Source organism: Streptomyces sp. NPDC048255, from assembly GCF_040652415.1.
GTDB lineage: Bacteria > Actinomycetota > Actinomycetes > Streptomycetales > Streptomycetaceae > Streptomyces.
On the sequence record NZ_JBEZMA010000061.1, the window covers coordinates 1 to 42,392 of the forward strand.

General features: G+C 72.1%; 41 protein-coding genes and 1 pseudogene. 22 read left to right on the forward strand and 20 right to left on the reverse strand.

Features of this window, described 5'->3' with window-relative positions; genetic code table 11:
* Positions 1–297 (forward strand): annotated as a pseudogene (locus AB0D94_RS31470) (hypothetical protein); the annotation flags it as partial.
* Between the two features lie 43 nt (positions 298–340).
* Positions 341–1,117: a hypothetical protein gene (locus tag AB0D94_RS31475; protein ID WP_362058901.1), complete on the forward strand. Its 777-nt coding sequence runs from the start codon at positions 341–343 to the stop codon at positions 1,115–1,117.
* 52 nt (positions 1,118–1,169) lie between these two features.
* Here the strand turns inward: AB0D94_RS31475 and AB0D94_RS31480 are convergent, their stop codons facing one another.
* The 3 genes from AB0D94_RS31480 to AB0D94_RS31490 form a co-directional block, all read right to left on the reverse strand.
* A complete protein-coding gene (locus AB0D94_RS31480; protein WP_362058904.1) occupies positions 1,170–2,357 on the reverse strand; it encodes an MAB_1171c family putative transporter in 1,188 nt (395 codons plus the stop codon).
* On the reverse strand, positions 2,354–2,911 hold the full coding sequence (locus AB0D94_RS31485) for a toxin-antitoxin system, toxin component (protein WP_362058907.1): 558 nt from the start codon (positions 2,909–2,911) through the stop codon (positions 2,354–2,356). Before AB0D94_RS31485 ends, AB0D94_RS31480 begins: the two co-directional genes overlap by 4 nt.
* A gap of 64 nt (positions 2,912–2,975) precedes the next feature.
* Complete coding sequence (locus tag AB0D94_RS31490; protein ID WP_266939893.1) at positions 2,976–3,644, reverse strand: helix-turn-helix transcriptional regulator; 669 nt, start codon at positions 3,642–3,644, stop codon at positions 2,976–2,978.
* Between the two features lie 217 nt (positions 3,645–3,861).
* Between AB0D94_RS31490 and AB0D94_RS31495 the strand changes: the two genes are divergently transcribed.
* The 4 genes from AB0D94_RS31495 (at position 3,862) to AB0D94_RS31510 (ending at position 9,249) form a co-directional block, all read left to right on the forward strand.
* Positions 3,862–4,848 carry a helix-turn-helix domain-containing protein gene (locus tag AB0D94_RS31495; RefSeq protein WP_362058911.1) on the forward strand — a complete coding sequence of 329 codons (987 nt, stop codon included), beginning with the start codon at positions 3,862–3,864 and terminating at the stop codon, positions 4,846–4,848.
* A gap of 100 nt (positions 4,849–4,948) precedes the next feature.
* Positions 4,949–6,304: a 6-phospho-beta-glucosidase gene (locus tag AB0D94_RS31500; protein ID WP_362058914.1), complete on the forward strand. Its 1,356-nt coding sequence runs from the start codon at positions 4,949–4,951 to the stop codon at positions 6,302–6,304.
* A gap of 99 nt (positions 6,305–6,403) precedes the next feature.
* A complete protein-coding gene (locus AB0D94_RS31505; protein WP_362058917.1) occupies positions 6,404–8,515 on the forward strand; it encodes an MDR family MFS transporter in 2,112 nt (703 codons plus the stop codon).
* A gap of 71 nt (positions 8,516–8,586) precedes the next feature.
* Entirely contained in the window at positions 8,587–9,249 is a 663-nt protein-coding gene (locus tag AB0D94_RS31510) for a GPP34 family phosphoprotein (protein ID WP_362058920.1), read from the forward strand.
* A 144-nt stretch (positions 9,250–9,393) separates the two neighbouring features.
* On the opposite strand, the gene AB0D94_RS31515 is transcribed toward AB0D94_RS31510, so the two are convergent.
* Positions 9,394–9,882, reverse strand: coding sequence for an NUDIX domain-containing protein (locus tag AB0D94_RS31515; protein WP_362058923.1), 489 nt, complete (start codon positions 9,880–9,882; stop codon positions 9,394–9,396).
* Entirely contained in the window at positions 9,879–10,493 is a 615-nt protein-coding gene (locus AB0D94_RS31520; protein WP_362058926.1) for an XRE family transcriptional regulator, read from the reverse strand. Before AB0D94_RS31520 ends, AB0D94_RS31515 begins: the two co-directional genes overlap by 4 nt.
* Positions 10,494–10,559: 66 nt before the next feature.
* Here AB0D94_RS31520 and AB0D94_RS31525 point away from each other — a divergent pair, with 66 nt between their 5' ends.
* Positions 10,560–11,555, forward strand: coding sequence for an NAD(P)/FAD-dependent oxidoreductase (locus AB0D94_RS31525; RefSeq protein ID WP_362058929.1), 996 nt, complete (start codon positions 10,560–10,562; stop codon positions 11,553–11,555).
* A 125-nt stretch (positions 11,556–11,680) separates the two neighbouring features.
* Entirely contained in the window at positions 11,681–13,063 is a 1,383-nt protein-coding gene (locus AB0D94_RS31530; RefSeq protein ID WP_362058932.1) for an NAD(P)-binding protein, read from the forward strand.
* Between the two features lie 138 nt (positions 13,064–13,201).
* On the opposite strand, the gene AB0D94_RS31535 is transcribed toward AB0D94_RS31530, so the two are convergent.
* Entirely contained in the window at positions 13,202–14,269 is a 1,068-nt protein-coding gene (locus tag AB0D94_RS31535) for an ATP-dependent DNA ligase (protein WP_362058935.1), read from the reverse strand.
* Positions 14,270–14,344: 75 nt separating this feature from the next.
* Here AB0D94_RS31535 and ligD point away from each other — a divergent pair, with 75 nt between their 5' ends.
* Positions 14,345–15,364, forward strand: coding sequence for a non-homologous end-joining DNA ligase (ligD, locus tag AB0D94_RS31540; RefSeq protein WP_362058938.1), 1,020 nt, complete (start codon positions 14,345–14,347; stop codon positions 15,362–15,364).
* Positions 15,365–15,402: 38 nt separating this feature from the next.
* Here the strand turns inward: ligD and AB0D94_RS31545 are convergent, their stop codons facing one another.
* The gene (locus AB0D94_RS31545; protein ID WP_362058941.1) at positions 15,403–16,869 is read right to left on the reverse strand and encodes a hypothetical protein; all 1,467 of its coding nucleotides are present in this window, start codon (positions 16,867–16,869) and stop codon (positions 15,403–15,405) included.
* A gap of 405 nt (positions 16,870–17,274) precedes the next feature.
* On the opposite strand from AB0D94_RS31545, the gene AB0D94_RS31550 reads away from it, so the two are divergent.
* Positions 17,275–17,520, forward strand: coding sequence for a WhiB family transcriptional regulator (locus AB0D94_RS31550; RefSeq protein ID WP_362058944.1), 246 nt, complete (start codon positions 17,275–17,277; stop codon positions 17,518–17,520).
* On the opposite strand, the gene AB0D94_RS31555 is transcribed toward AB0D94_RS31550, so the two are convergent.
* From AB0D94_RS31555 to AB0D94_RS31585, 7 genes are all read right to left on the reverse strand, one after another.
* A complete protein-coding gene (locus AB0D94_RS31555; protein ID WP_362058947.1) occupies positions 17,521–18,081 on the reverse strand; it encodes a hypothetical protein in 561 nt (186 codons plus the stop codon). It abuts the gene before it with no gap.
* A gap of 17 nt (positions 18,082–18,098) precedes the next feature.
* Positions 18,099–18,719: a hypothetical protein gene (locus AB0D94_RS31560; RefSeq protein WP_362058950.1), complete on the reverse strand. Its 621-nt coding sequence runs from the start codon at positions 18,717–18,719 to the stop codon at positions 18,099–18,101.
* Complete coding sequence (locus AB0D94_RS31565; RefSeq protein WP_362058953.1) at positions 18,716–19,849, reverse strand: hypothetical protein; 1,134 nt, start codon at positions 19,847–19,849, stop codon at positions 18,716–18,718. The genes AB0D94_RS31560 and AB0D94_RS31565 overlap by 4 nt, the downstream gene beginning before the upstream one ends.
* Entirely contained in the window at positions 19,842–20,147 is a 306-nt protein-coding gene (locus AB0D94_RS31570; RefSeq protein ID WP_362058956.1) for a hypothetical protein, read from the reverse strand. The genes AB0D94_RS31565 and AB0D94_RS31570 overlap by 8 nt, the downstream gene beginning before the upstream one ends.
* Positions 20,148–20,254: 107 nt before the next feature.
* Positions 20,255–21,226, reverse strand: coding sequence for an acyl-ACP desaturase (locus AB0D94_RS31575; RefSeq protein ID WP_362058959.1), 972 nt, complete (start codon positions 21,224–21,226; stop codon positions 20,255–20,257).
* Positions 21,227–21,583: 357 nt separating this feature from the next.
* Positions 21,584–23,221: an ABC-F family ATP-binding cassette domain-containing protein gene (locus tag AB0D94_RS31580; protein ID WP_362058962.1), complete on the reverse strand. Its 1,638-nt coding sequence runs from the start codon at positions 23,219–23,221 to the stop codon at positions 21,584–21,586.
* 266 nt (positions 23,222–23,487) lie between these two features.
* The gene (locus tag AB0D94_RS31585) at positions 23,488–23,904 is read right to left on the reverse strand and encodes an SsgA family sporulation/cell division regulator (protein WP_362058965.1); all 417 of its coding nucleotides are present in this window, start codon (positions 23,902–23,904) and stop codon (positions 23,488–23,490) included.
* A 399-nt stretch (positions 23,905–24,303) separates the two neighbouring features.
* Between AB0D94_RS31585 and AB0D94_RS31590 the strand changes: the two genes are divergently transcribed.
* Positions 24,304–25,344 carry an oxidoreductase gene (locus tag AB0D94_RS31590; protein ID WP_362058968.1) on the forward strand — a complete coding sequence of 347 codons (1,041 nt, stop codon included), beginning with the start codon at positions 24,304–24,306 and terminating at the stop codon, positions 25,342–25,344.
* Here the strand turns inward: AB0D94_RS31590 and AB0D94_RS31595 are convergent, their stop codons facing one another.
* Positions 25,345–25,821, reverse strand: a complete 477-nt coding sequence (locus tag AB0D94_RS31595) for a GNAT family N-acetyltransferase (RefSeq protein WP_362058971.1) — start codon at positions 25,819–25,821, stop codon at positions 25,345–25,347.
* Positions 25,822–25,939: 118 nt separating this feature from the next.
* On the opposite strand from AB0D94_RS31595, the gene AB0D94_RS31600 reads away from it, so the two are divergent.
* On the forward strand, positions 25,940–26,923 hold the full coding sequence (locus AB0D94_RS31600; protein WP_362058974.1) for an IS481 family transposase: 984 nt from the start codon (positions 25,940–25,942) through the stop codon (positions 26,921–26,923).
* A 15-nt stretch (positions 26,924–26,938) separates the two neighbouring features.
* Here AB0D94_RS31600 and AB0D94_RS31605 read toward each other — a convergent pair whose 3' ends face one another.
* A complete protein-coding gene (locus AB0D94_RS31605) occupies positions 26,939–27,238 on the reverse strand; it encodes a YciI family protein (RefSeq protein ID WP_362058977.1) in 300 nt (99 codons plus the stop codon).
* 26 nt (positions 27,239–27,264) lie between these two features.
* On the opposite strand from AB0D94_RS31605, the gene AB0D94_RS31610 reads away from it, so the two are divergent.
* On the forward strand, positions 27,265–27,942 hold the full coding sequence (locus tag AB0D94_RS31610) for an endonuclease V (RefSeq protein WP_362058980.1): 678 nt from the start codon (positions 27,265–27,267) through the stop codon (positions 27,940–27,942).
* Positions 27,943–28,000: 58 nt separating this feature from the next.
* Here the strand turns inward: AB0D94_RS31610 and AB0D94_RS31615 are convergent, their stop codons facing one another.
* Positions 28,001–29,200 carry a saccharopine dehydrogenase NADP-binding domain-containing protein gene (locus AB0D94_RS31615; protein ID WP_362058983.1) on the reverse strand — a complete coding sequence of 400 codons (1,200 nt, stop codon included), beginning with the start codon at positions 29,198–29,200 and terminating at the stop codon, positions 28,001–28,003.
* Positions 29,201–29,293: 93 nt separating this feature from the next.
* Between AB0D94_RS31615 and AB0D94_RS31620 the strand changes: the two genes are divergently transcribed.
* The 6 genes from AB0D94_RS31620 (at position 29,294) to AB0D94_RS31645 (ending at position 36,581) form a co-directional block, all read left to right on the forward strand.
* The gene (locus AB0D94_RS31620; RefSeq protein ID WP_362058986.1) at positions 29,294–29,695 is read left to right on the forward strand and encodes an MmcQ/YjbR family DNA-binding protein; all 402 of its coding nucleotides are present in this window, start codon (positions 29,294–29,296) and stop codon (positions 29,693–29,695) included.
* A gap of 94 nt (positions 29,696–29,789) precedes the next feature.
* Positions 29,790–30,917: a CaiB/BaiF CoA-transferase family protein gene (locus AB0D94_RS31625; protein ID WP_362058989.1), complete on the forward strand. Its 1,128-nt coding sequence runs from the start codon at positions 29,790–29,792 to the stop codon at positions 30,915–30,917.
* Positions 30,917–31,942 carry an LLM class F420-dependent oxidoreductase gene (locus AB0D94_RS31630; RefSeq protein WP_362058992.1) on the forward strand — a complete coding sequence of 342 codons (1,026 nt, stop codon included), beginning with the start codon at positions 30,917–30,919 and terminating at the stop codon, positions 31,940–31,942. The genes AB0D94_RS31625 and AB0D94_RS31630 overlap by 1 nt, the downstream gene beginning before the upstream one ends.
* 28 nt (positions 31,943–31,970) lie before the next feature.
* A complete protein-coding gene (locus tag AB0D94_RS31635) occupies positions 31,971–33,113 on the forward strand; it encodes an acyl-CoA dehydrogenase family protein (protein WP_362058995.1) in 1,143 nt (380 codons plus the stop codon).
* A 28-nt stretch (positions 33,114–33,141) separates the two neighbouring features.
* A complete protein-coding gene (locus tag AB0D94_RS31640; protein ID WP_362058998.1) occupies positions 33,142–34,356 on the forward strand; it encodes an acetyl-CoA C-acetyltransferase in 1,215 nt (404 codons plus the stop codon).
* Between the two features lie 53 nt (positions 34,357–34,409).
* Positions 34,410–36,581, forward strand: a complete 2,172-nt coding sequence (locus AB0D94_RS31645) for a 3-hydroxyacyl-CoA dehydrogenase NAD-binding domain-containing protein (protein WP_362059001.1) — start codon at positions 34,410–34,412, stop codon at positions 36,579–36,581.
* Between the two features lie 86 nt (positions 36,582–36,667).
* On the opposite strand, the gene AB0D94_RS31650 is transcribed toward AB0D94_RS31645, so the two are convergent.
* Both AB0D94_RS31650 and AB0D94_RS31655 read right to left on the reverse strand, forming a co-directional pair.
* Positions 36,668–37,351 (reverse strand): 1,4-alpha-glucan branching protein, encoded by a 684-nt coding sequence (locus AB0D94_RS31650; RefSeq protein ID WP_362059004.1) that lies wholly within the window; start codon positions 37,349–37,351, stop codon positions 36,668–36,670.
* 38 nt (positions 37,352–37,389) lie between these two features.
* Entirely contained in the window at positions 37,390–38,211 is an 822-nt protein-coding gene (locus AB0D94_RS31655) for a MerR family transcriptional regulator (protein ID WP_362059007.1), read from the reverse strand.
* 85 nt (positions 38,212–38,296) lie between these two features.
* Here AB0D94_RS31655 and AB0D94_RS31660 point away from each other — a divergent pair, with 85 nt between their 5' ends.
* From AB0D94_RS31660 to AB0D94_RS31670, 3 genes are all read left to right on the forward strand, one after another.
* Entirely contained in the window at positions 38,297–40,171 is a 1,875-nt protein-coding gene (locus AB0D94_RS31660) for an AMP-dependent synthetase/ligase (protein WP_362059010.1), read from the forward strand.
* 169 nt (positions 40,172–40,340) lie between these two features.
* A complete protein-coding gene (locus tag AB0D94_RS31665) occupies positions 40,341–40,928 on the forward strand; it encodes a TetR/AcrR family transcriptional regulator (RefSeq protein ID WP_362059013.1) in 588 nt (195 codons plus the stop codon).
* Entirely contained in the window at positions 40,925–41,305 is a 381-nt protein-coding gene (locus AB0D94_RS31670; protein WP_362059016.1) for a hypothetical protein, read from the forward strand. Before AB0D94_RS31665 ends, AB0D94_RS31670 begins: the two co-directional genes overlap by 4 nt.
* Positions 41,306–41,459: 154 nt before the next feature.
* Here AB0D94_RS31670 and sph read toward each other — a convergent pair.
* Positions 41,460–42,392, reverse strand: a 933-nt coding sequence (gene sph / locus AB0D94_RS31675; protein ID WP_362059019.1) for a sphingomyelin phosphodiesterase, incomplete at its 5' end; no start/stop codon positions are given.

The window sequence follows — 42,392 nt, forward strand, 5'->3', positions numbered from 1 at the left end:
TCACCCCCGCTACCCCGACGGCGCCGGAACCTAGGTGTCGCACTCCAGGACCGTCCGGCACAGCCCGCACCGCGCCCGCACCGGCCCGCGCCGGACCCGGCCGACACCCCCGACCCGCCCCGGCCCAGGGCCGCCACCGCGCGCGCGAGCGCCTTCCACGTGCGCCCGTACCGCTCGGCCGCCCTGGAGCGGCGCGGTCCCGACGGCCTGTCCACCGTGATGCTCATGGCGGTCGTCACGACCCCGGCCGTCCTCGCGGCCGCCGCACTGCGGCCGCGCTCCAAGAGCCGCGGCTGACCTCCGCGCACCCCCACCACCGATCCACACCGGGAGAATCCACGTGTCCGAATGGCTGGTCCTGGCCATCGCCATGGCGCTCGTCTGCGCCCTCGTCCTCACCATCACCACGATCCGGCACCGCCGGGCCGCGGATGACGAGGACACCAGCGAAACCCCCGACGTCATCGAGTACATGACGATGATGGTGGGCGTGGTCTACGCGATCGTGCTCGGTCTGGCCATCGCGGGGGTCTGGGAGGCGCGCGGCGCCGCCGAGGACAGCGTGCGCCGCGAGGCCCAGGCGCTGTACGAGGTCACGCAGCGCGCCGACGTCTACCCGGCCGCCGTCCGCGACCGGATCCGCGGCGAGGTGGACGCGTACGTCACCCACACCGTCGCCGTGGACTGGCCGCTGCTGACCTCCGGCGAGACCGCCTCGCCCGAGGGCGGCCAGCTGCTCGGCAAGCTGCGCAGCGACGTCACCCACCAGAGCCCGGCCACCGAGCTCCAGGCGCAGGCCTACCAGCCGCTGCTGGACCACATCGCCACGGCCGACGACGCGCGGCACTCGCGGACCCAGAGCTCCGAGTCCACGCTCCCGAGCGTGGTGTGGTTCGGGCTGCTGGTCGGCGGGGTGGTCACGGTCGGGCTGATCTTCACCCTGCAGATCCGCCGCTCCGGGCGGGAGCTGCTGCTGGCCGGGCTGTTCAGTGCGCTGATCGTGTTCCTGCTGTTCATGGTGTGGAGTTTCGACGCGCCCTACGGACGGGACGGGATCGATTCGGCCGCACCCTTCCAGGAGCTGTTCCCGACCCTGGCGGTGGCCGCCGCACGCTGATCTCCCGTCGGCCACCGGACCGGAACCGTCCGGTCCGGTGGGAGGCGCCGGCCTACAGGCCGCTGCCCGACAAGGCCGCCGCCCGGCGCCGGACCGCCTCGACCACCGGCGAGTGCCGCAGGGCGTGGGAGATCTTCAGGAGGTCGCGGGGCCCGTCGGCGGTGTCGAGCACCGTCTCCTCGCTGGCCACGATGACCTTGCCCTCGGGGTCCGCGGAGCGGGCCTGGACGGCGGCCGCGACCATGGCGGCGTCGGCGACCGCGCGGGCGGTCTCCTCGTCGGCCCCCGCCGCGACGGCGCGCTCGTAGGCGCCGTCGCGGTGGCGCGTGTCGAAGTACGGCCCCAGGTGCAGGAATCCGTCGTGGATGTCCGACTCGCGCTGGATCACCCGCAGCTCGGCGGCGGACCACCAGGACATCTGCACGGACGGGGTGCCGCTGGGCGCGGAGATCTGCACCTCGTGCCAGAGGGTGCCGAGCCGGCGGTAGGTCTTCCAGGTGTGCCAGTTGTCCGCGAGGCGCTGGCAGACGAGCGGGACGACGAAGCCCATGGCGCTGATCAGCGCGCCCAGGGCGGCGAGCGGCGGGGCGACGTAGGTGCTCAGGCCGTCCAGGTTGTGCCCCAGCCAGCGGGCGACGACCGCGGAGATCTTGGTGGCGTCGTACGTGAGGTTGAAGATGTAGCCCGAGACGATGATCACCAGGCCGACCCGCAGCCAGCCGCGCACCTGGAGGGACCAGCGCCAGCACAGGACAACCATCACCACGGCGGCCACGTGGTGCGCCAGCAGGTAGAGGGCGATCATCTGGCCGATGAAGGGCGTGTTGGCGTAGAAGGTGTCGAAGTCGCGCAGCCGCTCGACGGGGGTGTCACCGAGGGCGAACATCACGATCAGGATCACGATGACGACGCTGTAGCCCAGGATCCAGCGCCGCGAGACGCGTCTGGTCTGTTCGGGCGGCCCGCCCCGCCAGTTGACCATCAGGACCAGGCAGGAGGCGCTGAACGCGGTGATCAGGCAGTACACGAGGGGGGCCGAGACGTTGACGATCCCGGTCCAGCGGTTGACGGCCGCGATGGTGGGCGGGGCGGCGAAGGCGAACACCGCTCCCGCCAGGGTCAGCAGGGCGCAGACCGACCGCAGCAGCGGATCGCGCCAGTTGTGCCGCAGGGCGGGCAGCTTGAAGGCGAGTGAGATCGCCATCGCGGCTGCCGGTATGTAGTAGTCCTCACCGTTCAACGGTCGTTCCTGTGCCCCCGGTATCCGAGCGAGGCCTCGATCCGGCCCGCCAACTGGTCACGCTGGGCCGGAGCCCGGTGGCCCGCCGATCCGGCCAGCCATGTCCTGCATCTGCTGCCCAGCAGTAAGCCGAAGGTCTCGGCCTCCGTCTCCTCCTGGACGTCGGCGCGCGTGCGCGCGGCGACGCGGCGGACGGTCTCGCCGATGTCCGCCTGGTCCGTCAGGAGCCGCGCGGCGACGGCGGCGCCGTCGACGTGGTGGCTGCAGTGGCCGGCCTTCATGTGCCACAGCTCGTGGCCCAGGATCACCAGCTGGTGGTCCGGAGCCGTGCGTTCCTCGATGACCACCAGATCGCGGTCCGCCATGTCGAGCCACAGACCGCTGGCCGTCCCCGGCGGGAACGAGGCCATCCGGAAGTCCACCCGGCGGCCACGGTGTCTGCTCATGCCCTCGCAGAGGGCGGCGTAGAGGTCCACGGGTTCCACGGGCGCGGTCAGCCGGATGCCGGCCACCAGCTCCCCGCACAACCGCCGCTGCTCTCTGCCTATGCTCACCGTTCTCCCCGTCGGCGCGGATCCGGATCAGGACTCAAGGATCAGACCCAGACTTTCGCCTGGGTCAGGATTCGTTCGGTTTGACGCTTTCGAGGAGCATGTCCAGCCATTCGGTCACCTTGTCCCGGTGCTTGTCGCTGGGCAGTTGGGCGGCGCGCCAGGCGATACCCCGCACACCGTGGTTCTGGAGGAGTCTTGCCAGCGGATCGCCCGCCGAAGCGGCCGCGGCCGGAACGGTTTCCCGCGCGCGGCCCGCGAAGTCCTGAAGCAGCTGTTGCTCGGTCCGTTGCAGCGCGTCGGTCAGCGCGTCGGCGTCGTGGGCGGTGAGGAAGCCCGCGTGGACGCCGAAGAAGCGCTGGATCGCGTCGCAGTGTTCCATGGTGGGCCGGCGGTCGCCGTTGATCAGGGCCCCGGCCTGCTGGCGCGACATGCCGGCGCCGTCGGCGATCTCCTGCTGCGTGTACCGGCGCCCGTTGGGTTTGACCCGGGTGCGCCGGAGCAGGTCGAGGCGCTGGAGGAAGCGGGCCTGCAGATCGGGCTCGCCGGCCGGCCGTCCTTCCAGCAGGGTCCTGACCACGTCCGTGGGGACGCCGGAGGCCTCCGAGAGCCGGCGCAGGTCGAAGACCTGGTTCAGCTCGCGGCCCATCTTGCCCGCGAGTTCGGCTACCCGCGTGACGGTGGCTGCCAGGGGTGCGTTGGCCACCGCGACGGGAGCCGGGAAGCCGTCTGTCACCAGTGGTTCTCCTAGATCGCGCGAGATCGGTACGGGCACGTGGTCGGCCATTGGAATCTATCCGCTCCGCCTCCGGAGGACCAGAACTTGCCACAGCTGTGGCGGGAATGAGCTGTCGCAAGGCTGGAATTGCCACAATAGTTGACACTCGAATGAAGTCGGTAGCAGGATCGCCAAAGGCAATGAAGATCCAGACCGTGAGGAGGGGGAGCTCTCGGTGCCACATCTCGCAGCGGTGGGCCCGTCCGATGGCCTCGCCCGAGCCGGCGAGGAGCGCCTGGCGGGCGATGAGTCGGCACGCGGCGCCGTGCGGTCGGAGCGACGCAAGGAGATTTTGCGTCAGCGCCGCGAAGAACTGGGCCTGAGCCAGGAAGACCTCGCCGCACGCCTGCGCATCAGCGTCCGTGCGTACGGGAACTGGGAACGGGGCCTGGTCAAGGAGTGGACTGACCGCAAACTGCTCGCCCTGGCCGAGGCCTTGGAGATGAGCGAGCGGCAGTGCTTCTGGCTCTTCCGCGTCATGGTGGACCGCGACCCGCCGCTCACCTGGCGGGCCTCCGAGGACAGCAGGCTGCCCGAGGACCCGGCCCAGCGCGACTACTTGTGCGACTACGCGGCGCTCATGGAGGCCGTGCCGTACCCGAGCTTCCTGGTGGACCACCGCTGGGACGTCGCGCTGACCAACTCGGCCTTCGACCAGCTCTTCCAGTCCGTACGGCCGCATCCCACGGCCCTGCCGGACGACAACTTCCTGCGCTTCGTGCTGTTCCACCCGGACGCCGCCGCGGTGCTGGAGGACCACGAACCGGCCTGGTGCGTGCCGCTGCTGGCCCAGTTCGCGAACGCGCTGGCCGGCGCCCCCGAGGACGAGGGGCTGCGCAGCATCCGCCAGGAGGTGGCCCGCGACCCGTTCATGGAGGCGGCCTACCGCTACGGGGTGCCGCACTGGCTGAGCACCCACGGCGCCGACGCCGCCGAGCAGGACGGGGCGGTGCGCACCGTGCGCCACCCCGACCCGGGCTGGGGGCTGGTGCGCTGCCGGATGGTGGCCGAAAGCAGCCGGATGCTGGGCGAGATGGGGCTGACCCGGATCACCCTGATCCTCTCCGCACCGCAGGGCGCACAGCTCGGCCCGGTCCGCGGCGCGGGGATTCCGCGCCAGCAGGCGACCCGCCTGCGCGCCGTGCCGCCGCTGGGGGAGTGACCTCCCGGGGGACACTGGTGCCCCGCCGCCGGTGTGGGGCGGGGATGCCACGGATCGTGGCACCGGCGCGGTGCGGTGACGGGCGAAGGGCGGTAGGGGCGTGCGGCTGACGATCCTGGGCGGGGGCGGATTCCGGGTACCGCTCGTCTACGGAGCACTCCTCGGCGACCATGCCGAGGGCCGGGTGTCCCATGTGACGCTGTACGACGAGGATTCCGCGCGGCTCGGCGCCATGGCCCGGGTGCTCGCCGGCCAGGCGGCCGCCGCCGGAGTGCCGGACGCCCCGGCCGTGACGGCCACCACCGACCTCGATGAGGCCCTGCGCGGGGCCGACTTCGTCTTCTCCGCCATCCGCGTCGGCGGCCTGGAGGGCCGCGCCGCGGACGAGCGGATCGCCCTCGCCGAGGGAGTGCTCGGCCAGGAGACCGTGGGCGCGGGCGGCATCGCGTACGGCCTGCGGACCGTGCCGGTGGTCCGCGAGATCGCCCGGCGGATCGCCCGCACCGCCCCCGATGCCTGGGTCATCAACTTCACCAACCCGGCCGGACTGGTCACCGAGGCGATGGCCGAGGAACTCGGGGAGCGGGTCATCGGCATCTGCGACTCGCCCGTGGGCCTGGGCCGGCGCATCGCCCGGCTGCTGGGCGCCCGGCCGCAGGAGGCCTGGATCGACTACGTCGGCCTCAACCACCTGGGCTGGGTGCGCGGGCTGCGCATCGGCGGCCGCGACGAACTGCCCCGGCTGCTGGCCGACACCGAGGCCCTGGAGTCCTTCGAGGAGGGCAGGCTCTTCGGGGCGCAGTGGCTGCGCTCGCTGGGCGCGATCCCGAACGAGTACCTGCACTACTACTACTTCAACCGTGACACCGTACGGGCCTACCAGGAGGCGAAGCAGACCCGCGGCGCCTTCCTGCGCGACCAGCAGCGCGGCTTCTACGCCGAGGCCGGCCGGGCCGGGCTGCCGGCCGGGGAGGCGCTCGCCGCCTGGGACCGGACCAGGGCCGAGCGCGAGGCCACGTACATGGCCGAGAACCGCGAGGCGGCGGGGGCCGGCGACCGCGACGAGAGCGACCTGGAGTCCGGGGGCTACGAGAAGGTCGCGCTGGCGCTGATGCGGGCCATCGCCCGCGACGAGCGGGCCACGCTGATCCTGAACGTCCGCAACCGCTCCACGCTGTCCGTGCTCGACGACGATGCCGTCATCGAGGTGCCCTGCCTGGTCGACGCGAACGGCGCCCATCCGGTGGCGGTCGCCCCGCTGCCGCTGCACGCCGTGGGGCTGGTCACGGCCGTCAAGGCGGTCGAGCGGGAGGTCCTGGCGGCCACGGCGAGCGGTTCCCGGGCGGACGCGGTGAAGGCCTTCGCGCTGCATCCGCTGGTGGACTCGGTGGGCGTGGCGCGCAGGCTGCTGGACGGCTACGCGGCGGCCCATCCGGGCCTGGCGTACCTGCGCTGATCCTTCGCCGGGCTCCAGCGTCCCCGTCCCCCGTACGGGTCCCTCGTACGGGCCCCCGTAGGAGCCACTCGTACGGGTCCCCCGTACGGCCCAGTGCGCATGCGGCGGGGCGGGGGCGCTGTGAGAGTGCGAGATGTGACCACTGCCCCGGCCGACGCTCCCGCCGCACCGTATGCGGCGCCCCCGGTGCTCGACCGGCGGCGGCGCAACGTCATCTTCGGCACGATCATGCTGGGCGTGCTGCTGGCCGCCCTCGACCAGACCATCGTGGGCACCGCCCTGCCCACGATCGTGGCGGACCTCGGCGGCGGCGACCACATGTCGTGGGTGGTGACGGCCTACCTGCTCGCGGAGACCGTCGCGACGGTGCTGGTCGGCAAGTTCGGTGACCTCTTCGGCCGGAAACTGATCTTCCAGGTCTCGGCGGTCATCTTCATCACCGGTTCCTTCCTGTGCGGCCTCGCCGGCAACATGACCCTCCTCATCCTGTGGCGGGGCGTGCAGGGCATCGGCGCGGGCGGCCTGATGGTCACCTCGATGGCGCTGATCGCCGATGTGGTGCCGCTGCGCGAACGGGGCAAGTACCAGGGCGCGATCGGCGCCGTCTTCGGCGTCGCCACCGTCATCGGACCGCTGCTGGGCGGGCTGTTCACGGACCACCTGAGCTGGCGCTGGTGCTTCTACGTCAACGTGCCCATCGCCATCCTGGTGGTGGTCGCGGCCGCGCGGACCATCCCCTCGGTACGGGCCGCCGGCCGGACCGTGATCGACTACCTCGGCATCGCGCTGGTGACGGTCGGGGCGAGCGCCCTGATCCTGGCCACGAGCTGGGGCGGCAACGAGTACGCCTGGACCTCCGGGGTGATCATCGGCCTGTTCGTGGGCGGCGCCCTGGCCCTGGCGCTGTTCTGCGTGGCGGAGGTCCGGGCCGCCGAACCGATGCTCCCGATGCGGCTGTTCCGCAACCCGGTCTTCTCCGTCTGCTCGGTACTGAGCTTCGTCGTCGGCTTCGCGATGCTCGGCGCGATGACCTTCCTGCCGACCTACCTCCAGTACGTGGACGGGGACTCGGCCACCGTGTCGGGGGTGCGGACGCTGCCGATGGTCATCGGCCTGCTGATCGCCTCCATCTTCAGCGGCAACGTCACCAGCAAGACGGGCCGCTACCGGATCTTCCCCATCGTGGGCTGCGCGGTGATGGGCGTCGGTCTGTACCTGCTGTCGCTGATGGGGCCAGGGACCAGCACCTGGCTGGAGTCCTTCTACATGTTCGTGCTGGGCACCGGCATCGGCCTGTGCATGCAGGTGCTGACCATCGCCGTGCAGAACACCGTGGACTACGCCGACCTCGGCACGGCCACCTCCGGCGTCACCTTCTTCCGTACGCTCGGCAGCTCCTTCGGCACCGCCGTCTTCGGGACCATCTACGCCAACAGCCTGGCGCCCGCGCTGGAATCGGCGGTCGGCGAGGCGGCCCGGGCCACCGGCGCGGATCCGGCGCAGCTGGGCGCGGCCGCGCAGAGCCCGCAGGGAGTGCGCGGACTGGAACCGGAGGCGGCCGCCCCGGTGATCGCGGCGTACGCGGACGCGCTGCAGACGGTGTTCCTGTGGACGGTGCCGGTGGCGGTGGTCGGCTTCGTGGTCGCCCTCTTCCTCAAGCAGGTGAAACTGCGCGACAGCGCCCGCGCCGGGTCGACGGACATGGGCGACGGCTTCGCCTCGCCCGCCACGGCCTCCGGGGACTCGGCCAAGCTGCTGGAGCTGGCCGTGGGCAAGCTGGTGCGGAACATGGGCCCGGAGACGGCGCGCGGGATCGTGAACGCCTCCGACACGCGGCTGGACATGGGGGGTGCGTGGGCGGTGATGCAGGTGGAACTGCTGACGCGGACCGTCGGCCACGCCAGCCTGGGCCTGATCGCCTCGCGGCGTTCGGTGCCGCCCGAGGTACTGCTGCCGGTGTTCGACCGGATGATGGAGGAGGGGTACCTGACGCGGGAGGGCAGCTTCCTCACGCTCACCCCGGCGGGGGAGCGTGAGGCCGCGACCATCTCGCAGGCCTGGGCGCAGTGGCTCGGCGACCAGCTGGAGAAGGACAGGGGGCGGCCGCGGAGCGCCGAACTGCGGGTGGCGGCGGACGCGATCGCCAAGCGGCTGCTGGCCGAGGACCTGGGGGAGGGGAACTTCGCGCCGAGGTCGTCGCTGCCGGTGTAGGCGGTGGAACCATCGGCGGGCGCCGGGCGTTCCTTCCTCCGAGGCGTACGAGCAAAACGGGGGTACCGCTCATGGGGATCACACTGGCAGAGGAGATCATGCTGCTGTCCCTGGACGACGAGTCCGGGTCGGCCAAGCAGCGGCAGGCGGCGGGTTGGGCGGCCGCGGGCGGGATCCTGCTCGAACTCGTCCTGGCGGAGCGGGTGTCGGTGACGGGCAAGTACCTGGAGCTGACGGACGCCACGCCCACCGGGGAGCAACTGCTCGACAGCCGGATCCTGCTGATCGGGTCGTGGCTGCGGGGGCGCAGCAAGCGCCGGGTGACGGACTGGCTGACGAAGGACCACACCAAGGCGGTCGGTGCCACGCTGGAGAGACTGAGCGAGCGGGGCGTGGTCACGGCCCGGGAGAGCAAGGTCCTCGGCGTGTTCCCGGTGCGCCTCTACCCGGAGGCCGACGGCGCGGTCGAGCGGGAGCTGCGCGAACGGCTCACGGCCGCCGTCCTCAAGGGCGCCGAGCCGGACGAGCGCACGGCCGGCCTGATCGCCCTCATCCACTCGGCGAAACTACACCGCGTGGCGTTTCCCGGTCAGCCGCGCAGGCAGGTCGCCGCGCGCACGGCCGAGATAGCCGCCGGCCAGTGGGCGGCCGAGGGCGTGCGGGCCGCCATCCGTGACATGCAGGCGGCGATGGCGGCCGTCACGCTGGTGACGGTGGCCGCGGCGGCGGGCTAGCTCCGGCGGGGCCGGGCCGTCGGTTGGGGCGGGCGTGCCGTTGGCCGCGGTCGGTCGGCGCGCCGGCTGCGGGTGCGTCGGTGCGGTCGGGTCGGCGGGGGCCGGGCCGGGAGTCCTCAGGTGGTCGTGGTCAGGTGGTCGCAGTCAGGTGGTCGCGGTCGGGTAGGCGTACGAGGTCACCTCTGGCAGCGTCGTGAGGTCCGGGCGCCAGGCGCGCAGGACGCTCGCCGAGGGGGCGTAGAGGGCGTCCGGGATCTCGGCCGGGGCGAACCACTGCCATTGGCTGATCTTGTGCGGCTCGGTGACGGTGGGCACGCCCTGCGCGGTGGTGGTGACGGCGGCCGCCGTCAGCCGGGTCGTACCGGACTTCGCGTCGATCTGGACGGAGAGCACCCGGATCCCCTCGGGGGCCGCCCGCAGTTCCGTCTCCTCGGCGAGCTCCCGCGCGGCGGCCTGCTCGAAGCCCTCCCCGGGGTCGACCTTGCCGCCCGGCAGCTCCCAGCGGCCGTCGTGCGCCTGGCCGAGCAGCACCCGGCCGTCCGGGCCCACCACGATCAGCCCCACGCCGACGACGGCATTGGGCTGCGGGACGGCCCGCTCGGGGCGCTCGGGGCGCTGGTCGGTGCTGGTCATGGTCGTCCTTCCGGTGGAGTGCTGGGCCGGGCCCTGACATGGATCCGCTCGCCCTGCGGACCGAACAGGCTGAGGAACTCCGCCGGCTGCGGACCCGGATTGAAGAAGGCGTGCGGGGTGTGCGTGTCGAACTCGGCCGCCTCGCCGGAGCCGAGGACGAGGTCGTGCTGGCCCAGCAGCAGCCGGACCCGTCCGGAGAGCACGTACAGCCACTCGTAGCCCTCGTGGACGCGGAGCTCGGGCGGCGGCCCCTCGTGCGGCGGGAGGATCAGCTTGAAGGCGCTCACCCCGCCGCCGGGATTGCGGGTCAGCGGCACGTAGGTGGAGCCGTGCCGGACGAAGGGGCGCGGACGGATGCGCGGGTCCCCCGTCTCCGGCGCTCCGACCAGCTCGTCGAGGGCCACCCGGTGCGCCCGGGCCAGCGGAAGCAGCAGCTCCAGCGTCGGGCGGCGCTGCCCGGACTCCAGCCGGGACAGGGTGGAGAGCGAGATTCCGGTGGACTCGCTGAGCTGCGCCAGCGTCGTCCCGCGCTGTCGGCGCAGTGCGCGCAGCCGGGGCCCGACGGCGGTGAGCACGCCCGCGAGTTCTTCGTCCTGCTCCTCGGTGGCCATGACTCCATTTGCCGCTTCGGCAACATGATTTGTCAAGGGCGCCCCCGTGGGCGGACCCTCGCCGGCATGGACGACAACGAGATGGACAACCGGTTCGACGTGGTGGTGGTGGGCGGCGGGGCCGCCGGGCTGGCCGGGGCGCTGACCCTGGTCCGGGCCCGGCGTTCGGTGCTGGTCCTCGACTCGGGCACCCCGCGCAACGCCCCCGCCGCGCACCTGCACGGCTACCTCGGCCACGACGGGCAGAGCCCGGCCGATCTGCTGGCCGCGGGCCGGGCGGAGGTGGCCGGTTACGGCGGGAAGATCCGGCCGGGCACGGCCGTCGCCGCCGACCCGCTGCCCGAGGGCGGATTCCTGGTCCGCTGCGGGGACGGCTCCACCGTCCGGGCCCGCAGGCTGCTGGTCGCCACCGGCCTGCTGGACGAGCTCCCCGGGCTGCCGGGGCTCCGGGAGCGCTGGGGGCGGGACGTGCTGCACTGCCCGTACTGCCACGGCTGGGAGGTCCGGGACCAGCCGCTCGCGGTCCTGGCCACCGGACCCGTCTCCGTGCACCAGGCCCAGCTCTGGCGGCACTGGAGCGCGCACGTCACCCTGCTGGCGCACACCTGGGCGCTCACCGCGCAGGAGCGGGAGCTGCTGGCTGCCCTGGGCGTGGAGGTCGTCGAGGGCGAGGTGACCGGCCTGGCCGTCAGCGAGGACCGGCTGACGGGGGTGACGCTGGCCGGCGGGACCTCCGCGGAGTGCCGGGCGCTGGTGGTGGCCCCGCGGTTCAAGGCCCGTTCGGGTGTGCTGACCAGCCTGGGCCTGCCGACCGTCGGGATCGAGCGGGACGGCCACGTGATCGGCACCTGCGTCGCCTCCGATCCGGCGACCGGGGCCACCGCCCTGGCCGGGGTCTGGGCCGCGGGCAACGTGACCGCCCCGATGGAGCAGCTCGCGGGCTCCGCCGCCCAGGGAGTGCGGGCCGCCGTCGCGATCAACAACGACCTGATCGAGGAGGAGGCGCGGCGGGCGGTGGAGGTCCACCGCGCCGGTACGGGCGCCGGCCAGGGGCGGGGCTGAGCGGAAAGCGCCCGGCTCCGGTCCCGGACAACTGTGCGGGTTTCGGTCCGGCTCCCTTCGCGCAGGCTCTGGGCGGTCTGATCGTCGTACGGTGCGGCGGTCCAGCGGCTCAGGGGGGCGTACACATGACACATGTGTTGGTCATAGGCGGAGGGGTCGGAGGGCTGGCCACGGCCCTGCTGGCGGCGCGGCGGGGGCACACGGCCGAACTGTTCGAGCGCGACACGCGGGCTCCCGGCACCGCCCTCGACCGCGACTTCTTCGGCTGGCGCCGCCCGGCGGTACCGCAGGCGACGCAGCCGCACGTCCTGCTCGGGGCCGCGCGCAAGGTGCTGCGGGACGAACTGCCCGACGTCTACGCGGAGATGCTCCGGCTCGGGGCACGTGAACGGCACGAGCTCGACTGGTTCGACGTACGGCCGCCCGCCCGGCCGGGTGACGAGGACCTGGTCATGATCCAGACCCGTCGCATCCTGCTGGAGAGCGCGCTGGCCACGGCCCTGCGCGCGGAACCGGGAGTCGTCGCGCGGTACGGGGAGCCGGTCACCGGCCTGACCACGGAACCCGGGGTCCGGGTGACGGGACTGACCACGGAAGCCGGGAGTTACCCGGGGGACCTCGTCGTGGACGCGGGAGGGCGGCGCGGCGGCGTGGAGCGCTGGCTGTCCGCCGCGGGCTGCCGTCCCTCCGTCGTGGAACGCCACCGCACCGGGCTGGCGTACTTCTGCCGCTGGTACCGGCTGCCCGAGGGCATGGCGGAGGGCCCGCGCCGCCCGTGGGCGGTGACCGGCGGGACCTTCGCCGGCTGCGCCGTCTTCCCGGCCGACAACCGGGTGTTCGCCGTGACCCTGATCGTGCACACCGGGGACACCACCCGCTCCGCCCTGCGCGACCCCGCCGTCTTCGAGGCCGCCGCGCGCTGCTTCCCGCCCGGCGCGGCCTGGCTCGGCCTGGGCGCCGAGCCGCTGTCCGGGGTACTGGCCACCGCGAGCCTGGACAACCGGTGGAGCGCGCTGGTCGACGAGCAGGGCCCGGTCGTGACGGGACTGGTGCCGGTCGGGGACGCGATCACGCACACCAACCCGACCCTCGGGCAGGGCACTTCGCTCGCCCTGTGGGCCGCGTGCAGGGTGGCCGGTACGGCGCACCGGGACCCGGGCTCGGAGCGGTTCGCCGCGGACCACCACGCCTGGGCGGTCCGCACGCTGAAGCCGTGGTTCGACTTCCAGGTCGGCGTGGACGCGGCCGTCGGGGAGCGCTTCGCGACCATGGCGGCGCGGACCGGGACGGCGCGCGAGACGGCCGCGCTCTTCGACTGCGCCCTGGAGGACCCCGAGGTGATGAGGGCGCGGGCCAGGGTCCGGCACCTGGCGGACCCGCCGGAGCAGGCGTACGCGGACCCGGAGGTCCGGGCCCGGGTGGCCCGCTGGCTGGCCGCGCGGCCGGACTACGCGCCGAACGCGGCCGGGCCGGACCGGGCCGAGTGGGAGAAGCTCACTGAGGGCTGAGGCGGGGGAGGGGCGGGCTGAGGCGGCGCGGCCTTCGCTGGCTACGGCGGGGGAGGGGCGGGGGGCGGGCTGAGGCGGCGCGGCCTCCACGGGCTACGGCGGGGGCGGGAGCGGGGGCGCGCGCGGCGGCTCCCGCGGTCAGGTGACGGGGCCGAGCACCTCGGCGAGGTCGTAGCCGACGACCTCCTCGAGCTGGGCGTAGGTGCAGCTCTCCGGCGTCCGGTCGGGCCGCCAGCGGCGGAACTGTGCGGTGTGCCGGAAGCGGTCGCCCTCCATGTGGTCGTACTTCACCTCACAGACCCGCGTGGGGCGCAGCGGGACCCAGGACAGGTCCTTCTTCCCGGTCCAGCGGCTCTGCGCGCCGGGCAGCCGGGCGCTCTCGTGCGCCTCCTCCTCGGCCCAGGCGGCCCAGGGGTGACCTGCGGCGTCGGCCATGCGGAGGGGTTCGAGCTCCTCGACCAGCTCGGCGCGGCGCTTCATGGGGAAGGCGGCGCACACGCCCACGTGCTGGAGGGCGCCGTGGTCGTCGTACAGGCCGAGCAGCAGCGATCCGACAATCGGACCGCTCTTGTGGAAACGGAAACCCGCGAGGACGGTGTCGGCCGTACGCTCGTGCTTGATCTTGAACATGAGCCGGGCGTCGGGCCGGTAGGGCAGATCGAGCGGTTTGGCGATCACCCCGTCGAGTCCGGCGCCCTCGAACCGCTCGAACCACTCCTGCGCGAGCGCGGGATCGGTGGTCGCGGGCGCGAGATGGACGGGGGGCCGAGCGGTGGACAGGACGTGGGCGAGGGCGGCGCGGCGGTCGGTGAGCGGCGTGTCGAGGAGCGGCTCGTCGCCGAGCGCGAGCAGGTCGAAGGCGACGAAGCTGGCGGGGGTCTTCTCAGCGAGCAGGGTGACCCGGGACTGCGCGGGATGGATGCGCTCGGTCAGCCGGTCGAAATCGAGGCGCCCGCCATGAACGATCACGATCTCGCCGTCCACGACGCACCGCGCGGGCAGATTCTCCTTCAGCGCCACCACAAGCTCGGGAAAGTACCTGGTCAGGCTCTTCCCGGTGCGGCTGCCGATCTCCACCTCGTCACCGTCGCGGTGCACGATGGCGCGGAAGCCGTCCCACTTGGCCTCGTACTGCATCCCGGGCGGGATCTTCGCCACGGCCTTGGCGAGCATCGGTTTCACGGGCGGCATCACCGGTAGATCCATGCCTTCGATTCTGCGGTGGTACGTCCGGGCCCGCCCGGTATGCGCGCCCGCCCGGGCCCGCCTACCGTGGCGCTCATGGGTGCTGCCGGAAATGCGATCGAGCTGGAGGCGGGCGGGCGGACGGTACGGCTGTCCAGCCCGGAGAAGGTGTACTTCCCGGAGCGCGGCCTCACCAAGAGGGACGTGGCCGAGTACTACCTGGCGGTGGCGGACGGCATCACGCGCGCCCTGCGCAACCGCCCCACGACCCTGGAACGGTTCCCGGACGGGGTGGACGGCGAGTCCTTCTTCCAGAAGCGGGCACCGAAGAACCTGCCCGACTGGATCCCGACCGCCCACATCGCCTTCCCGAGCGGGCGCACGGCCGACGAGATCTGCCCCACCGAGCCCGCGGCCGTCCTGTGGGCGGCCAATCTGGGATGTCTCACCTTCCACCCCTGGCCGGTGCGGCGCGAAGACACCGACCGGCCCGACGAACTGCGCATCGACCTGGACCCGCAGCCGGGCACCGACTACCACCACGCCGTGGCGGCCGCCCATCAACTGCGGGCCCTGCTGGAGGAACTGGGCCTGCGGGGCTGGCCCAAGACCTCGGGCGGCCGCGGACTGCACGTCTTCGTCCCGATCGCGCCGCGGTGGACCTTCACCGAGGTCCGGCGGTGCGCGATCACCCTCGGCCGGGAACTGGAGCGCCGGATGCCGGGCAAGGTCACGACGGCCTGGTGGAAGGAGGAGCGCGGCGAGCGGATCTTCGTCGACTACAACCAGACGGCGCGCGACCGCACGATCGCCTCCGCCTACTCCGTCCGCCCCCGCCCGCACGCCCCGGTGTCGGCCCCGCTGCGCTGGGACGAGGTGGACGACGCGGAACCGCGTGACTTCGACATCGTGACGATGCCGGCCCGCTTCGCCGAACTGGGCGATCTGCACGCCGACATGGACGAGCACGCCTTCGCCCTGGACGCCGTACTGGAACTCGCCGACCGCGACGAACACGACCACGGCCTGGGGGACATGCCGTACCCCCCGGACTACCCGAAGATGCCGGGCGAACCGAAGCGGGTCCAGCCGAGCCGCGCGAAACACGAGGACTGACGGAGGGGTTCCGGAACGGGCGGCCTACGCGTGACCGTTCAGCCCGTCGAAGATCCTGCGGTGTCGGTGATCCTGCGGTCGTGCGTCCACGCCGTGAGGAGCGTGGTGTTGGCCAGCGCACCAGCACCGAGGTTGATCACCCGGCCGCCGGTGCGGTCCGGCCCGACGTGACGGACCAGAGCTCCGCAGATCCGGCCACCGACCAGGAACGGGGAGAGCACGTACGGAACCCGGAGATCGCACTGTGCGCCGGACGAAGGGTCGAGGAACGGCATCCGGACGGTGTCACCCTCCACGCGGCGTTGGACGACGACGGTCCCCTGCCGGGCGCTCTCGGTGACGAGGGCGCGCCAGCTGTCGCTGTCGAGGTCGGCGCCGAACACCACTCCGCGGCCGCTGCCTTCGTTGGCGGGCTTGAGAACCAGGTCCGCCCGGTCCCGCAGCGCGCGGCGCACGACGCTGTCCCGGTCCGTGCGGGACTGCTGGGGCCCGGCCCATGCGGTCCAGGGGACGTGTGAGAGGACCAGATCGCGGTCCTCGGCGGGCAGCAGGTCGAGGTCCTCGTAGAGCCAGGCCAGGATCTCCTTGCTCCGCAGCAGCCGCATCGTCTCCGGCAGGAACAGCTCCACGGTGCCGGCGGCCAGCGCGGCGGCGATCGCGTCCACGCCGCCCGAGTCATCCGTGATCATCCAGGAGTGGAACCAGTTGAGGACCATGTCGACACGCTTGCCGCCCGCCTGCAGACGGCCGTGCTCATCGGTGCGCAACCGGCTGAGGTCCTCCACCACGACGTCCAGCCCCGCGCTCGTGGCGGATTCGACGGTCGGCCGCAGGTAGGCACGCAGCGCCCGCCGGTTGCCGAGCTTCGCGGCCTGCCCCACGCGGCTGCGCCAGGTCGGCACGAGAAGGCGGCCACCAGGCCCGCTCCGCCGGGACATCAGGGCGGCCAGCAGGGCTGAGCGGGCGCCCAGGACCGGGGTGGGGGCGGACAGGGCGGCGCCGGGCCACAACCGGGCGTAGGCGTCGGCCATGCGATCCAGCGCCGGGATCCCGTAGATGGTGGCCGAGATGTTCAGCTCCAGGAACTTCGGGACACCCCGGCACAGCAGGACATCGGGTCGGGCGACGCGCAGCACCTCGTCGTGCTCCAGCGGCCGGTCGGGGGTCAGCAACCGCTGCGGGCACCGGTCACGCATCACCTCCCGCAGCTCGCCCACCGTGCCGGCCCGCCTGCGGCAGGCGTCGACCGCCAGCCGCAACAGCCGCTCCGCGACCGCTCCCAGCGCCTCGTAGTCGCGGTGGGCGATGACCAGCGGGCGCATCGGCTGCCACGGCCGACCCCGCTGCCAGGCCTCCTGCGCCCCGTACGCCCAGCGTCCCGCCGCAACGCGTCGCGCGAGGAACGCCGCCCGGTCGCCCATGGACAGCTGCTCCCAGTCGTCGCGAAGGGCCAAGGGCACCGAGCCGGCGCGGTGGGCCGGGAGCCCGGGGAGAGGCGTCGTCATGCCGGGACAACCCGTCGGCCGGGCCCGGGGTAACGCCCGCGGGGCCGGCCGTTCTCATGGAAGACAGTCGGCGGTGGCTTGCTGACCTGGGCGGACCGTGCTCGTTGAGAAGGACCTGCCTGCCGTTTTAATCACTCGGGCTCTGAGCAAGTGCCGTGCAAGGATCTCGCCCATGACGCCGAAGCCCACCCTGACGGAACGCCGCTCTCCTGTTGTCAGGGCCAGAGGTCTGCCGCTGGTGAGGGCCTACGGGACGAGCCGTCTCGGAACCTGATGGCGGCCGGCCAGGTCGCGGACCGTCAGCCCCTCCTCTTGAGCCGCGCCGGGGCGTCGGCGGCGGGGCCGTGAACTGGTGTTGATCAGGCGTTGATCGGACGTCCATCGGCGGCCGTCAGTATCTCCGGCATGTCGATGAACACCGCTTCCACCACCACCGCCCCTGCCTGGTACGACCTCGCCCTCTGCGCCCAGACGGGCCCGAGCTTCTTCTTCCCGGAGCCCGGCTCGTCCCTGCGGGACGCGAAGCGGCTGTGCGGGGCGTGCGAGGGGCGGGCGGCCTGCCTGGAGTACGCCCTGGCCAACGACGAGCGCTTCGGCGTCTGGGGCGGCCTGTCGGAATCCGAACGCCTCGCCCTGCGCCCCCGCGGCTGATCAGGTCCGCGTCCCCTTCCCGCTGCGCCGCACCAGCCCGACGCGCAGCGCGAGTTCGAACCCTTCGCCACCGCACTCCTCCCGCCGCGGAGTATGGGGCACGACCCGCACGGGGTAGTGCCCCCCGACGGGCGACACGACCCCACCGAAGCGGGGGTCCCCCGCGAACCAGATCCGGTCCGGGTGACCGTTCTCCAGCTCCACCAGATCGACGGGGAAGGGGATGATCCGCAACGTGGCCGTGAAGTCCTCCCTGAACGGGATCGTGATCGAGGCAGGACTTCCCGATGCCCTGCGAGGGTGGCGGCACGGGAACTCCTGCCACGGATAGGCCTGCAGCACGGCCGCAACACGACGCCGCCGGACGAAAGCGATCACGACCCAGGGCAGGAAGGGGGACACCAGCAGCGTGATCAGTGCGAAGCCCGTCCCGGCATGAGGAACATGGCCGATGCAGCCGAGGGCGACCACGGGAGGTACGCCGAGACCGAGCACCCAGACGGCACGGCGGAAGACCAGTTGCTTGTAGCCGAGCGGGGTCGGAGTGTGATCCCAAGCCACCTTGGCGAGTGCGGGCGTCACAGGAGCAGCTCCGAAATGCGCGAGGTCATCGGCGCGGCGGAGGGACTGGGATTCGGATCGGTGAAGCTGATGGTGTGGGCGATCGCTTCGAGGATGTCCGTGTAGGCGGCGCCGTGCTGGATTGCCGCACTGGTGAGATCAAGGACGAGCACGTGCATGCCGCCTGGGTGACATGCGGCGATCCTGGCCTGAAATACCCGCTGCTTTGACCCCGACAGGGCCAGCGTTCCTGCGATGAGATAGCACGGCAGCGATGACGCCAGATCGATGCAGCGGCGCAAGGACGCCTCCCACAGAGGGGAGCGCGCGATTCCGAGCGCGGTTCTGGCCGCCGCCACCCGTGGACTTGGGTCACCGGCGAGACGGACAGTCATGGAGAACAGCGAGGTGCAGACCCCGACAGGGTCGTCCGGATGCAACCCGATCGCGGTGTGTACGACGTCCAGCCCGGCCAGCTCGTCGAGGCCGTCCATGAGCTGTGCCAGTTCCCGCTGGGCATCCTGGCTGTCCAGAGCCTGCGCTACGGCGTCCAAGGAGGCTCGATCCTCCGGCCCGATGTCGTGGAATCCTGGCGGAAGACGAAACCAGACGGGCGGCATCCCGTCCTTGTGCGTCATGGCCTCACCACCGTCCAGAATTGGCGCGATTTCGCCACGGCAGAGGGTGCTTCTTCCAGCGAGACCCGGACGCCGTCGGCTGTTGTGGAGCCATGCTCGACGGCGTCGCTGTCGGACGCGTAGTCGAGGAACGCCGTACCCGCGCCCGCACCGGCGATCGCCACGCCCACCCGGTCCCTCGTGACTTGCGGCGATGATCGCAATGCCCATGCCGTGAGGGGGCTTTCCACCTCACGCAGTGTGTTCGAGGTGCTCCACGTCGTGCTCCGGAAGGAGGATGCCCCCGGCGACAAGGCTGTCAGCGCGCTGGCCTCTGGGGCCGTGGCCATTGCCGCGCGGGCGGCTGCAGTGCCCGCCTTCGCACCGGAGGCGACCGCTGCGACACCCGGGACCGAGCCGGCGGTGTCGCCGAGGAGCGTGACCGAGCTCTTCCAGAAGTCTGCGTCGAACTCACCCTTCGTAACTCCGTCCACCAGTGGTTTCCGGAACTTCGGGTCCGCCAGGTGAGTCGTGAGCGCTGCCAACGAGAGCCCGCCGGCCACGAGCATGATGGCCATTCCAGCAGGTGGGCACATCAGTGCCGCGCCGGCGCCCAGAAATGCCAGGATCGCTGAAGTATTCGACAAGGCGTCGCCCGGGTCGTCCACGATCTTGTGCCAGATCGAGGCCAGGACGCCCGGTTCCTTCGGCGCCAGCCGGTCGGCGGCCGCGTTCAGGGCCTGGGCCACCCGGCGGGCCGCCGCCGCGTGTTCCGAGGCGAGTTCGCGGGCCAGGCGGTGGGTGTCGGACAGGGACTCCTCCGTCGTGGCCGCGGCGGCCCGGGCGGCGTAGCGGTCCGCCAGGGTGCGGTGCGCGACGAGGGTGTCGTGCCAGGTCGTGAGCCGGCGGGCCGCCTCCGCCAGGGAGGTGTGGGCCGAGCGGAGGTAGCGGGGAAGCTCGTCCGAGAGGGAGGCGCGGAAGGCGGTGGCGGCCTCGCCCTGCCAGGCCGAGCTCTGGGAGACCAGGGCGGTCACGACGCGGGCGGCCTCGCCGAGGGAGGCGGCCGAGGCGCTCAGCTTCTTGGTCAGGGCCAGGACCGCCGCGGGATTCCCGGGGGCCGGGTCGAAGCCGAGGGCGGGCTGCTCAGCCATGGGCGTCGGCCGCCGCACGGCGGAAGGCCTCGCGGACGGCCGCCTCCAGCTCCGCGTACTCCGTCGCGCTGCGGTCCACGCCCTCCCGTACGCGCTTGACGCGTTTGGTCAGCTCCCGAGTGCCGTGGGCCCACCGTTCCTGGAAGCCGTCGCAGGCGGCGTCGAGGTCCGCCGTGCCGAGCTGGTCGGCCCGTACGTGGTCCAGCGCCCGCCGGGCCTCGCGCAGCGAGAGCAAGGAAGCGTCCAGGGCGCGGGTCAGGCGGGTCAGCTGGTCGATGTCCACCCGGAGCGAGGTCATGACGCGAAACCCTGGCAGAGCACGGCTCTGCCAGGGCAATCGGCGTCACTCGGGTGAGCGAGCGGAAACCGGTCAGGCCCGCGGACGTACCCAGGCCGGAGCTGAGGTCAGCCCTTGCGGGCCGCGATGCGCGCCGCGCGGGCGGCCAGGCGCTCGTCGAACTTGCGGGCCTCGGAGTCCAGGCCGTTCATGAAGAGGCCGAGCTCCTCCTGGGCCTTCTGGCCCTCGGGGCCGAGGCCGTCGATGTTCATGATCTTCAGGAAGCGGATCACGGGGCTCAGTACGTCGTCGTGGTGGATCCGCAGGTTGTACACCCCGCCGATCGCCATCTGCGCGGCCATCCGCTCGAAGCCGGGCATGCCGTGTCCGGGCATCCGGAAGTTGACCACGACGTCCCGTACGGCCTGCATCGTCAGGTCCGGGGCGAGCTCGAAGGCCGCGCCCAGCAGGTTGCGGTAGAAGACCATGTGCAGGTTCTCGTCCTGCGCGATGCGGGCCAGCATCCGGTCGCAGACCGGGTCACCGGACTGGTGGCCGGTGTTGCGGTGCGAGATGCGGGTGGCGAGCTCCTGGAAGGCGACGTACGCGACCGAGTGCAGCATCGAGTGCCGGTTGTCGGACTCGAAGCCCTCCGACATGTGCTGCATCCGGAACGCTTCCAGCTTGTCCGGGTCCACGGCGCGCGAGGCCAGCAGGTAGTCGCGCATCACGATGCCGTGGCGGCCCTCCTCGGCGGTCCAGCGGTGCACCCAGGTGCCCCACGCGCCGTTGCGCCCGAAGAGCGAGGCGATCTCGTGGTGGTAGCTGGGGAGGTTGTCCTCGGTCAGCAGGTTCACGACCAGCGCGATCTTGCCGATCTCGGTGACCTTGGACTGCTCCGGGTCCCAGGCCTCGCCGTCCTCGAAGAAGCCCGGGAAGTTCCGGCCGTCGCTCCACGGGACGTACTCGTGGGGCATCCAGTCCTTGGTGACCGTCAGATGGCGGTTGAGTTCCTTCTCGACCACCTCTTCCAGCGCGAACAGCAGCTTGGCGTCGGTCCACGCCTCCGAGCTGCCGAGGTGGGGAGAGGTGATCGTCACGGGTACTCCTGGGTGCAAAGCGAATTACCTACGGTTCCGTAGCCTACGGAGTCGTAGGTTAAGCGCGACATCAAGGCCAGCCAAGCCCCAGCCAGGCATATGTCCGGTTACATCCAGTTATCTATGCAGTTTGGAAGGGGTCTGGCGGGGTACCGCGGCACACAAAGTCACGCCCGTACGTGGTCCATGCGGACCCGCCTTGACGGCGGAGTCGGCACCCCGAGGGCCTCGGCCCGGACGGTGACCTACGAGGTGGGCCCGGCCGCAGCGGCGTACGGCTTCCCGCCCGGGGCTACGCCGAGGGGGAGGCCGTCCGAGCCGATGACGGCACGGAAAGCCTCCCCCGGGTGACTTCGGTCACTGCCACAGGGTCTGGCGGACCTCCTCGGCCGTGGTCGGCCGCAGCTCGCCGTCCAGCAGCAGCCACCGCGTGATGCCGATCGACTCCAGGAACGGCACGTCATGACTGGCCACCACGAGCGCGCCCTCGTAGGAATCCAGCGCGTCCGTCAGCTGCCGCACGCTCGCCAGGTCCAGGTTGTTCGTCGGCTCGTCCAGCATGAGCAGCTGCGGTGCGGGCTCCGCCAGCAGCAGCGCGGCCAGCGCCGCCCGGAAGCGCTCGCCGCCCGACAGGGTGCCGGCCGGCCGGTCCGCGCGGGCGCCGCGGAACAGGAAGTGCGCGAGCCGCGCCCGGATCAGGTTGTTCGTGGCCTGCGGGGCGAACCGCGCCACGTTCTCCACGACCGAGCGGCTCTCGTCGAGCACGTCCAGCCGTTGCGGCAGGAACCGCGTGGTCACGTGCGCCGTCGCCTCCCCGGACACCGGCGCCAGCTGTCCCGCGACCGTGCGCAGCAGCGTGGTCTTGCCCGAGCCGTTGCGGCCCACGAGCGCGACCCGCTCCGGTCCGCGCAGCTCCCACTCGCCCCGGACGGCCGCCCCGTACGCCAGGCGCAGGTCGCTCAGGGTGAGCACGCGCCGCCCCGGCGGGACCTGGGTGGCGGGCAGCTTGATGCGGATCTCGTCGTCGTCGCGCACCGCTTCCACCGCCTGGTCCAGCCGCTCCTTCGCCTGGGCCAGCTTCTCGGTGTGCATGATCCGGTGCTTGCCCGCCGACTCCTGCGCGGCGCGCTTGCGGGCGCCCATCACGATCTTCGGCTCGCGCTTGTTCTCGTACATCTTCTGGCCGTACCGCTTGCGCCGTGCCAATTTGACCTGGGCGTCGGCCAGTTCGCGCTTCTGCCGCTGTACGTCGGCCTCCGCGACCCGGACCATCCGCTCGGCCGCGTCCTGCTCGGCGGCGAGCATCGCCTCGTAGTCCGTGAAGTTCCCGCCGTACCAGCGCACTTCGCCGTCGTGCAGGTCGGCGATCTGGTCGACGCGCTCCAGCAGCTCCCGGTCGTGGCTGACCAGGACCATCACCCCGGTCCACGATTCCACCGCCGCGTACAGGCGGCGACGGGCGCGCAGGTCCAGGTTGTTGGTGGGCTCGTCCAGGAGCAGCACGTCCGGGCGGGCGAGCAGCAGGGCGGCCAGCCGCAGCAGCACGCACTCGCCGCCCGAGAGTTCGCCGACGGTGCGGTCCAGGCCGATCCTGGCGAGCCCGAGCTGGTCGAGCGTGGCCAGGGCCCGCTCCTCCACGTCCCAGTCGTCGCCGACGGCGGCGAAGTTCGCCTCCGTTGCCTCGCCGGCCTCGATGGCGTGCAGGGCGGCGCGTGCCGCATGGATCCCGAGCGCCTCGTCCACGCGCAGTCCCGTGTCGAGCGTGAGGTTCTGTGGCAGGTAGCCGACCCGGCCGGCGACGGAGATCTGACCCTCGGACGGGGTCAGTTCCCCCGCGATGAGCTTCAACAGGGTTGATTTGCCACATCCGTTGAGGCCGATGAGGCCCGTCCGGCCGGGGCCGACGGCCAGTTGGAAACCGTCGAAGACGGGAGTGCCGTCGGGCCAGTCGAAGGAGAGAGCGGAGCAGGTGATGAAAGCAGGGGCGTGACTCATAGAGGCCTCCAGGTTGCGTGAGTGGTGCGTGCAACGCGGGGAGACAGCCGACGGTCAGCCGATGACGCGGAAGGTCACGGTGGGGTGGGTCGGTGTCTCGGACCTCAGAAGAGCAATGTCCTACTCCGTTTCGGCGGCAATGGGGCGCATACGAAACTACGGGCGGCCGGAGCCGCCCGCAATCGAATTAACGGGCCGCGGGGGCGGAGGGTGGCCCGCCTGGTCCGCCTGTCCGCCCGGTTTGCCCGGCCGCCCGGCCGGTCTGCTCAGCAGGTGTCGCGCATCAGCTCGGCCAGACTGTGGTCCATGTCGAGGTAGAGGTGCTCCAGCCCCGGCGGCACCACGGTCGCGGCCCGTTCCAGGAAGCGGTGCAGCTCGGCCGTCGTCATCAGCACGATGGCGACGCCCTCGGGGGCGTGGAACTCGATCGTGGTGCGGTCGCCGTCGTACGGGCGCACCCGCACGTCACCGCTGCCCGAGGGGCGGTCCAGTCCGGATTCCAGCAGCTCGCGCGCGAAGGTCCACGAGACCTCGATGCCCTCGAGCGTGGCGGGGGCGGGGAAGGCCATGCGCACGGCGAAGGGATCGGCGCGGTCGTAGCAGAGGGTGACGGGCACGGTCTCGACCTTCGGCGCGGTGGCGACCAGACGGGCCTGAACGGCCTGCTCGATGACAGTGATCAAGGCTCACTCCCTTGCGGCGGATCTGCTGCCGGGCTGAGGGGTGGAGTCCGGCAACCGGATAGACGCCGGAATCGGCAAATCCGTGCATGCGAGATGACGTGAGCTGTGTCACCGATTGGCCGGATCCTGTCCGTGTGATCGCACAGAGTGACCGATCGAGGGAAGTGCACAAAGGCGGAACGATCAGTTCCGGGTGTCCCGGAACGGTCGCAGAAGGGCTGGTTACCGATCACTCCACAGGCCCAACGCGCAGCCCGAGTGCCCCGGCGGGCCCTCCCGCCCGGAGCCGGAGCGCGCCCGTCGGCGGTGCCGAGGCACCCTGGACGGCCGATCCGGGGTGCGTTAGCTTCCGGCGCCATGAGACTTCTGGGAGTTGGCATGTGCGCGGCGGTCTTGGCGATGGGGTTACTGGCGGCACCCGCCCAGGCGTCCCCGGCCGGTGGCACCGCCGAATTGCGCGGCGCGGGCTGGGCATTGAAGGACACCGGCAAGGAGGCCCGCTTCCGCGGGCTGGCCGCCGTCAGCCGGTCGACGGCCTGGGTGGCGGGCTCCAAGGGGACCGTCCTGCGCACGGTGGACGGCGGCCGCAGCTGGCGGGACGTCTCCCCGCCGGGCGCCGTCGCGGAGGCGCTGGAGCTCAGGGACATCGAGGCCTTCGACGCCCGGCGCGCGGTGGCCCTGTCCATCGGGGAGGGCGAGGCCTCCAGGGTGCTGCGGACCGAGGACGGCGGCGCCACCTGGACCGAGACCTTCCGCAACCCCGACCCGCGCGCCTTCTACGACTGCCTCACCTTCTTCGACGCCCGGCACGGGCTGGCGATGAGCGACCCGGTGGACGGGAAGTTCCGCATCCTGTCCACGGCGGACGGCGGACGCACCTGGCGGGTGCTGCCGAGCACCGGGATTCCGGAGGCCCTGCCCGGCGAAGCGGGATTCGCGGCCGGCGGCCAGTGCCTGGTCAGCGCCGGGCCGCGGGACGTCTGGCTGGCCACGGGCGGCGGGTCGGCCGCGCGGGTCCTGCACTCCGCGGACCGCGGCCTGACCTGGCGCGTCGCCGACTCCACCGTCCCCGCGGGCGACCCGGCGCGGGGGGTCTTCGCCCTGGCCTTCCGGGACCGTACGACGGGCCTCGCGGTCGGCGGCGACTACCGCACGGGCCGGCCCTCCCCGCAGGCCGCGGCCGTGTCCTCCGACGCCGGGCACACCTGGCGCCAGTCGGCGGCCCCGCCGCCTGCCTACCGCTCGGGCGCGGCCTGGTACCCGTACACCCGGGGCACGGCCCTCGCTGTCGGCCCGACCGGCACGGACGTGACGACCGACGGGGGCCGCAGCTGGCGCGCGCTGGACGCGGGCTCGTTCGACACCGTCGACTGCACGCCGGACGCGGCCTGCTGGGCGGCGGGGGAGAAGGGGCGGGTGGCCCGGCTGGAACGCCGCTGATCAGGGGGCGGGGGCGATCCGGTCCATCCCGGGGTAGCGGCCGGGCGTGAAGCCCGCCGCCCGGTAGACCGGCTCGCCGTCCGCGCTGGCGTGCAGCTGGACGTAGCCGATACCGAGGCCGCCGAGCCACTCCAGCAGTCCGTCGACGACGCGGCGTCCGTGGCCCCGGCCACGGGCCGCCGTGTCGGTCACGATGCCGTCGAGGTAGCCCCGGCGCCCGTCCGGCCAGGCCGGGCCCGGCAGGTGGTGGGTGATCCAGGCCAGGCCGCAGGCCAGCAGGGGCCCGCCGGGAGGGGCGCCGACGACCAGGCAGCGCACGGCGGGCCGCTCGCCGACCCGCTCTGCGAACCAGTCGTGCGCGATGGCCCGCCAGGCGGCGTCGCCCGGGCCCGGATCCACCCCCAGGCTCGCGAGGGCGACGGCGCGCAGCCGGACCAGCTCGGGTATGTCCGTGGCCTCGGCGCTGCGGGGAAGCATCCGGTCCTCCTAGGTGTATTGATCACCAGCGTTGTTAACGCTGGCCAGGTCTTGATCATGGCGAAGACCTCCGGTGTGGTGGAGGTGTCTAGGCTCCACACCGCACACGGAGGTCTTCGTGTCCCACCGTAATGCCCGGCTGACCGTTCACGGCAGGCGGATCCTGGTCGAACGCGTCCTGGCCGGCCGCCCAGTGGCGCATGTGGCGGCCGAGATGGGCATATCGCGGCCCACCGCCCACAAGTGGGTGCGCCGCTGGCGGGCCGAAGGCGAGGCCGGACTGCACGACCGGTCCAGCCGTCCCGGCCGCACACCGCACCGCACACCCGCAGCGACCGAGGCCGAGGCCTGCCGCCTGCGGACCGACCGCAAACTCGGGCCGGCCCGCATCGGCCCGATCCTGGGCCTGCCCGCCTCGACCGTCCACCGGATCCTGGTCCGCCACAACCTGAACCGTCTGGCCTTCCTCGACCGGCCCACCGGCCGGGTCATCCGCCGCTACGAACGGGCCCGGCCGGGCGAGCTGGTCCACGTGGACATCAAGAAGCTGGGCAACATCCCCGACGGCGGCGGTCACAAGGTCATGGACCGCCGGCAGGCGATGGACAACAAGATCGCCACCACCAGCCGGCGCAAGAGCTCCAAGCCGGTGATCGGCTACTCCTTCATCCACTCCGCCGTCGACGACCACTCCCGCCTTGCCTACAGCGAAGTCCTCTCCGACGAGCGCCAGCACACCGCGATCGCCTTCTGGCAGCGGGCACAGGCGTTCTTCGCCGCCCACGGCATCACCGTCGAGCGGGTCCTGACCGACAACGGCTCCTGCTACAAGTCCAAGCTGTTCACCCGAACCCTGACCGCGGCCGGCATCGCCCACAAGAAGATCCGGCCCTACCGGCCGCAGACCAACGGCAAGGTCGAACGCTTCAACCGCACCCTGCTCGACGAATGGGCCTACCAGCGGCCCTACACCTCGAACGACGAGCGAACCACGGCCCTGGCAGACTTCCTCCACACCTACAACCACCACCGCTGCCACACCGCACTGGGCGGACACCCACCCATCAGCCGCGTTAACAACGTTGCGGGTCAATACACCTAGGTCATGTCCTGCCGGTCAGGTGAGCGGGCTCTCCCGGACCGTCGCCAGGTCCGCCGAGGTCTTCGTGGCGATGAACTCCGTGATCCGGTAGGCGCAGACGCCCGCCACCGTGAAGGGGTCCTCGGACGCGATCTTCTCGATCTCCGCGCGGGAGACCCCGCCGGCCAGGATCACTCCTCCGTCGCGCGGGACCTTGCGGCCCGACGCGAGGAAGACGCCGGCCGCGTAGTGGCCGTCGAGCCAGGCGATGTGGGCGTCCATCTCCTCTTCGACGGCTTCGACGGGGGCGGTGTAGCTGAGCTCCATGACGAACATGATCGCCAGGCTACTCTCGCTCCATCATGACGAGTGCGAAGACCCCCGCCGACGAGGCCGAGGCCCGGGCGATACAGGACGAACTACGCCATCAGGTCGTGCTCACCGAGCCCGGCCCGCCGCCCGGCCAGGGCCTCGTCGCGGGGGTGGACGTGGCCTACGACGACGCCCGCGACCTGGTCGCCGCCGCGGCCGTGGTGCTCGACGCCGCGACCCTCGAGGTCGTGGAGGAGGCCACCGCCGTCGGACACGTCAGCTTCCCCTACGTGCCCGGCCTGCTCGCCTTCCGCGAGCTGCCGACCGTACTGGAGGCCCTCGACGCCCTCACCGCCGTGCCCGGCCTCGTCGTCTGCGACGGCTACGGGCTCGCGCACCCCCGCGGCTTCGGCCTCGCCTGCCACCTGGGGGTGGTCACCGGGCTGCCGGCCATCGGCGTCGCGAAGAACCCGTTCACCTTCACCTACGAGGAACCGGGCGCACGGCGCGGCGACCGGGCCGCGCTGCTCGCGGCCGACGGGACCGAGGTCGGGCGGGCACTGCGGACCCAGGACGGGATCAAGCCGGTGTACGTCTCCGTCGGCCACCGCGTCTCGCTGGACAACGCCTGCGCCCACGCCCTGGCCCTGAGCCCCCGCTTCCGGATCCCGGAGACCACGCGGCACGCGGACTCCCTGTGCCGCCGCGGCCTGCGCGAGGCCTCTTGACCGCAGTGGCTCGCGGTGCCCACGGCGTCGCCGCCCCGGCCCCCGCTGACCGCCCGGGTCAGCGGGAGTGCACCACCCGGAAGGTGATCCCGGCCCGCTGGAGGCGGGGCAGCAGCGCGTCGCCCATCGCCACCGCCGTCGTGAGCTGTCCCGCGGCCTCCGGTACGGGGTCGTAGGCCAGGCACAGCGCCGACTCGGCCAGCATCTTCGCCGTGTCGCCGTAGCCCGGGTCGCCGCCCGCGACCTCGGTCAACACCCGGCGCCCGCCGCCCTCGCCCACGAACCGCACCGTGAACCAGCTGCGTGCCCGGCGCTCCGCGTCCGGCCCCTGCCCGGGCTCCCAGCGGTTCATCAGCAGCCGCCGGGCGGGCGGGATCTGGGCCAGGGCCACCGTCGCGCCCAGCGCCGCCGTACCGCCCACCGCGACGGGGAGGTGCTTGACGGAGGCGTAGTGGCGGTAGCGGAAGTCCGGGCCGTACCGCTCCAGCGCGGCGGCCGACCGGGCCACGACCGCCGGGTCCAGCGTGGGCAGCGGCAGCGCCCAGGTGCCGGTCTCCCGGCTGAACCGCGGCGCTCCCACCGGCCCCCGCGCCCGGCGCCCCAGCAGCCGGGGCTCGTGCAGCCGGCGCGCCCGCGAGGCCGCGAGGGTCTGCGGGCCGCGGCTGAGCGCGGTGAGCGCCGAAGCCAGGGTCCCGCCCGAGAAGAGGGCGTTGGAGCGTACGAATCCGTCGACGGTCAGCGGGACCCCCTCGGGGAGCTGACGCACCGTGAAGTACGCCCCGAGGTCGGCCGGGACCGAGTCGAAACCGCAGGCGTGCACGAGCCGCGCGCCGGTCTCCCGGGCCCGCGCGTCGTGCTCGACGTACATCCGGTCCACGAACTCCGGCTCGCCGGTGAGGTCCACGTAGTCGGTGCCCGCCTCGGCGCAGGCGGCGACCAGCTCGGCGCCGTACCAGATGTACGGTCCCACGGTCGTGGCCAGCACCCGGGTGGACGCGGCCAGTTCGCGCACGGCCGCCGCGTCCCCGGCGTCCGCCCGCAGCAGCGGCAGCTTCGCGCAGGCCGGATCGAGGGCGGCCAGCCGCTCGCGCAGCCGTTCCAGTTTGGCGAGGTCCCGGCCCGCGAGGGCCCACCGGCAGCCGTCCGGTGCGTGCGCGGCGAGGTACTCGGCGGTCAGTGCTCCCACGAACCCCGTCGCGCCGAAGAGGACCACGTCGTAGGCCCGTTCCGGTGGGTCCTGCCGAACCTGTGCGTTCATGACCGCTCCTCCCAGCTGGTGTCGGTGGCTGAGGCTAGCGTGAGGACAGGCTGCCCGCGCGGGCAGGTGTGACCAGCGGTAGCAGGAGGCGTCATGAAGGCCGGGCAGGCTGCGGTGCGCAAGTGGGAGGCGGTGCGGGAGTTCGCCCTGGGGCTTCCGGAGGCCGTGGAGGACCACCCGTGGGGGCCGGAGGACTGCGTGATGAAGGTCAACAAGAAGATTTTCGTCTTCCTGGGCAGCGCGGACGGCCCCCAGGCGCCCGGCCTCTCCGTGAAGCTCAAGGACGAGGCGCTGCACGGGCACGCGATGACCGCGCCCGGTGCGGAGCCCACCGGGTACGGTCTGGGCCGGTCCGGCTGGGTCTCGGTGCCCCTGGGGGAGAAGGGGGCGCCTTCCCTCCAGGTGCTGTGCGAGTGGGTGGAGGAGAGCTACCGGACGGTGGCCCTGAAGCGGCACGTCAAGGAGCTGGACGCCCGGATCGAGGCAAACGGCTAAGCGCTTGCTCTTGTGCTGAGTGGGACACGTTCCTAGCATCGCTGGTGTTACATCAGTTGTGTCACACCGTGCGACCAACAACGCTGGGGGCTCGATGGCAGTGACAGGGAACGGCCCGCTCGCCGGAGTGCGCGTCGTCGAACTGGCGGGCATCGGCCCGGGCCCGTTCGCCGCGATGCTCCTCGCCGACCTGGGCGCGGACGTCGTCCGGGTGGACCGGCCCGGTGGTGGCGGGCTCGCGGTCGACCCGGCCTTCGACGTCACCAACCGCAACAAGCGGTCCGTCCTGGTCGACCTCAAGTCCGCCGAGGGCCCCGCCCGCGTGCTGGACCTGGTCGAACGGGCCGACGTCCTCATCGAGGGCTTCCGCCCCGGGGTCGCCGAGCGGCTCGGCGTCGGCCCGGCCGACTGCCACGCCCGCAACCCGAGGCTGGTCTACGGCCGGATGACCGGCTGGGGCCAGGAGGGCCCGCTCGCCCACGCCGCCGGGCACGACATCGCGTACATCGCCGTCACCGGCGCCCTGGGCATGATCGGCAGCCCGGACGGGCCCCCGGCCGTCCCCGCGAACCTGGTCGGGGACTACGCGGGCGGCTCGCTCTACCTGGTCATCGGCGTGCTCGCCGCCCTCCAGCACGCCCGCACCGCCGGCACCGGCCAGGTCGTCGACGCGGCCATCGTCGACGGCACCGCCCACCTCACCGCCATGATCCACGGCATGGTCGCGGCCGGCGGCTGGCAGGACCGCCGCGGGGTCAACCTCCTCGACGGCGGCTGCCCCTTCTACGGGACCTACGAGACCTCCGACGGCCTGTACATGGCGGTCGGCGCGCTGGAGCAGCAGTTCTACGACACCTTCGTGGAACTCCTCGGCATCGAGGACCGGGCCCCCGCCCGCAAGGACCTCGCCCGCTGGGGCGAGCTGCGCGAGGCCGTCGCCGCCCGCTTCAGGACCCGTACGCGCGAGGAGTGGACGGCGGTCTTCGAGGGCACCGACGCCTGCGTGGCCCCGGTGCTGTCGCTGCGCGAGGCCCCGCACCACCCGCACCTCGCCGCCCGCGGCACCTTCACCGACTTCGGCGGGATCACCCAGCCCGCGCCCGCCCCGCGGTTCTCGGCGACCCCGGCCGCCGTCACCAGCGGTCCCGCCCGGCCGGGCGCGGACGCCGCGTCCGTGGCCGCCGACTGGGACGTACCGGCCCTGCTCCCGAAGGAGGCCTGATGGAACTGTCCATGATGCTCGACTACGCGGGCGATCCGCGCCGCGCCGCCGACGAGGCGGCGGCGCTGGAGTCCGCCGGCCTGGACGCGGTCTGGGTGGCCGAGGCCTGGGGCTTCGACTCCCCGACGATCATGGGGTACCTGGCCGCCCGTACGGACCGGCTGAAGATCGGCTCGGCGATCCTCAACGTCTACTCGCGCACCCCCGGCCTGATCGCCCAGACCGCCGCCGGCCTGGACGCGCTCTCCGGCGGCCGGGCGATGCTGGGCCTGGGCGCCTCCGGACCGCAGGTCGTGGAGGGCTGGCACGGCAAGCCGTACGACAAGCCGCTCGGCCGGACCCGCGAGACGGTCGAACTGTGCCGCCGCATCTGGCGCCGCGAGACGATCGACCACCACGGCATCACGGACATGCCGCTGCCGCCCGGCAAGGGCGGCCGGCACGGCAAGCCGCTGAAGATCCTCACCGGCCCGGTCCGGGACGAGATCCCCGTGTACATCGCCTCGCTCGGCCCGGCCAACGTGCGCCTGACCGCCGAGATCGCCGACGGCTGGCTGCCCACCCTCTTCATCCCGGAGAAGGCCGGCGACGTGTGGGCGGCCCCCCTCGCCGAGGGCGCGGCCAAGCGGTCCCCGGAGCTGGGCCCGCTGCAGACGGTGGCGGGCGGCCTGCTCGCCATCGGCGCGGACGCCGCGGCCGTACGGGACCTCGCGCGACCGCAGATCGCGCTGTACGTCGGCGGGATGGGCGCGGTGGGGAAGAACTTCTACAACGACCTCGCCGTGGCCTACGGCTACGAGGAGGAGGCCCGGAAGATCCAGGAGCTCTACCTCTCCGGACGCAAGCGCGACGCCGCGGCCGCCGTCCCGGACGAGTTCTGCGAGCTGATGACGCTGTGCGGGCCCGAGGGCTACGTACGCGAACGCGTCGAGGCCTTCCGGGAGGCGGGTGTCACCATGCTCAACGTCACTCCGGTCGGCCCCGAGCCGGCCCGCCTGATCGAAACCGTCAAGAACTGGCTCTAGGGAGCCCTCCGATGAAGCGAGCCGTCCGATGAAGCGCCAGATCTTCGACGCCGACCACGAGGCGTTCCGCGAGACCGTCCGCACCTTCCTCACCAAGGAGGTGCTGCCGCACTACGAGCAGTGGGAGAAGGACGGCATCGTCAGCCGCGAGGCCTGGCTGGCCGCCGGCCGGCAGGGGCTGCTGGGCCTGGCCGTCCCGGAGGAGTACGGGGGCGGCGGGAACACCGACTTCCGGTACGCCGCCGTGATAGCCGAGGAGTTCACCCGCGCGGGCGCCCCGGGCCTCGCGATCGGCCTGCACAACGACATCATCGGGCCCTACCTCACCTCGCTCGCCACCGAGGAGCAGAAGCGCCGCTGGCTGCCCGGCTTCTGCTCCGGCGAGACGATCACCGCGATCGCCATGACCGAGCCGGGCGCGGGCTCGGACCTCCAGGGCATCCGTACGACCGCCGAGGACCGCGGCGACCACTGGGTGCTCAACGGCTCCAAGACCTTCATCTCCAACGGGATCCTCGCCGACCTGGTGATCGTGGTCGCGAAGACCACTCCGGAGGGCGGGGCGCACGGCCTGTCGCTGCTGGTCGTCGAGCGCGGCGCGGAGGGCTTCGAGCGCGGCCGCAACCTGGACAAGATCGGCCAGAAGGCCCAGGACACGGCCGAGCTGTTCTTCCACGACGTCCGCGTGCCGAAGGAGAACCTGCTCGGCGAGCTGAACGGCGCCTTCGTCCACCTGATGACCAATCTCGCGCAGGAGCGGATGGGCATCGCGATGGCAGGCATCGCCGCCGCCGAGTACCTGCTGGAGATCACCACGCAGTACGTCAAGGAGCGCGAGGCCTTCGGCCGACCGCTGTCCAAGCTCCAGCACATCCGGTTCGAGATCGCCGAGATGGCCACCGAGGTCGCCGTCACCCGCACCTTCCTCGACCGGTGCATCACCGACCACTCCGCCGGCGAGCTGGACCACGTGCACGCCTCGATGGCCAAGTGGTGGGCCACCGAGCTCCAGAAGCGCGTCGCGGACCGCTGCCTGCAACTGCACGGCGGTTACGGATACATGACCGAGTACCGGGTCGCGCGGGCCTTCACCGACGGCCGCATCCAGACCATCTACGGCGGCACGACCGAGATCATGAAAGAGATCATCGGCCGCTCCCTCCTCGGCTAACGCTCAGACTCCCCGAAAGGCTTGACCAGTGAGCACCGAAGCGTACGTATACGACGCGATCCGCACCCCGCGCGGCCGCGGCAAGGCCAATGGCTCCCTGCACGGCACCAAGCCGATCGACCTGGTCGTCGGCCTCATCCACGCCCTGCGCGAGCGCAACCCGGGACTCGACCCCGCCACCATCGACGACATCGTCCTCGGCGTCGTGGGTCCGGTCGGCGACCAGGGCTCCGACATCGCCCGGATCGCGGCCATCGCGGCCGGACTCCCGGACACCGTCGCGGGCGTACAGGAGAACCGCTTCTGTGCCTCCGGTCTCGAAGCCGTCAACCTGGCCGCCGCCAAGGTCCGCTCCGGCTGGGAGGACCTGGTCCTGGCGGGCGGCGTGGAGTCCATGTCCCGCGTCCCGATGGCCTCCGACGGCGGCGCCTGGTTCAACGACCCGATGACCAACTGGGACGTCAACTTCGTCCCGCAGGGCATCGGCGCCGACCTGATCGCCACCATCGAGGGATTCTCCCGGCGCGACGTGGACGAGTATGCCGCGCTTTCCCAGGAGCGGGCGGCCGCAGCCATCAAGGACGGCCGCTTCGCGAAGTCCGTGGTCCCGGTCACCGACCGCAACGGCCTGGTCGTCCTGGACCACGACGAGTTCGTCCGCCCGGGGACGACCGCCGACACCCTCGCCAAGCTGAAGCCCTCCTTCGCCGACATCGGCGAGCTCGGCGGCTTCGACGCCGTCGCCCTCCAGAAGTACCACTGGGTCGAGAAGATCGACCACGTCCACCACGCGGGCAACTCCTCCGGCATCGTGGACGGCGCCTCGCTCGTCGCCATCGGCTCCCGCGAGGCCGGCGAGCGCAACGGCCTGCGCCCCCGCGCCCGGATCGTCTCGGCCGCCGTGTCCGGCTCCGAGCCCACCATCATGCTCACCGGCCCCGCCCCCGCCACCCGCAAGGCCCTCGCCAAGGCGGGCCTGACCATCGACGACATCGACCTGGTCGAGATCAACGAGGCCTTCGCCGGCGTCGTCCTGCGCTTCGTGAAGGACATGGGCCTGTCGCTCGACAAGGTCAACGTCAACGGCGGCGCCATCGCGCTCGGCCACCCGCTCGGCGCCACCGGCGCGATGATCCTCGGCACGATCGTCGACGAGCTGGAGCGCCAGGACAAGCGCTACGGGCTCGTCACGCTCTGCGTCGGCGGCGGCATGGGTGTCGCCACCATCGTCGAGCGCCTCTGAAACGTCCTGTCCCCAGACCCCCTTCCGCACGGACCGACACGAAAGCAGTGACCATGAGCGAGTCCACCACGATCCGCTGGGAACAGGACGAGACCGGCGTCGTCACCCTGATCCTCGACGACCCCGACCAGTCCGCCAACACCATGAACCAGGCCTTCAAGGACTCCATCGCGGCCGTCGCCGACCGCGCCGAGGCCGAGAAGGACTCCATCCGCGGCATCGTCTTCACCTCCGCCAAGAAGACCTTCTTCGCGGGCGGCGACCTCAAGGACATGATCCGGCTGCGCCCCGAGCACGCGCAGCTGGCCTTCGACACCGGTACCGACATCAAGCGCTCGCTGCGCCGCATCGAAACCCTCGGCAAGCCCGTCGTCGCCGCCATCAACGGCGCGGCCCTGGGCGGCGGTTACGAGATCGCCCTCGCCTGCCACCACCGTGTCGCCCTCGACGCGCCCGGCTCCAAGATCGGCCTGCCCGAGGTCACCCTGGGCCTGCTCCCGGCCGGCGGCGGCGTCACCCGCACCGTGCGCCTCATGGGCATCGCCGACGCGCTGCTCAAGGTGCTGCTCCAGGGGACCCAGTACAACCCGCAGCGCGCCCTGGAGAACGGCCTGGTCCACGAACTGGCCGCGACCCCCGAGGAGATGCTCGCCAAGGCCCGCGCCTTCATCGACGCCAACCCCGAGTCGAAGCAGCCCTGGGACGTACCCGGCTACCGGATCCCCGGCGGCACGCCGTCGAACCCGAAGTTCGCCGCGAACCTGCCGGCCTTCCCCGCGAACCTGAAGAAGCAGCTGAACGGGGCCCCGTACCCGGCGCCGCGCAACATCCTGGCCTGCGCCGTCGAAGGCACCCAGGTGGACTTCGAGACCGCGCTGACCATCGAGGCCCGCTACTTCACCGAGCTGGTCACCGGGCAGACCGCCAAGAACATGATCCAGGCGTTCTTCTTCGACCTCCAGGCCGTCAACGCGGGCCGCAGCCGGCCGCAGGGCGTGGAGCCGCGCACGGTCCGCAAGGTGGCCGTCCTCGGCGCGGGCATGATGGGCGCGGGCATCGCCTACTCCTGCGCCCGCGCGGGCATCGAGGTGGTGCTCAAGGACGTCAGTGCCGAGGCCGCCGCCAAGGGGAAGGCGTACTCGCAGAAGCTCCTCGACAAGGCCGTCTCGCGGGGCCGTACGACCGAGGCCCAGCGCGAGGAGCTGCTCGCCCGGATCACCCCCACCGCCGACGCCGCCGACCTGGCGGGCTGCGACGCCGTCATCGAGGCCGTCTTCGAGGACACCGCCCTCAAGCACAAGGTGTTCCAGGAGATCCAGGACGTCATCGCACCCGACGCGCTGCTGTGCTCCAACACCTCCACCCTGCCGATCTCCGGGCTCGCGGAGGGCGTGAAGCGGCCCGCCGACTTCATCGGGCTGCACTTCTTCTCGCCCGTCGACAAGATGCCGCTCGTCGAGATCATCAAGGGGGAGCAGACCGGCGACGAGGCCATCGCCCGCGCCTTCGACCTGGTCCGCCAGATCAACAAGACCCCCATCGTGGTCAACGACTCCCGGGGCTTCTTCACCTCCCGGGTCATCGGCCAGTTCATCAACGAGGGTGTGGCGATGGTCGGCGAGGGCATCGAGCCCGCGTCCATCGAGCAGGCCGCCGCGCAGGCCGGCTACCCCGCCAAGGTGCTCTCGCTGATGGACGAGCTCACCCTCACCCTCCCGCGCAAGATCCGCAACGAGACCCGCAAGGCCTTCGAGGCCGAGGGCCGCGCGTGGGCCGAGCACCCCGCCGACGCCGTCATCGACCGGATGGTCGACGAGTTCGGCCGCCCGGGCCGCAGCGGCGGGGCCGGCTTCTACGCGTACGACGAGTCGGGCAAGCGCGCGGGCATCTGGCCGGGTCTGCGCGAGCACTTCGCCAGGCCGGGATACGAGATCCCCTTCGAGGACATGAAGGAGCGGATGCTCTTCGCCGAGGCCCTGGACACCGTCCGCTGTCTCGACGAGGGGGTCCTCACCTCGATCGCCGACGCCAACATCGGCTCCATCATGGGCATCGGCTTCCCGGCGTGGACCGGCGGCGTGATCCAGTACATCAACGGCTACGAGGGCGGCCTGCCGGGCTTCGTCGCACGTGCGCGTGCGCTGGCCGCGCAGTACGGCGAGCGCTTCGCGCCGCCCGCGTCGCTGGTCGCGAAGGCCGAGCGGGGCGAGACGTACGCCGACTAGCGCGGCCGTCCGGCCAGACGTACGCCGACCAGCGCGGCCGTCCCGGGCCCGTGACCCAGTGAGGGCGGGCCCGGGACATGCCGTTCCTACAGGTCGGCGCTGCTGAGGAACGCGAACACCCCGCGCTCCCCGGTCCCGTCCGGGGCGGACCAGCCGGCGAGCACCTGCCCGAGCATGCCCTCCGCGGTGGCGGCCTCGGTGCCCAGCACCCGGGTCACGGTCAGCTGCAGGACCGGCCCCTCCACGAACGCGCGGCCCACGGCTACGACGGTGGCCCCGGCGGTGTCCCTCACCTTGCCGGGGCCGGTGAGGCCATCCGGTACGCCCTTTGCGCCCTGGCCCGCGGTGCGGACGTCCACCGTCGGGTCGGGGGCATCGCTCGCGTTCTGGTCCTGCGCCGTGGTCCTGCCCGCCAGCAGCGCCAGCAACTGCTCGACCAGGACGGGGTCGTGGACGCCGTCGTAGATCCAGCGGCGGCCCAGCACCCCGTGCTCGGACGTGCCGATGAGGCCCTCCTCCGCGCCCTTCAGCGGGGCCCCGCGGTAGGTGAGCGGTACCTGGTAGGCGATCGGTGCGTCACCGGAGCCGTCCGTGACGACCATGAACTCGACCCCCACCTCGCCCTCGGGATCGTCCAGCCGGTAGCCACCGGCCTTGGAGAGCTGCGGAACGGCGCCCTCCCCGCCCCGGTACCAGGGCCGCGAGGGCAGCCAGCCGGAGAGGAGTTCGAGTTTGCCGGGGGACATGGTGGTGCGGTGAATGACTGCCATGGTCCGTCAACCTATCGGGGCGGCCCGGCGGTTGCCGCTCAGGCCCGGGGGCCGACGTCCGATGCCCGCCCAGGTGCCCCGGCCGGTCCTGGTTCCGGCACCGGCTCCGTCTCCGTCTCCGTCTCCGTCTCCGGTTCCGGTTCTGAGACGAACGCCGCCTTCAGTTCCTCCTTCAGCGAGCGCTGGAAGGCCGTCACCAGCGCCTGCACCACCATCGGCTGCATATGGGCGGACAGCGCCTTCATCGACTCCACCCGTTCCGGATCGCTCTCGCCCTCCCGGAACGGCCCCCACACCTCGTCCCGGAACAGAGCCGTCAGCTCGTGCGCCGCCGACCTGGTGTGCTCCATCAGCACCGTCCGGGCCGCCAGGATCGTCTCGTGCGCGATCGGTACGTCGAGCAGCGCGACGCCCAGCCGCAGCAGCCCCATGTCCACCCGGAAACCGTCCCCCGAGGCGGCGAGCACGCTCATGGCGGTCAGCCGCTTGATGTCGGTGTCCGAGAGCCCGCGCCCCGCCCGCTTCTCCAGCTCCGCCCGCGAGGCCTCCTGCGCCGCGTCCGGAGCCCAACTGGCCACCAGCGCCCGGTGGATGGCCAGGTCGTGCGCGCTCAGGTCGTCGGGCAGGGCGTCCAGGTACCGCTCGATGGCCGAGAGGGTCATGCCCTGGTGCTGCAACTCCTCGATCAGCGCCAGCCGGGACAGGTGCTCCGGGCCGTAGTGGCCCACCCGGCGGGGACCGATCACGGGAGGGGGCAAAAGCCCGCGCGTGCTGTAGAACCGTACGGTGCGGACGGTGACGCCCGCCCGGGCAGCCAGCTCGTCCACGGTGAGCATCGGCTCGGGTGCCTGGTCGGTCATCGTCTGCGCCTCGCTCTCTGCTCCACAGCTTGGGTTCAACAGTATTGCTGTCGCACCAACGATGTGAAACGGCCAGGAGCTGCCCATGACCACGAACCTGCGACTGCCCGGACGACCCGAGGAGCTCACCCTCCCCACCCTGCTGGCCCGCAACGCCGCCGAGTACGGGCACCTGCCCGCCCTCTCGTGGCGCTCCGGCCCCGAAGCGGCCCCGTGGACCACCCTCAGCTGGGCCGAGGTCCGCCGCGAGGTCGCCGTCCTCGCCTCCGGCTACCGAGCCCTCGGCGTCGAGCGCGGCGAACACGTCCTGCTGATGATGGGCAACCGCCCCGAGCACTGGCTCAGCGACCTCGCCCTCGTCCACCTCGGCGCCGTGCCCGTCACCGTCTACGGGACCTCCGCGCCCGAGCAGATCGCCCACATCGCCCGCCACAGCCGGGCCCGGCTCGCCGTCATCGAGGGCGCCCGCGAACTCGCCCGCTGGGAGCCGCTGCTGGCCGACGCCTCGGTGCCCCTGGAGCGGCTGGTCGTGGCCGAGGCCGCGGCCGCCGGCCCGCACCGGGCGTACGCCTCCCTGTACGTGAGCGGAGTCCGGATGGAGGGCGCCGACGCCTTCGAAAAGGCCTGGCTGGACCCGGAGAACCAGTTCTGGCGGCCCGAGGACCCGCTGACCGTCGTCTACACCTCGGGCACCACCGGTGACCCCAAGGGCGTCCGGCTGACCCACCGCAACCTCATGCTCCAGTCCGTCCGCCTCGACCGGCACGTGGAGCTGCCCGAGCACGCCGAGCACCTGTGCTACCTCCCCTTCGCGCACATCGCCGAGCGGATCCTCGGCATCTACCTGCCGCTGCTGCGGGCCGCGCACGTGCGCCTGTGCGCCGACCCGACCGCCGTGTCCGCCGCTGTCCGCGAGCTGCACCCGGTGCAGTTCTTCGGCGTGCCCCGGGTGTGGGAGAAGCTCGCCGCCTCCGTACGGGCGGTCCTGGCGCGGCTCCCCGAGGAGCAGCGCGCCGCCATCGAGGCCGCGAACGACCTGGCCCGCACGCGCGCCGGGCACCTGGAGCGGGGCGAGGAGGTGCCGGCCGCGCTCGAAGCCTCGTACACCCGCACCAAGGAGCGGGTGCTGGACCCGCTGCTGGGCCTGGCGGGGCTGGACCGCCTGGTGTGGACGGCCAGCGCCACCGCGCCGATGCCGATCGACGTGGTCCGCTTCTGGGCGGGCTGGGGCATCACGATCCTGGACGCCTGGGGGCTGACCGAGACCTCCGGGGTGTGCACGGTCAACAGCCCGGACGGGTTCCGGCTCGGCTCGGTGGGCCGCCCGATCGAGGGGCTGGAGCTGAAGCTCGCCGGGGACGGGGAGATCCTCACCCGCGGTGCGACCGTCTTCGGCGGCTATCTGCGGGCCGACGGCACCCTGGAGGACGCGGCCGACGCCGACGGCTGGTTCCCGACCGGGGACATCGGACGGCTCGACGAGGACGGGTTCCTCTGGCTGACCGACCGCAAGAAGGAGCTGATCATCACCTCGAACGGCAAGAACGTCTCGCCGGCGCTGGTGGAGAACACGGTCAAGGAGCACCCGCTGATCGGGCAGGCGCTGGTCCACGGGGACGGCCGCTCCTACCTCGTGGCCCTGCTGGTCCTGGACACGGAACTGGCCCCGGCCTGGGCCGCGGCGCGCGGTATCGACGCCGCCTCCCCGGGCGAGCTCGCCGCGCACCCCGCGGTGCGCGAGGAGATCGCCCGCGCCGTGGAGGCGGCCAACGCCCGACTCAACCGCACCGAGCAGATCAAGAGGTACCGGCTGCTGACGGAGGAGTGGGGCCCCGAGACCGGGGAGCTCACCCCCTCGCTGAAACTCCGCCGCCGGGTGATCCGCGACAAGTACGGCGCGCTGATCGACGGCCTCTACGAGGGCCCGTACGAGGGCCCGTACGAGGAGCGGCAGCCGTAGCCCGAACGGCCCTGTCCGCCAACGCCCCGGCCCGGTCTTTGCGGAGACGGTGGGTCGGGGCGTTGCCGTGTCCGGCCGACGGGGGGATGTGCGGGCCGGGACGGTCGGTGTCCCTCGGCACGCCGGCCGGGGTTGCTTATCAAACGGGTCGACCCGTATCATAAATCCTATGAGCTCCTTTCCGTCCTCCAGGGGACGTCCCAGGGATCCCCGCTCGCACGAGGCGATCGTCAGCGCCACCACAGAGCTGCTGATCGAGGTCGGCTACGCCGCGACGTCGATCGGAGCGGTGGCCACCCGTGCCGGTGTCGGCAAGGACACGGTCTACCGGAGGTGGCGGGGCAAGCCGGAGTTGGTCTTCGAGGCGGTGTTCACGACCACCGACCACGCTCCGGTCCCAGACACCGGAACACTGGCCGGGGACCTGACCGCACTGCTGCGGGACCTGATAGACGAGTTCCACGCACCTGCGGCCGCAGCGGCCCTCCCGGGGCTGCTCGCCGACTTCGCCGCCGATCCGGTGCTGAAGGCGCGCATCCGCAGTGACTTCCTGGCCCCGTCGAAGGAGCGGCTGCTGATCGTCTTCGAGCGCGCCGCGGCGCGCGGGGAGATCGCGGCCGACACGCCCGTGGATCTGGTCCTGGACACGCTGGCAGGAGCCGTGTTCTTCCACGTCGGCCTGGTCGGGGAACACCCCGACCCTCAGCTGGCCGGCCGGCTGGCTGCTGTCATGGCCAAGGGAATCGAGATCCGATGAACGGCTGGCTTCTCACAGCGGGCATCACCGCGGCCGGTGTGGCCGCAGCGCACATCGTCGGCGGGCACCGGGATGTGGTCCGCCCGCTGCTGTCCAGCGGACTCGCAGACGAACCCAAACGCGTTCTTCATGCCGTGTGGCACATGGTGAGCATCGACCTGGTGCTCTCCGCAGCCGCCTTGGTCTACCTCGCACTGGCGGACGGTACGTCAGGGACCGGTTTGGTGGCGTGGTTCGTGGCTGCGCACTTCGTCGCGTACGCAGGCGCCTTCCTGGTCGTGACGCTGTCGGTCGGCTGGCCGAAGCCACTGCTCCGGCTGCCCCAGTGGATTCTGCTCCTGCCCGTCGCGGTCCTGACAGCGGCGGGCGCCGCGTAGCGCCGGGTACCGGACTGGCGGCTTCGCGGCCCGGACGCACGAAGGCGCCCCCTCCCGCCCGAGGCTCGGTGGTGCCGGTGTGGGCTCCGGCGGATGAGGTGTCCGCTGGGGAGCCCACGACCGGCTGAAGGCCGATCCGACTACGAGGGCCGCGTCAGCGGCCGATGACCGGGTAGTGGTCCGAGAGGTTGGTGTAGGTGTAGGAGGTGCCCCAGCTGGAGACCGTCCAGGGCGCCGACTCCTCCTTCACCACGTTGTTCTCCCAGCCCGCCGGGCGGGCGTTGCCCTTGCGGTAGAGGACGTAGTCCAGGTCCTCGCGCGGGTCGGTGGGGTAGCGGTACTTCGCTATCGAGTTCAGGGCGGTGTCGAAGGAGTACGTGTGCCCCGTCCGCGAGTCGGAGTCCGCCAGGTCGGCGTCGGCGAGCATGGACGCGAGCTCGGGGGTGCGCGAGTCGACGTTCATGTCGCCCGCCACGATGACCTGCTCGCTCGCCGGGATGTTCTTGCCGTCCAGGAAGGCGTCGATCGCGCGGAACTGGCGGGAGCGCATCTGCGCAGCCTCGCCCGCGCCGCAGCCCGGGTCGGTGGACTGTGCGTGGGTGCCGACCACGTGCACCTTGGCGCCGTTCACGTTCAGCACGACGTAGGCGAAGCCCTTGTTGGACCACCAGTCGGCGCCGCAGGCGTCCTTGTAGACCACCTGCTCCTTGCGCACGATCGGCCACTTGCTGAGGATCGTGACACCGCCGTCCTCCGGGGTGGTGGCGGAGTAGGCGCCGCCCGTCGCGTCCCAGCCGCTCTTGCTGCGGCCGACGACGGGGGTCTGGTACGGGTACTGGGCGGCCGAGTTGGCCTTCAGCGCGTCCGAGGCGGCGTTGTCGAAGGCCTCCTGGATCACGACCACGTCGTGGCCCTGGTAGAAGGAGGTCTTGGGGATCTCCGCCGCCCGGTGGTCCTGGCCCCAGTTCGGGTACAGGTTCTTGCTCATCAGGAACACGTTGTACGACAGGACGCTCAGCCGCGGGGCGGCGGCCTCGGCCGCAGCGGTGGCCGAGGGCGCGGCCGTGGCGGCGGGCGCGGCCGTGGC

What these genes read in the sequence shown, in the direction of transcription:
- AB0D94_RS31620 (WP_362058986.1), top strand. Translation starts at nt 29,294, where the DNA reads ATGAAGGCCGGGCAGGCTGCGGTGCGCAAGTGGGAGGCGGTGCGGGAG.
- AB0D94_RS31610 (WP_362058980.1), top strand. Translation starts at nt 27,265, where the DNA reads ATGACGAGTGCGAAGACCCCCGCCGACGAGGCCGAGGCCCGGGCGATA.
- AB0D94_RS31510 (WP_362058920.1), top strand. Translation starts at nt 8,587, where the DNA reads ATGGGGATCACACTGGCAGAGGAGATCATGCTGCTGTCCCTGGACGAC.
- AB0D94_RS31570 (WP_362058956.1), bottom strand. Translation starts at nt 20,147, where the DNA reads ATGACCTCGCTCCGGGTGGACATCGACCAGCTGACCCGCCTGACCCGC.
- AB0D94_RS31595 (WP_362058971.1), bottom strand. Translation starts at nt 25,821, where the DNA reads ATGCTTCCCCGCAGCGCCGAGGCCACGGACATACCCGAGCTGGTCCGG.
- AB0D94_RS31515 (WP_362058923.1), bottom strand. Translation starts at nt 9,882, where the DNA reads ATGACCAGCACCGACCAGCGCCCCGAGCGCCCCGAGCGGGCCGTCCCG.
- AB0D94_RS31525 (WP_362058929.1), top strand. Translation starts at nt 10,560, where the DNA reads ATGGACGACAACGAGATGGACAACCGGTTCGACGTGGTGGTGGTGGGC.
- AB0D94_RS31605 (WP_362058977.1), bottom strand. Translation starts at nt 27,238, where the DNA reads ATGTTCGTCATGGAGCTCAGCTACACCGCCCCCGTCGAAGCCGTCGAA.
- AB0D94_RS31560 (WP_362058950.1), bottom strand. Translation starts at nt 18,719, where the DNA reads ATGACGCACAAGGACGGGATGCCGCCCGTCTGGTTTCGTCTTCCGCCA.
- AB0D94_RS31670 (WP_362059016.1), top strand. Translation starts at nt 40,925, where the DNA reads ATGAACGGCTGGCTTCTCACAGCGGGCATCACCGCGGCCGGTGTGGCC.
- AB0D94_RS31550 (WP_362058944.1), top strand. Translation starts at nt 17,275, where the DNA reads ATGTCGATGAACACCGCTTCCACCACCACCGCCCCTGCCTGGTACGAC.
- AB0D94_RS31545 (WP_362058941.1), bottom strand. Translation starts at nt 16,869, where the DNA reads ATGACGACGCCTCTCCCCGGGCTCCCGGCCCACCGCGCCGGCTCGGTG.
- AB0D94_RS31565 (WP_362058953.1), bottom strand. Translation starts at nt 19,849, where the DNA reads ATGGCTGAGCAGCCCGCCCTCGGCTTCGACCCGGCCCCCGGGAATCCC.
- AB0D94_RS31520 (WP_362058926.1), bottom strand. Translation starts at nt 10,493, where the DNA reads ATGGCCACCGAGGAGCAGGACGAAGAACTCGCGGGCGTGCTCACCGCC.
- AB0D94_RS31650 (WP_362059004.1), bottom strand. Translation starts at nt 37,351, where the DNA reads ATGGCAGTCATTCACCGCACCACCATGTCCCCCGGCAAACTCGAACTC.
- AB0D94_RS31665 (WP_362059013.1), top strand. Translation starts at nt 40,341, where the DNA reads ATGAGCTCCTTTCCGTCCTCCAGGGGACGTCCCAGGGATCCCCGCTCG.
- AB0D94_RS31660 (WP_362059010.1), top strand. Translation starts at nt 38,297, where the DNA reads ATGACCACGAACCTGCGACTGCCCGGACGACCCGAGGAGCTCACCCTC.
- AB0D94_RS31625 (WP_362058989.1), top strand. Translation starts at nt 29,790, where the DNA reads ATGGCAGTGACAGGGAACGGCCCGCTCGCCGGAGTGCGCGTCGTCGAA.
- AB0D94_RS31535 (WP_362058935.1), bottom strand. Translation starts at nt 14,269, where the DNA reads ATGGATCTACCGGTGATGCCGCCCGTGAAACCGATGCTCGCCAAGGCC.
- AB0D94_RS31580 (WP_362058962.1), bottom strand. Translation starts at nt 23,221, where the DNA reads ATGAGTCACGCCCCTGCTTTCATCACCTGCTCCGCTCTCTCCTTCGAC.
- AB0D94_RS31615 (WP_362058983.1), bottom strand. Translation starts at nt 29,200, where the DNA reads ATGAACGCACAGGTTCGGCAGGACCCACCGGAACGGGCCTACGACGTG.
- AB0D94_RS31590 (WP_362058968.1), top strand. Translation starts at nt 24,304, where the DNA reads ATGGGGTTACTGGCGGCACCCGCCCAGGCGTCCCCGGCCGGTGGCACC.
- AB0D94_RS31530 (WP_362058932.1), top strand. Translation starts at nt 11,681, where the DNA reads ATGACACATGTGTTGGTCATAGGCGGAGGGGTCGGAGGGCTGGCCACG.
- AB0D94_RS31635 (WP_362058995.1), top strand. Translation starts at nt 31,971, where the DNA reads ATGAAGCGCCAGATCTTCGACGCCGACCACGAGGCGTTCCGCGAGACC.
- AB0D94_RS31630 (WP_362058992.1), top strand. Translation starts at nt 30,917, where the DNA reads ATGGAACTGTCCATGATGCTCGACTACGCGGGCGATCCGCGCCGCGCC.
- AB0D94_RS31505 (WP_362058917.1), top strand. Translation starts at nt 6,404, where the DNA reads ATGCGGCGGGGCGGGGGCGCTGTGAGAGTGCGAGATGTGACCACTGCC.
- AB0D94_RS31645 (WP_362059001.1), top strand. Translation starts at nt 34,410, where the DNA reads ATGAGCGAGTCCACCACGATCCGCTGGGAACAGGACGAGACCGGCGTC.
- AB0D94_RS31655 (WP_362059007.1), bottom strand. Translation starts at nt 38,211, where the DNA reads ATGACCGACCAGGCACCCGAGCCGATGCTCACCGTGGACGAGCTGGCT.
- ligD (WP_362058938.1), top strand. Translation starts at nt 14,345, where the DNA reads ATGGGTGCTGCCGGAAATGCGATCGAGCTGGAGGCGGGCGGGCGGACG.